Raw genomic sequence first — 57671 nt, forward strand, 5'->3', positions numbered from 1 at the left:
CGACTCGCTGACCTACAGCGAAGACGACGCACTGCGCACTTCGCGCCCCGCTCTGGAACGCTTGAGCCGCCTCGGGCACGTGCCGGACTCGGCGAATCCGGGAGCTCGCCGGTGACACGAGCTCCTACGTGACGGGACAGGACCTGCTGGTCGACGGTGGCCTGTCGCTCGGGCAGCCGAGGGACGAGATGGTCAAGATCCGGGACGCCATGGCCCGCATCGTCGCCGACTGACCCGGGCGGTGGAGACTCCGGGATGCCGGGGCTCCTACCGCAGGGCGTGTCCCGCCGGGGCGGGGGCGCGACCGATCTCGTCGAGGAGCACGCCGAGCCGCGCCGTCGCCTCGTCGGTGAACCCGGCGTCGGCGAGCAGCCGCCCGACAGCACCGGCGACAGCCGCTCGAGCGTCCCGGATCCGGTTCTCCCCGGCCGGGGTGAGCTCCAGGTGGCGCACCCGGCCGTCGTACCGGCCCGCGCTGCGGCTGATCAGTCCCTGGTCGGTGAGGTCGTCGACGAGCTTGCGCGTGGTGGACCCGGACGTCGACATGACGCGAGCCACCTGGTTCGTCCGCAGCCGCCCCCCGAGGAGGACGGTGAGCACGGCGTACGCCCGGGGGTCGAGGTCCTCCTCGCGCAGCGCGGCGGCCTCCGCGGCGGCCACGACACGCGCGGCCCGCGCCAGCTTCCGGCTCAGGCCGGTCATCCCCGGCCGCGCGTCGACTGAGTTCACGACCGGACCGACGTATCGGCCCGGTGAAAGTTCACGGGCCGCGACTGTGCCGGCCGCCACCCGACGGGTGTCAATCCTTCGCCCGACGAGGCGTACCCCCGCCCTGGAGAGACTGCTCGCGGCCATGTCCGCGCTGAGAACGAGCTTTCCGGCCACGTACTGCCTCGGTTCTGAAAGGTTCGACCTCACGGCTGGTCGGCCGTCGGGTCCGGCATGGCATCCGTTCGCCGCCTTCCTCGGCGGTGTCCGGGACCGAGGCACCGTGGCCATCCGCTGACGACAAGGAAACCGTCACCATGACCACCGCAGCCCGTGCAGCTGACTTGCGCGCCGCGCTCATCGGACCCCTTTTCCTGCCGGGCGAGCCCGGTTACGACGAGGAGTGTTCGACCTACAACCTGGTGACCCCGCTGCGCCCGGCGATCGCCGTCGGGGCGGCCGGTGTCGCCGACGTCCAGGCCGCGGTCCGGTTCGCCGCGGCCGCCGGGACGAGCGTCGCGATCCGCGGCGGCGGGCACATCGTCGCCGCGCCGTCCGAGGGCAGCGTGCTGATCAACATGCGGCGGATGAACGCCGTCACCGTCGACCCCGAGGCCCGGGTCGTGCGGATCGAGGGGTCGGCGCTGTGGCAGGACGTCCTCGACGCGCTGACCCCGCACGCTCTGGCCGCGCTGAACGGCTCGTCGCCCACCGTGAGCGCCATCGGATACCTGCTCGGCGGCGGCCACAGCCCGACCCTGGGGCGTTCGCGGGGATGGGCGGCCGAGTACGTGAGCGCCATCGAGATCGTCACTGCCGACGGCGAGGCGCGCCGGGCCACCGCCGACGAGAATCCCGACCTCTTCTTCGCCGTACGGGGTACCAAGGGCAACTTCGGCGTGGTCACCGCGATCGAGACCCGGGTGTTCCCGATCGCCCGCATCCTCGCCGGGGGGGCTCTGGTTCGCCGGTGACGACATGCGCCCGGTCCTGCACGGCTGGCGTGAGTGGGTGGCGTCGGCGCCCATCGAGATGTCGTCGTCGCTCGCCGTCCAGCGCCTGCCGGCGGACCCGAACCTGCCCGAGCCGTTGCGCGGTGCGTTCGTGGTGCACGTCCGCATCGCCTACGCCGGGCCGGCAGACGAGGGTGCCCGGCTGATCGAGCCGCTGCGCGAACTGGCGCCGATCGTCATGGAGACGGTGGCCGACCAGCCGTACACGCAGGCCGCGACCATCCACCTGGACCCGCCGGTGCCCCTGCCGTACTTCGACCGCTCGATCGGGCTGCGTGAGCTGACCGCCGACACCGTGGAAGCGCTGATCGACGTGGCCGGGCCCGGCACCGGCTGCACCCTGGCCAGCATCGAGATCCGGGCGCTCGGCGGAGCCCTGGACCGGGAGCCGCGGGTGCCGGACGCGATCCCGGCGCGCGGCCTGCCGTACCAGCTCTTCGCGTTCGGCGTCGGTCCGCGGGAGACGGCCGACACCAACCGTGCCGCGCTGGCCGGGGTGATCGACCGGCTGCGGCCGTGGGCGGACGAGCGCCGGATGGTCAGCTTCCTGTCGCCGGACGAGGCGGGCAGCCAGGCGGAGATCGCGGCGCTCTACGGCCGGGAGCGCTACGAGCGGCTGGCCCGGATCAAGGGCGTCCACGACCCGGCGAACATGTTCCGGGTCAACCACAACATCGCCCCGGCGAGCTGATCGGAGCGCCGGAGCCGGCGTGACAACGATCGGCTGCGGTTCTCCCCGGCATCCTCCGGTGGCTACTACTACTGCTCGGCGGCGGCCGAGAGGCGGTCCAGCAGCATCGGCACGGCGTTGAGCATCTCCCGTTCGGCGGAGCTCAGCCGGGTGGCGATGGCGTCGGCCATCACGCGGCGGCGGGCCAGCCGGTCGGCCTCCAGCGCGGCGGCGCCGGCCTCGGTGAGGGTGATCACGAAAGCTCGGCCGTCGCTCGGGCTGGCACGTCGCTCCACCAGGCCGAGGGCTTCCAGTTCGCCGACGGTCCGGCTCATGCTCTGGTGTTTGATGCCGCGCTGGGCCGCCAGCTGCGCGATCGTCAGTGGCCCCTGGTGCAACAGCACGCCCAGCGCCTCGGAACGGGTCGGGGGCAGGGTGTCCGCGGACGCCCGGGTGGTGCGGACGAAGCGGCCGACAGCCTGCCGGAGCCGCTCGGCAAGCTCTTCGTCTGGGCTCAGTGCCATGGCACAACAATACAGGGCCGCTGTATCTCCCTCTCCTTCTCGGCTGGCGGCTTTACAGCATTGCTGTACAGTCTCGCTGTATTCATTACGCGAGGAGAAGGCCATGCAGCTCACCAAACACACCCATGCCTGTGTCTCGTTCACCGACGGCGGCGGTGTGCTGCTCATCGATCCGGGCACGTTCACGCCGAACGCGGCCGAGCTGATCGCGGGCGCCACCGCCGTGCTGATCACCCACGAGCACTTCGACCACTTCGACGACGCGGCGCTCGCGGCCGAGCTCGACCGCCGGCCCGAGCTGCGCGTCTTCGGGCCGGCGGCGGTGCGGGACAAGCTGGGGGAGCGCGATGGCCGGGTGGTGGCGGTGCGTTCCGGGGACCGGCTCGACGTGGCCGGCTTCGAGGTGCAGGTGCACGGCGAGCGGCATGCCGTGATCCATCAGGACATTCCGCTGGTGGACAACGTCGGTTACCTGGTCGAGGGGCGGGTGTTCCACCCCGGCGACTCGTACCGGGTGCCGGACGTCCGGGTCGAGACACTGCTGCTGCCGACCAGTGGCCCGTGGACCAAGTTCGGCGAGGCCGCCGAGTTCGTCCGGGCGGTGCGCCCGGCCCGGATGATCCAGGTGCACGAGCTGATGCTCAGCGAGCTGGGGCAGAACTCGGCGCGCATGCTGCTCGGCGAGAAGGGGCTCACCGGCGTGCCGCTGGAGATCCTGCCGGCCGGCGAGTCAGTGGACGTGTGAGGTCGCGCTCTACCGCGGGCCCGTGTCATCTGTGCCGGGGGTGGCGACGTGCTCGCCCATGTATACAGCTTAGCTGTAGGTGTTTGCGCAGAAAGGCTGTACAGATCCGGCGAGGATTTCTCGCGATTCCCAGCTCGCCGCGGTCACGCGGCTCACCCTTGGTGACCTGGCCGGTCCCGGCTGACCGGTGGTTCCGGGGTTACTGATCGACATCGGTTGATAAAAGAGCACATCGGTGCAACCCTTTCCGGGAGCGCTCCCAAATCCCCGTGAAGCCGAAGAAGGAGGACACACCGTGCCCCCACGCGCGTCCCATCGATCCGGCCGGCATTCCCTTTCCGCCGCGCCCCGGCCAGCTCACGTGCTGGTCGTGGTGCTCGCCCTGCTCGCCGGCGTGCTGACCTGGGCCGGCCCCGCCCAGGCCCACGGCACCATCGTCAACCCGGCCTCCCGCGCCTACCAGTGCTGGAAGACCTGGGGAAGTCAGCACACCAATCCCGCCATGCAGCAGCAGGACCCGATGTGCTGGCAGGCGTTCCAGGCCAACCCAGACACCATGTGGAACTGGATGAGCGCCCTGCGCGACGGCCTCGGCGGCCAGTTCCAGGCCCGTACGCCGGACGGGCAGTTGTGCAGCAACGGCCTCACGCGTAACGACAGCCTGAACCAGTTGGGCGCCTGGAAGCAGACCACCGTTAGCCGCAACCTCACCGTGCAGCTCTACGACCAGGCCAGCCACGGCGCCGACTACTTCCGCGTCTACGTCAGCAAGCAGGGATTCAACCCCGCGACCCAGCGCCTCGGCTGGGGCAACCTGGACTTCATCACGCAGACCGGCAGGTACGCCCCGGCTCAGAACATCTCCTTCAACATCTCGACCAGCGGATACACCGGTCATCACGTCCTGTTCGTGATCTGGCAGGCCTCGCACCAGGACCAGACCTACATGTGGTGCAGCGACGTGAACTTCGCCTGACCGCGAGGAACAATCCTCCGCCCGGGACGTCAGCCGGCGTTCCGGGCGGAGGCATCAGGCGTCCCGACCCGAGGTGAACCGATCATGATTGCTCTCCGGAAGCCCGAGCGGCACGGCCGCAGCCGGTATGTGTTGGCGGCAGCGGTCCTGCTGGCCGGGACCCTCGGCGCGGCCGCTCTGGCTCGCTCGGACCGCTCACCGGCCGAACCGGCCGATCTCCAGGCCCAGATCACCACGCGGATGCGCACCGCGCTCGAACAGTCCGATCCGGGAACGCACCACCACGCCGGCCACGGAACCCAGCAGGCCCCGGCCCAGGGGGCGGCGGAGCCGGCGGTGATCTGCGGAGTCCGGGTCTACGGATACGAGCCCGCGGAAGCCGCCCGGCTCACCGAGGTCCGGACGGTCTACGGCTTCCACCTCTGCGGCATCGCCGAGCCGGGACAACCCTGGGACGTGGCCGTCAAACTGGCCGGCCCGGTGATCGTGGACATGTCCACCGACCCGGTGGGCATCCAGGTCGTCGAGGCGACCGCCGAGGTCAAGTACGTCGACCGGCTGCGCCAGATGTTCCCGGAGAAGTACGCGCAGCTGGCACTCACCCAGGCTCTGACCGAGGCCGAGATGGCCGACCTGCACAGCCGGTACTCCACCGCCGCCGGACTGTGACGGCCGGACCAGGCCGGCTCCGGTCAGCGCGACCCGGACGCCGGACGCTCGGCGGCGGTGTCCGGAGCGGCGTGCGCCGGTAGTCGTACCGTGAAGGTGCTTCCGACGTCGGGAGTGCTGACCACGGTGATGTCGCCGCCGTGGGCCTGGGCCAGTTTGCGGGCGATCGACAGGCCGAGCCCGCTGCCGCCGGTGGCCCGGGCGCGGGCCCGGTCGGCGCGCCAGAAACGGTCGAAGACGTGCGGCAGGTCGGTCGCCGTGATGCCCTCGCCGGTGTCGGCCACGTCGATCGACAGGACACCGCGCGCGGCCTCGGCGCGGACCTCGACCCGGCCGTCCGCGGGGGTGTGCCGCCAGGCGTTGGTCAGCAGGTTGCCGACGATCTGCCGGAACCGGATCGGGTCGACGACCACCCACGGGTCGCCGGCGACCGTCAGCGTCGTGTTCCGGTGCGCCTCGCACACCGGGGCCAGCAGGTCCCGCACCGGTTGATCTTCCAGGGCCAGCGCCAGCGTGCCGGCGTCGGCGTCGGCCAGATCGGCCAGGTCGGCGACGATGTGCTGCAGCAGGCCGGTCTCCTCCAGCAGCAGGCGGACCATGTCCTGATCCAGGTCGGCGAGGCCGTCCTGGCCGGCGGTGAGCCAGTTGCGCATGGTCGTCAGTGGACTGCGCAGCTCGTGGGCGATGTCGTCGACCATGACGCGGCGCTGCTGTTCGCTGCGCTCGCTGCGGTCGGCCAGCGCGTTGAAGGCGGCCGCGAGCCGGCCGATCTCGTCGTTGCGGGCGATCCGTACCGGCGACGGGCGGCTGGTGGCGCCGTCGGCGGCCGCGGTCAGCGCCCGCAGCGGACGGACCAGCCGCAGGCCGACCACCAGGGTGGCGGTGACCGCGACGGCCAGGACGAACGCGGTGACACCGGCGATGCGCCGGGTGCTGTCCGGGGACAGGTCGAACACCGGCAGCGGCGGATGGGCCGGGCTGGTCAGGTACAGCCGGGCCGGCGCCGCGACGTACGGACGCAACTGCTCCCGGCGTGCCCGGTCGATGCAGTCCTGGATGGCCTGCCTGTTGCCGACGTTCGCCGGGTCGCTGTAGACCGGGACGAAGTCGGTGGAACGGAAGGTCACCTCGGTCAGCAGCCGCTCCTTGAGGCAGCTCGTGAGCCGGATCTGCAACTGCTCCAGCGCGGCCCGCTCGCTGGTGACCGGGTAGTCCTCGCGGAACGAGCAGTCCCGCTGCTGCTGGCGGGGGCTGTCGGCGGCCAGTCTCACCACCAGCCGCCCGGCCGGGGTCTCCTCGACCGTCGCCTTGATGCCCTGGTCCTGCAGGCACCGGAGCCGCTTGGTGGCCAGGGCGTGCTGCAGGGTGCGGTCGCGCCCGGTGATCAGGTAGGGCCCGACCGCCCGCGGATCGATCACCGCACCGAGCGGATCCACCAGCGCGTCCGGCCGCGCCGGCAGCGGCACGCCCGGATGGCTGGCCGCGATCATCGTCCCGCCCGGGGTGGTCAGGGTGATCTGCCGACCGGTCTCGCCGGCCAGCCGCCGTACCTGCGGCTCGACGTCCTTCCAATTCGGATGCTGGGCCGCGTACCCGAGCAGGGTGTCGTGGATCAGGGAGTCGACGGCCAGCGACTGGCTCTGTTCCTTCTGCACGGCGCGGGTCGCGGTTTTCGCCGCCAGCCAGGCGGCCGCACCGACGGACAACACCACGATCAACACCGAGGTGCCCAGCAGCCGTACGACCAGACTGCGGTGCACCGGCACGGCCCGGCTCATCCGCGTCCGCCGCCGGTCAGTTTGTACCCCACCCCGTGGACGGTCAGCAGCTGTTCCGGGCGGCGCGGGTCGCGCTCCAGTTTCCGCCGCAGGTTCACCACGTGCATGTCGATGCCGCGGTCGGTGGCGTTGCGGTCCTGGCCACTGATCCGTTCCACCAGCTGGCGGCGGCTGAACACCCGTCCCGGCTCGGCGGCCAGCACCGCGAGCACCGCGAACTCGCCGCGGGTGCACGCCACTTCGAGGCCGTCGACCCGTACCGTGTGCCCGGCCGGATCCACCTCGATCCCGCCGACCCGCAGCGCGTTCCCGACCGGCGGCCGGGTCGTCGCGCGGCGCAGCAGCGACCGCACCCGGGCGACCAGTTCGCGGGGGTCGTAGGGCTTGGTCAGGTAGTCGTCGGCGCCGATCTCCAGGCCCAGCACCCGGTCGTCGGCGCTGGACCGGGCGGTCAGCATCAGGATCGGCAGGTCGTGATCGACCCGGAGCACCCGGCAGACGTCCCGGCCGTCGATCTCCGGCATCAGCACGTCGAGGACCAGCAGGTCGGGAACCCGCTGCCGGACCGCGGCGATCGCGGCGCGGCCGTCACCGACCACCACCGGATCCCAGCCGGCCGCCTGCAGGTAACGACGGACGATCTCGGCCTGCCGGGGATCATCCTCGGCGATCACGATTCGCTCGGGCACCGCCCGACTCTAGGTCGCCCGGTCCCGGCGGCCACGAAATCTGACGATCCCTCGACAAATCTCTGACGTCCCGGCGACCGGCGCCCGGCACGGTAGGTCGGCATGTGGGACGTGAGACAGCGGGACCTCCGATGAGGCGGCGGCGGGTGCTCGGGCTGCTGGCCGGATTGACGGTGGCCGGCGCCGGGAGCGGCATCGTGGTGACGAGGTGGGCTGCCCACGACGGGACGCCGGCGCCGGCCACACCCCCGGGGCCGGCGGTGGCGACGGTGGCCGTCGAGCGCACCGACCTGTCGACGGCCCGGACCATGCCCGGGACACTCGGTTACGGCACACCCCGCACGATCCGGGGCGCCGGCGGCACGGTGACCTGGCTGCCGCCGGCCGGTACGACGGTGACCCTCGGCCGGCCGCTCTACCGCAACGACGACCAGCCGGTCATCCTGCTGTACGGCGCGACGCCGATGTTCCGGACGATCCAGGGCGCCGGGACGACCGGCCGCGACGTCCGCGTCATCGTGGACAACCTGCGTGCTCTCGGCTACAAGACCGGCGACCAGCCGCACCACATCCGTCCCGGCGACGGTGTGCTCACTCCGGGCGTCGTCGCGGCCGTCAAGAAATGGCAGCAGGACACCGGCCGGCCGGTGACCGGCACGATCACGCCCGAGCACGTGGCGGTGCTGCCCGGGCCGGTCCGGGTCGCCGAGGTCGTCGCCGAGCTCGGCGGACCCGCCGCTGACGGGGTGCTGACCGTGACCGGACGCAAGAAGGTGGTCACGGTGCCGGTCGGCGCCGCGGACCTCGGCTCGATCGGCAAGGGCGACGCCGTCCAGGTCGAGCTGCCCGGCGGCACCACCACCGACGGCACCGTCACCGCGGTGGCCCGGGACGCGCGACCCGCCGCCGACGCCGAGGGCGGGCAGCCACTGGTGGACGTCACCGTGACGGTGAAGAAGGCCGACGCGGTCAAGAAGCTGGATACCGCCCCGGTGCAGGTCTCGTTCGCCGGCGAGATCCGCGAGAACGTCCTCGCGGTGCCGGTCGCGGCCCTGCTCGCGCTGCGTGAGGGCGGCCACGCCGTCCAGATCGCCGATGGTCCGCTGATCGCCGTCGAGACCGGCATGTTCGCCATGGGGATGGTCGAGATCAGCGGCGACGGCCTCGCCGAGGGCAGCCGGGTGGTGACGGTCTCATGAACCCGCCCGTTCTGGCCGTCCACGACGTCGGCATGGTCTACGGCACGGTCACCGCCCTCGACCGCGTCACGCTCACCGTCACCGCCGGGGAGCTGCTGGCGATCGTCGGCGCCTCCGGCTCCGGCAAGTCGACCCTGCTCAACATCATGGGCACTCTCGACCGGCCGACCTCGGGCACCGTCACCGTTCGCGGTCACGACGTCCGGCGGCTGTCCGACCGGAAACTGTCCGCGCTGCGTGCCCGGCACATCGGCTTCGTCTTCCACCAGTTCCACCTCACCGACGGCGTCTCCGCCACCGGCAACGTCGCCACCGGACTGCTCTACGCGGGCGTGCCCCGGCGCAGGCGTCGCCCGGTGGCTCGGGAGGCGCTCGCCCGGGTCGGTCTCGGTCACCGCCTCGACCATCGCCCGCACGAGCTCTCCGGCGGTGAACGGCAGCGGGTGGCCATCGCCCGCGCGCTGGCCACCGGCCCCGACCTGCTGCTGGCCGACGAGCCCACCGGCGCGCTCGACACCGTCACCGGCCGGGCCGTGCTCGACCTGCTCGTCCGGCTCAACGCCGAGGGCACCACGATCGCCGTCATCACGCACGACCGCGACATCGCCGCGGCCCTGCCCCGCCGCGTCGAACTCCGCGACGGCCGCGTCGTCACCGACACGGGGCGCGCATGAGAACCGTCCGCCTGTCGCCCGTCGACATCGTCGCGCTCGGCCTGATGGGTCTGCGGGTGCGCCGGGCCCGTGCCGCCCTGTCCGCCCTGGGCATCGCCATCGGTATCGCCACCATGGTCGTGGTCATGGGCATCCCCGCCTCCAGCCAGCAGGCCCTGCGGCGTGACCTGCAACGGCTGGGCACCGACCTGCTCCAGGTCAGCGCGCTGCCCGACCAGCAGCCACCGGTCGCGTTCGCCGAGCAGGCCACCGGCATGACGCGGCGCATCGGTCCGGTGACCGGCGCCTCCGCCATGGCCAACACCCACTGCACCATCGCCCGCAACGAACGCGCCGACAACTCCGCCGCCACCGCCGTGCTGGCCACCGAGCCGGGCATCCTCGGCCTGCTCGACGGCACGGTGCGCTCCGGCCGCTGGTTCGACGCCACCACGCAACGGTTCCCGGCGGTGGTGCTGGGCGCCGAAGCCGCCGGCCGCCTCGGCATCCGGGACGCGGCCGGCGGCCCCCAGCTCTACATCGGCCGCCGCTGGTTCACCGTCACCGGCATCCTCGACCCGATCCCGCTGGCCCCCGAGATCGACCGGGCGGCCCTGGTCGGCTGGCCGGCCGCGGAACAGCAACTCGGGTTCGACGGCCGCGCCACCGTCATGTACGTCCGAAGCCACGACGCCGCCGTCGAAACAGTCCGCGAGGTCCTGCCCGCCACGGTGCTTCCCCAAGCGCCCGGCCTGGTCCGCGTCACCCGGCCGTCCGACGCGCTGGCGGCGAAACGGGTCTCCGAATCCACGTTCAGCGGCCTCTTCCTCGGCATGGCCGGCGTGGCGCTGCTGGTCGGCGGGATCGGCGTGGCCAACACCATGGTCATCTCGGTGCTGGAACGCCGCCGGGAGATCGGCCTGCGCCGGGCCCTCGGCGCGCACCGTGGCCAGATCCGCGCGCAATTCCTCGCCGAGTCGGTGGCTCTCTCCCTGCTCGGCGGGGTCACCGGCACCCTGCTCGGGGTCGTCGCCACCGTTGCCTACGCCCTGCATCAGCAGTGGCCGCCGACCGTGCCGGCCCAAGCCCTCGGCCTCGGCACCGGCGGCGCGCTCCTGGTCGGCGTGCTGGCCGGCGTCTACCCCTGCATGCGGGCCGCGGGCCTGACCCCCACCGAAGCTCTCGCCTCCACCTGACGAAAGGCCACACCCCTCCATGCGTACGCGAATCGTCCCTGTCCTGATGGTGTTTCTGCTGACCGGCTTCTTCGCCGGGTGCGGCGGCCCGGCCGACGAACCGGCCCCGCCGCAGGTGGCCTCCCTCGCCTCGCCCAGCAGCGTCGCGTCCGACGCCGTGTCCCGGGCCGCGCCGATCATCCGCCCCGACACCACGGCGGCGGAGGTGTTGCGGATGCAGCAGCCGTGGTTCCAGTGCCTGAAGGAGCACGACGTGCCGACCCGGGTGACCGAGGGCGGTCTGCTCGACCTGGACGCCGGTGCCAAGGTCAACGGCCGGATCCGGGCCTCCGAACCGGACATGCAGAAGGCCTGCGGCGACCTCGAGCCGAAGCTCGCCCCGGAGCTCGACGAGGACCGCAACCCGTACTGGGCCGACGACAACGACAACTACCACGAGTGCCTGGTCGAGAACGGCGTCGACCTGGTCAAGAAGGACGGCCATTGGGTTCCCGGCCCGACCTGGGGAGACATGGTGCCGGACGAGGGGCGTGACCTCGCCTGCCAGGCCAAGGCCTTCGACGGCCGCAAGGGCTGACAACCGCCGGCAGGCCCTCGAGCCTGCTCGCGCCGCAGCCTGCCGGGCCGCCCGTCCCGCGGGCGCGGCGCGGGCCTGGTCCGCGGGGATCGGCGGCGGGCTGACCAACCTGGAGCCGCGGGCCGTCCCGGAGCGTGCTGCGCTCCCGGAGCCTTGTGCCGCACACTGTCTCCGACAGATCGATCGACTGTGGAGGGTTCGGTCGGGCGGGATGGCGCAGCGTTGTGTGACCGGCGCCCGCACCGGCGATCACCTCGCCGGCCGGACAGTCCGGCCGCCCAGGGCCCGCCTGCTGCGCGAGGCCCGCGACGAGGTCGTCCGGGCCCAGCGGCTGCTCGACCTCGAAGATTGGACAGGAAACGCCCGATGAGCTCCCGATCGTTCCTCTTCCTACTGGCCGGCGCCCGCCCGGACGGCAACACCGAGCTGCTGGCCCGGCACGCCGCCGCGGACCTGCCGGGCGGCGCCGTCCAGCGCTGGATCCGGCTGGGCGACGCGCCACTCGACACCTACGAGGACCTGCGGCACCTGGACCCGCCGCGCGAACGCGTCCCGGCCGGCGCCGAGCGGCTGCTGCTGGACGCCACGCTGGAGGCCACCGACATCGTCATCGCCTCCCCGCTGTACTGGTACAGCGTCTCGGCCTCCGCCAAGCTGTACCTGGACCACTGGTCCGGCTGGTTGCGCGTCGGTGAGCCCGGCTCGTTCCGCGCCCGGATGCGGGCGAAGATCCTGTGGGGCGTCTCCGTCTACAGTGGCGACGATCCCGCCGACGCCGACCCGCTGTTCGGCACCCTGCGGAAGTCGGCCGACTACTTCCCGATGCGCTTCGGCGGCCTGCTCCTCGGCCAGGGCAACCGCCCGGGTGACATCCTCCAGGACACTCCGACGCTCACCCGGGCCAAGCAGTTCTTCAGCTGATTCCGGCCGCCGGTGTACCGGGTCAGAGGTGGACGCGGGCAGTGGGAAGGTGCGGCCGATCCCAGTGCGAACCGTCGATGCGTGCCGAACGTGAGAGTTGCGGGCCAGAAAATCTGTGTCGCAGGGACTAGACTTTCTTGGCGAGGGCCACTAGTGTTTCTCTCGTTGACAGGAAAGATCGCGACAGTGCGGCTGGCCGGGCGTCAAGCAGGGCCCGGATCGTTCGTGGCTCGTCCGGCCCCGCCCTCGGGTGCATGACCGCACCCGGCAAGGCAAAGCAGTGGTAAGGCACGACAAGACCTTGACGTAACTCCAGGTCAGGGCACTTGCAGGCAGGGCCGATGCAGGTTCGGGGCTCCGCCTGATGCAGGAAGTCGCCGCACGTGCGCGGGGCCATGGAATTTGCGTGGGGCTCCCGCACCGGCAGATGGCACGACAAGCAGCACAGGTAATGGAAGCAGAGGAAAGGGAGGGTCAGGCACCGTTGGATCGCCCGCCCGTCAAGGACGCAGTTCCGGTCCTGGGGTGGACACCGCAGCTCCCATCGAACGTGAGGTGGTCTCCGGTCACGCTGATGCGATCCTCACACCGCAAGCCGCTGAGTTCCGCGGCCGGTGTGGACACGACAAGCCGGCGAACCTGCCGGTAGATGGTGTAGTAAACCCGTAACCCGGGCCCCGGTGCATGCGCGCCGGGGCCCTCGTCATGCGGGTGCGCCCGGTGTCCGTGCTCGCCCTTGGCTGTGCGGCCCGGCCGGAGGGGTGGTGGCGCACCCCACCGCCCAACCTGATGATCACAGGAGGTGGGCGCGGCCCGGACAGCCGACGTCGGCAGGCCCGGACCGACGGCCAGGTCGCCGGTGTGCGCGACGAGTTCCCAGCGGTGTTCCGTAGTGCGGCCCGAGTGTCTGACGGCCGGCGCCGTCGATGGCCCGGGCAGGAGCAGCCGGGTGAAACGCTGAACGGCGGCCCGGTCAGGAACAGCCGGATGAAACGCCGAACGGCGGCCCGCTGAACCAGCCGGCCGCCGTTCGGTGAAAGCGTGAATCAGATGACGCGGATGTTCTCCGCCTGCAGGCCCTTCTGGCCCTGCGTGACCTCGAACTCCACCCGCTGGTTCTCGTCGAGGCTGCGGAAGCCGCTCGCCGCGATCTGGGAGAAGTGGGCGAAGACGTCGGCGCCGCCGTCGTCCTGGGTGATGAAGCCGAAACCCTTGTCGCCGTTGAACCACTTCACGGTACCGGTAGCCATGTCTGCTCCTTCGCAGGCTCAAGTGGCCGCACTGTGCGGACCCCTTATGCCGCCGCGTTGATCACCCGCGTCGGAACGACACGAACAACGAAAAAGCGCCTGAGCGGGTTAGCTGAGACCCATCAGGCGCTGAAAACGTCTACGGAAATCAAAACTGCAACGAGGAGAAAGGTAGCACAGGATCCACCGTTCGTCGCCACCGCCGCCGCGGCGAAAAGCTGGGGAAGCGGTCGTCACCGGCGGGTGGGCAGGGAGTCACCCGGTCTGACCAGGTGATGTCGGTAGGCGAAGACCACCAGCTGCGCCCGGTCGCGGGCGTTCAGTTTGATCATCGTGCGGTTGATGTGCGTCTTCACCGTCAGGGGAGACAGGTACAGCCGCTCGGCGATGTCGTCGTTGGACAGGCCGTGCGCGACCAGCAGCAGGATCTCCTTCTCCCGGTCGGTGACCAGCGCGAGCTCCGGCACCTCCGGGACGGGCGGCGGGAGGTGGTGGATCAACCGGCTGACCAGGCCTCTGGTGGCCCGCGGTGACAGCAGCGCCTCGCCGTCGGCGACCACCCGGATGGCGTTGACCAGATCGCCGGGCGCCACGTTCTTGCCCAGGAAGCCGCTCGCCCCCGCCTGCAGGGCGTGGATCACGTTGTCGTCGTCGTCGAACGTGGTGAGCACCAGCACCCGCACGCCGGCGAGACGCTCGTCGGCGCCGATGCGGCGGGTCGCCTCGATGCCGTCCACCCGCGGCATGCGGATGTCCATCAGGACGACGTCGACGCGGCCGCGGTGGCACAGCTCGACGGCTTCGGCGCCGTCGGCGGCCTCACCGACGACCTCCAGGCCCGGTTCCGCGTCGATGATCATCTTGAAGCCCGCGCGGATGAGCGCCTGGTCGTCGGCGAGGAGAACGCGGATGCTCACGTCACCTTCTTCCAGCGGTGGGGGAGGCGTTGAGGCGGTCGATCGCCCGCTCGTCGGTGGGCAGCTCGGCACGGACCCGGAAGAGGCCACCGGCGACCGGCCCGGCCTCGATCGTGCCGCGGGCGGCGACGGCCCGCTCCCGCATGCCGAGCAGCCCGAACCCGGGACGGGGCCGCCCATCGCCGTACCGGGCAATGCTGTTCGTCACGTCGATGCTCACGGTGTCGGCGGTGTACTCGAGCTCGAGGGTGGCGCCGCCGTCACCGTAACGGTGGGCGTTGGTCAGGGCCTCCTGCGCGATGCGGTACGCGGCCAGGTCCACCACCGCCGGTAGCGCCCGGGGCTCGCCGCGCTGCCGGTGCCGTACGGCGAAACCGACGGCGCCCAGCCCGGTCAGCAGTTCCGGCAGGCGTGCCACGCCGGGCGCCGGTTCGGTGCTCGGGACGTCGTCCGGGTCCCGCAGCACGCTGACCACCGACTTGATCTCGTGCAGGACGGTGTCCGCGGCGGTGCGGATGTGCCCGAGCACGGGCCACACCTTCTCCGGCTCGGTGCGCAGCACGTGACCGGCGGCCCCGGCATGGACGCTGATCACCGCGATGTGGTGGGCGACGACGTCGTGCAGCTCCCGGGCGATGCGCAGCCGCTCGTCCATCACCCGGCGGCGGGCCTCCTCGTCGCGGCTGGTCTCCGCCTGCCGGGCCCGCTCGGTGACCTCGGCGACGTACGCCCGGCGCATCCGGACCGAGTCTCCCGCCGCCGCCCCGCCGAAGGTGATCGCGAACGTGGTGAGCTGGTCGGTGCTCCACCAGTCGGCGAGGTACACCACCGAGCCGCAGAGCATGAGCGAACCCCACATCACCATGGCGTAGAACCAGGGCCGGCGACGCGGGCCGGACAGCGCGGCGGAGTAGGTCAGCACGCCGGCGACGAGGAACATCGCGTCCGGGGGCCGGGCCAGCGCGATGGTGACCATGAAGACGGCGGCGCCGGCCAGCAGGACCGGCACGGGATACCGGCGGCGCATCAGGATCAGCGCGGCGCACGCCACCGCCAGCAGTGCCGTGCCGACACCCACCGGCGCCGGGCCCAGGTACGGCACCAGCGCGGCCCCGGCCGCCGCCAGCAGCACATCGCCCAGCGGGCCACGGTAACGGTCGAGGTGCGGGGGCATCCACCGGCTGATTGCCGTGTCCATGACCACGACGGTAGTGCAGCGAGCCGTTCGGATCGACCGGCGCCCGCGGTACCCCGGCGCCGCGGAAGTACCGCGTTCGCGGTATCGGAACGCCTGCGCGGGCAGGACGACACCTGCGGGTGCCCACAGGGATCGTGGAACCGCCCCGGACCGGGGCGACACGACAACGGGAGGACATCCGTGGCAACCCTCTTGTACCGGCTGGGACGGTTCTCGTTCCGGCGCCGGCGGCTGACGCTCGTCGTCTGGGTGATGCTCCTGGGCCTGCTCGGCGTGGGTGCCGCCCAGTTGTCCGGGCCGGCCAGTGACGAACTGTCCATTCCCGGCACCGAGTCGTTGCGGGCGCTGGAGGTGGTGACGGAGAAGTTCGACGGGGGTGTGGACACCGCCTCGGCGAGGGTGGTGTTCACCGCGTCCGGCGACGCCACGCTGACCGGCCCGGAGCAGCGGGCCGCCGTGCTGGCCACGGTCGCCGCTCTGCGCACGGCACCGCAGGTCACGACGGTCGCCGACCCGTACGAGGCCGGGACGATCGCGCCGGACGGGAAGACGGCTTACGCCGGCGTCTCGTACGCGGTGGCGGCGACCGGGGTGAGTGACACCTCCCGTGCGGCGCTGCTCGCCGCCGGGGACACCGCACGACGGGCCGGGATCGGCGTCGAGTACTCCGGAGAGGTCACCGAGCGGGCCGAAGCCGGCGGCGGCGCCGAAGGTCTCGGCATCGCCGTGGCCGCGGTCGTCCTGCTGATCACCTTCGGCTCGCTCGTCGCCGCGGGCCTGCCGGTGCTGACCGCGCTCATCGGTGTCGGTATCGGCGTGCTCGGCATCCAGATCGCCACCGGCTTCCTCGACCTGACCTCGAACACCGCCGACCTGGCCGTCATGCTCGGCCTGGCCGTCGGGATCGACTACGCGCTGTTCGTGCTGTCGCGCTACCGGCACGAGCTCGCGATCGGCCGCGGTGGTGAGGAGGCCGCGGGCCGGGCCGTGGGCGCCGCCGGCTCGGCCGTCGTCTTCGCCGGCCTGACCGTCATCATCGCCCTGGCCGCGCTCGCCGTGGTCGGCATCCCGTTCCTGGCCGCCATGGGTGTCGCCGCGGCCGGCACCGTCGCCGTGGCGGTGGTGATCAGCCTGTCCCTGCTGCCTGCCCTGCTGGGCTTCGCCGGCCGCAGGGTCCTGCCCAGGCCCCAGCGTCGCGGCGCCGGGCGGCCCGCCCGGACAGCGCTGGGCGAGCGCTGGGCCCGCGGCGTGGTCAAGCACCGGGTTCCCGTCCTGATCCTGTCGGTGGTCGCGATCGGCGTGGTCGCGATCCCCGGGCTCGGCCTGAGCCTGGCACTGCCCGACGACAGCATGGCGTCCACCGGGTCCACCCAGCGCAAGGCGTACGACCAGCTGTCCGAGGGCTTCGGGGCGGGCATCAACGGCTCCCTGCTCCTCGTGGTCGAGGCCGCCCCGGGGGAGGCGGCGGCCGCGGGTGAACAGGCGCGGGAACTGGTCTCCGGTCTCGGGGGCGTGGTCACCGCGGCGGAGCCGAACCAGGCGGGGGACACCGCCACCCTCACCGTCGTGCCGCGCAGCGGTCCGCTCAGCGAGGACACCAGGAAGCTCGTGCACGACATCCGCGCCCGGCAGGCGGGTTTCACCGCGGCCACCGGCGGCGCGACCCTGGCCGTCACGGGCCGGACCGCTGTCGACATCGACGTGTCGGAGAAGATCAACGACGCGCTGCTGCCGTACCTGGCCGTCGTGGTCGGTCTCGCGCTGCTCCTGCTGCTGATGGTGTTCCGCAGCGTCCTGGTGCCGATCAAGGCAACGCTGGGCTTCCTGCTGTCGGTGGCCGCCTCGTTCGGCGCCCTGGTGCTCGTCTTCCAGCGGGGACACCTCACCGATCTGGTCGGCATCGAGTCGACCGGCCCGATCGTCAGCTTCATCCCGATCTTCCTGATCGGCATCCTGTTCGGCCTCGCCATGGACTACGAGGTCTTCCTGATCCTCCGGGCCCGGGAGGAGTTCGTGCGCGGGGCGAGCCCGGACGAGGCCATCGTGGCCGGCATGCGGCACGGCGCCCGGGTCGTCACGGCCGCGGCGCTGATCATGATGAGCGTCTTCGCGGGCTTCGTCCTGGCCGACGACATCATCATCAAGTCGCTCGGGTTCGCCCTGGCGTTCGGCGTCGCGGTCGACGCCCTGCTGGTACGCATGACCATCGTCCCGGCGGTGCTGTCGCTGCTCGGCAGGTCGGCGTGGTGGCTGCCGAGGTGGCTCGACCGGATCCTGCCGGACCTCGACCTCGACGTCGAGGGTGAGCGGCTGGCGCGGCAGCTCGCCGGCGGGACGTCACCGGCGGCCGATCACGCCGGGGAGACCGTTGCCGGGCAGCGCCGGTGACCGGCTCGGCGCGCGGCTCCCTCGCGCCGAGCCGGCCCCGGTCGTCACGCCTCCCGTCTACTGCGGGTCCGCGGGGCTGACGTCCGTCGTCAGAGCCAGCTCGCGGCCCGCCTCGAGGTCACCGCGCAGCGACTCCACGCGAGCCGTCGCCAGCCCGTACGAGTCGGAGCCGAGCACCTGGTGCAGTGGCGCCGCGCCGTTCGAGGCGACCGCGATGACGGCCGCCACCACTTTGGCCGGGTCGCCGAGCTGGGTGCCCGGCATCGCCTGATGCGCGGTGGTCATCTCCCGGATCGCGCGGTAGCCGTCCGCGGTGGCCGCGGGCAGACCGAGCGAGACCGGGCGCAGGAAGTCGGTCCGCGTGTAGCCGGGCTCGACCAGCGAGACCTTCACGCCGAACTCGGCGACCTCGGCCGCGAGCGACTCGGAGAGGCCCTCCAGGGCGAACTTGCCGGCGCAGTACAGCCCCCAGCCGGGGAACGCGGTCAGGCCGAGGATCGACGACACGTTGACGATGTGCCCGCGCCGGGCGGACCGCATGCCGGGCAGCACGGCGCGCAGCACGTTCCAGACGCCGAAGACCTGCACCTCGAACATGTTCCGGACCTCGGCGTCGCTGGTCTCCTCGACCGCGCCGAGGAATCCGTAGCCGGCGTTGTTGACCACGACGTCGATCCCGCCGAAGCGGTCGGTGGTCGCGGCGATCGCGGCGGCGACGGCCCGCTCGTCGGTGAGGTCGAGCTCGATCGGCAGCAGCCGCGTGCGGTCGGCGTCGCCGAGAGCGGCGACGAGGCGTTCGGCGGAGCGGGAGGTGGCCGCGACGTTGTGCCCCTGTGCCAGCAGCTGCCGGGTGAGTTCGAGGCCGAGGCCGCGGGAGGTGCCGGTGACGAACCATGTGGTGGACATGACTCCATGCTGGTTCGCTGCAGCCGGGGCGGACATGGCTGACCAGGCCCAGCGCTGCCTGGGAACGGCATGCCCACCCAGGCGGCAGGCGCCGGGCGGGGGCTGGTGCCACGATGGGGACATGGCAGCTTCGCGTACGGAACTGGGTGACTTTCTGCGCAGGTGCCGCGCCGGCGTGACGCCGGAGGCCGTGGGATTCGACGACGCCGGCCCGGTGAAGCGGCGGGTCCGCGGGTTGCGGCGCGAGGAGGTGGCGCAGCTCGCCGGGGTCAGCGTCGATTACTACACCCGGCTGGAACAGGGCCGGCACTCGAGCCCGTCGGAGGCGGTGCTCGAAGCGCTGGCCCGGGTCTTCCGGCTGGAACCGGCGGCCCGCGCGCACCTGTCCGATCTGGCCCATCCGGTACGGCGCCGGGCGGAACAGCCACCCGTGCAGCGGGTGCGGCCGGCCATGCAGCAGCTGATCGCCTCGATGAGCGAGCACCCGGCCCTGATCCTCGGCCGGCGCACCGACGTGCTCGCCGCGAACGCGCTGGCCCGGGAGCTGTTCACGGACTGGACCAGGATGCCGCCGGGCGAGCGCAACTACGCGCGGTGGATGTTCCTGGATCCCGCGGCGGCCGAGCTGTTCGTCGACTGGCGCACGGTGGCCGCCGAAGTGGTCGGCACGCTGCGCCTCTACGCCGGGCGTCATCCCGACGACGTACGGCTGAACGAGCTGGTCGGCGAGCTGACCATCAAGAGCGCCGATTTCTCCGCGTGGTGGAACGGGCACCAGGTGCACGAGCGGACCCACGGCGTCAAGCGGATGATCCACCCCGCCGTGGGTCCGATCACGATCCGGTACGAGGCGCTGCCGCTGCCCGGCGACGCGGACCAGGTGTTGTTCGTCTACCACACCGACCCGGGCAGCAGCTCGCACGACAACCTCCGCCTGCTGGGGCTGCTGTCCGGCCGGACGACCTCAGGGCACGACCACCGCTAGGGCTGTGAGCGGATTCCGGAGACGAGCGCGGCGGCCACGTCGCGCACCTTGCGGTTGGTGTTCTGCGAGATCGTGGTGAGCACGGCGAAGGCGTCGTCGGCGTTGCAGCGCCGTTCGGCCATGATGATGCCTTTGGCCTGTTCGATGACGGCCCGGCTCTCCATGGCGGTCTGCATGTGCCGGACCATCTCGTTGGTGTGGTGGTAGAGGTGGACGTTGGCCAGCGCGACGGCCGCGTACCCGGCGAGTGACTGCGCCAGCGTGACCGAGTCGTGGTCGAAGGCCCCGGGCCGGTCGCCGTAGATGTTGAGGGCCCCGCTGATGTCGTCGTGCACCGGCAGCCCGACCGACAGGACACTGCCGGCCCCGGCGGCGGCGGCGCGTTCCGCCCAGCCGTCCCAGCGGCTGTCGGTGGCGGTGTCCGGCACGGAGATCGTCTTCTGCTCGGCGGCTGCCTGCAGGCAGGGGCCGCGATGATGTTCGTACTGTCGCTCGTCGAGTTTCAGGGCCAGCTCGCCGGTGTAGGCGGCGGTGTACGGAACGTCGCGGCGAACCAGGGTGACCGACACCTCCGCGGCGCCGGGCAGTGCTCGCCGAGCCATCGACGCGACACGGTTCAGCAGATCGTCCAAGCTGGTCTCGATGAGTTTGGTGCGTCCCAGTTCAGCGAAGACGGCGAGCGGGTCCATCGGGTCGTACGGCATGGATCTGTCGTGGTCCTTCGGCAGCCGTGATGCCGTCGTGACGGCATGACGTGAGTCGGCGGGGGGAGAGGTCGGGAAGCTCCCGAGATCTCGGGCCGCGCCGCTGCTTGACGCGTGACGGCGGCCGCGAGAGGCGGCTGCCGTCACGACGATATTACTAGTGGTGGTGTCACTGCCCGCCGTGGCGTTCACCTGTCCTGGTGCTCTTCGATCACCTGGGCGGCGGCGTCGGTCAGGCTCGCGCCGGTCTCCGCGGCTCGCGTGCGCAGCCGCGGGTAGGCGGAGCCGGGGTCGGCCGGGGCATCGGCAGCGAGCAGCCGGATCGCCTGCTGGATCATGGCGCGCAGGGCCAGCGCCCCGATCACCCCGGCGGTCATCTCCCGCTCGCCGTCGTCGAGCCCGTCGTGGTCCCAGCCGTGCGCGGTCTGCGGGTCGTAGGCCTCGCAGATCGCCGTGCTCAACGCTGTCAGGGCGCCGGGCCGCCGGCTGTAGAGGTTCAGCGACGCCACGGTCCGGCCTGATCCGGTGAACAGCGGGATCGACAGCGATGCCCGGATTCCCACCTGTCTGGCGGTCTCCCGCAGGCCGGGCCAGGCCGTCGTGGCGGAGATCAGCGGAGTCGCCACCGGACGCCCGGTCGTCAGGGCCTGCAGGCAGGGCCCGGCGTCGTCGCCGTACTGAGCCTTGTCGGCGACGACCGCGAGGTCGCTGCTGGCGGCCACGGTCTCGTAGCCGTCCCGGCCCCGGCCGGTCACGGACGCCGAGTCCGCCGCCGGTATGCGGGTGGCGGCGACCTGCGCGACGACGATGAGATCGGTCTCGATCGTGGCGCAGTCGTCCGGTGTGCCCGCCAGGCCGACCAGCCGATCCATCAGCACGCCGGACTGTGCCCGGTGCTCGGGGAACGACGTCACGGAGTCTCCTTGTGGTGGACCACGGGGTGGCCGGGGAGGGGAGGTTCGGCTACGACCGCTGGAGAATCCGGCTGGGGTCGACGGCATCCAGGACACGCCGGGTCGTCGCGGTGGCGCCGCGAAGGAGGAACTGCTGCCCCGCGGTGGTGGCGCGCGCGTGCGCGTGGAAGGCGAGGTTGGCGGCGGCCGCGCCGAAGAACGTGACCCGGGCCAGGTCGCAGCAGACCGGTCCGCCGTCGTCGAGCGCCTGGATCAGCGCGTGCCGCAGGAGCGCGACAGTGTCGCGATCGAGATCACCCTCGGCGGTCACCACCGCCAGCGGCGCGGCGGAGGCGCCGTCACCGTTGCGGGTCTCGGCCCGCCGGGAGACCACCAGAACGACAGTGCCGGAGTCGTCGGTGACCGTGGCGGCCACGCCGTCGCGGAAGAAATCGTCCGGCACATCGACACGACCGAGGCGGAGCCGGTACGGATGTTCAGCCACCATGGGGATCCGCCTCTGCCGCCGCCGATAGGACGGGCACCTGGTTTGACCCACGCACGAGCGTAGTCCCGGGTGCGCCCGGCCGCCACTGGATCGCCACGGTCCTCACCCGTGCTCCCCGGGCTCCCGGGCCCGGCCTTCGCGGTACGCACCGGATGAACCGGAGAAAGCGTACTATATAGCATTTCGTCGGCTATCGGATGCTGGCGGGAAGGCTTCGGCCCAGCTCGGCGATGGATCAGCACTCCGGCGGCGATGACACCGGGAATGAGGCGGCGGGAGGTGGGTAGCCAGGTGCCTGAACCCGGAGGGATACCGCGTCCTCCAGGCGTCCGCCACGGACGCCGGCACCACCCTGAGCCGGGCGGCGGCAGGCCTCCTGACCGACCAGGCCTGACCATCGCCGCGAATGACCATTGGAGGAGATGCTGTGTCCGGTGAGATGCCCCTCGACCCGGCTGATGCCTTCGCCGAGCTCGGCCGGATCAAACTCGGTGAGACCGACCTCGGCGGCGTCCTCGGCAAGATCGCGGACTCGGCCAAGCGCACGATCCCGGGCGCGGCCGAGGTCACCGTGACGCTGGTCCGGGCCGGCGGCCCGCACACCGCCGCGTGCACCGGCGAGACCGCTCTGGCCCTGGACGAGTCGCAGTACGAGCAGGGGCACGGACCCTGCCTGGCCGCCTCGGCCGGCGCGGTGACGCTGTCGCTGCCGGACATGGCGAACGAGTCCCGCTGGCCGGAGTTCGCCCGTCGCGCACAGGAGGCCGGGATGCGCAGCTCGCTCTCGGTCGGCCTGCCGGTCCACGAGGACGTCACCGGCGCGCTCAACATCTACTCCACCCGCACCCGGGCCTTCGACGACGAGGCGATCGAGCTGGCGCAGACGTTCTCCGGCTATGCCGCTGTCACCCTCGCCAACGCGCACCTGTACGACACGAAGGCCAGCCTGGCCCAGCACATGCAGGTGGCCATGCGCAGCCGTGCCGTGATCGAGCAGGCCAAAGGCATCCTGATGGGCGGGCGGCACTGCAGCGCGGACGAGGCGTTCACGATCCTGACGAAGCTGTCGCAGGACACCAACCGCAAGCTGCGGGACGTCGCTGCCGCGCTGGTGGAGAGCGTTCAGCAGCCCCGGCGACGCTGAACGCGCGGCCACCCGGGACTCGGCTCCTGGCGATGCCCTGGGTGGCCGGGCGAGTTATTACCGACTCCTTACCTGGGCCGGGAGCGGCGATCCGGAGCAATCCGAGCCTCGTATCGAGGGGCGACGCCGGCAATCGCGGCGGTCCGTCCCACGATGAGGAGAAGCACGTGAGAGCTCGCAACCGACGGCCTTCGCCGAAGAACCCGACACTGGTGCGGGTTCTCGCGGCCGGCACGGCGCTCGCCGCCGCCGGGGTCCTGACCGCCACCTTCGTCTCCGGTGGTGGCAAGGGCACCGCCGACGCGTCGACGAGCCTGAACCAGTACGTGCCGATCGAGCGGGTCGCGGCCGGCGTGGTGAACCCGCGGCCGGGCCGGGACGCCTCGCGCGGCCGGTTCACGGTGGACTGCGGCACGAACGGCAACGGCAAGTTCAGCCCGGACAACCCGGTGGCCCAGCCGGGGATCCGTAACGGCGCCGAGCACGTGCACGACTTCGTCGGCAACAAGGCGATCACGGCGTTCTCCTCCGACGCCGACCTGGACGCCTCCGGCACCACCTGCCGCAACGGCGACAAGTCGTCGTACTTCTGGCCGGTCGTGCGGATCGACCCGGCGGTGCGCGCCGACGGCGCCACGGTCCGGCAGGCGCTGTCCGGGACCTCCGGCGCGGTGGTGTGCCCGGCCGTACGGGATCGTCTCCCGGCCGTGCCGGACACCGCGAGAGCCGCCGTGGAACAGCAGCTGGCCGGGATGGATCAGCTGGAGGCCGCCGCGGACCGGCGGATCCTCGCCGTCAAGGGCGTGAACGCCGACCTGAACAACGAGGTCCTGCGCAAGCTGGGTGCGGACCGGGCGTCCGCGCTGGCGGGGATCGGCGACGCGGTTCGCCGGGCCGGTGGCGCGTGGCCGTCCGCGATGGTGTCGATGGCCGACTGCGACATCAGCTACGACGGTGTTCACGCGGCCCTGCACACGTCGTCCACGAAGGCCGGCCCGGTGGCGAACCCGCAGGTCCGGTGCCCCGGAGTGCGGGACAAGCTGCCCGGCGTGCCGCGGCAGGCGCTGGCCGAGGTCGATCGGAGCCTCGCCGAGCTGGACCGGCAGATCTCGGAGGCGAACGAGCGACTGGTCGCCACCCGCGGGCAGGGCGGCGCCGCCTTCGTCGACAACGCGATCCTCGGCCCGCTCAAGGCCAAGCGCACCGCCGTCCTGGACCGCATCGCCATCGCCATCGGCCGTAACGCCCCGCGTCCCGAGGGCCTCGGGAAACTGGCCACCTGCACGCTCGACGGCCAGCAGGGCAACGGCCAGCAGGGCGGTAAGCCGTCGGCCTCCCCGTCCGCCGCCGCGCTGCCCGACCCGCAGGGCCCGAATCTGGAGCTGCCGAACAACACCGGCGGCATCGTGCGCCCGGCCGCGGTGCTGATCGAGTACCGGGGCAACGCGGTGAGCAAGGTCGTACCGATGCCGAAGTTCCTGCGCGAGCTGACCGGTGACGCGAAGCCGACCAGCCGCGGCCCGGCCAACGCCCGGGCCACCTGGACCTGCTCCGGGTTCGCCGACCGGCTGTCCGACAAGTACCCGATCTGCCCGGCCGGCAGCCAGGTCCAGCGCGTGCAGGACTTCCCCGGCTGCTGGGACGGCAAGAACACCGACAGCGCCAACCACCGCGCTCACGTCGCGTTCGCCGACCGGAAGACCGGCGCCTGCCCGGCCGGGTTCGTGGCGATCCCGCAGCTGCGGATCACCCTCTCGTACCAGATCTCGCGGGAGGTCCAGAAGAAGGGCCAGTACGCCCTGGACTCGTTCCCGGAGGAGAACCACAACCCGTTCTCCGACCACAACGACTTCGTCAACGTCAACTCGGCCCAGACCATGCAGCGCATCGCCACCTGCATCAACAAGGGCAAGGACTGCCGCTGACCGCAGCCGCACCGCGAGGGTGTGCCGGTGACCCGGCGCGCCCTCGCGCCTCGCCGTCGATCCGGAGGAGTGTCAGGCGGACGGAGTGACGAACTCCTTGCCGGACCGCCGGCCGATGTGATGCAGCAGGATCAGCGTCTTGCCCTCCCAGGGCGGCCCGGCCACACCTTGGTCGGCGCGGAACGCGGCGATGGTCTGATCGTTGGAGGAAGCCATACGACCAGGCTATGTCGTACGGGTCCCTCCGGTCGACGAGGCCGACCCGGGCGACGACACCCGGCCGTCTCCCGGAACAGGGCCGTGCGTCCCGGTGGCGAGACCTCGCCACAGCTCCCGGAGGCGGCGGCGCGAGGTGATCTCCAGCTTGCGGAAGATCCGCCGCAGGTGGGCATCGATGGTGCGCGGGCTCAGGAACAGCACCGCGGCGATCTCCTTGTTGGTCAGCCCTTGCGCGACGTGCCCGATGACCAGCATTTCCTGTTCGGTGAGGCCGGCCTGGGACATCGCCCGGGGTTCCGCGGCCGGCGCTCTCGCCGTGGCGGCGAGCACGGCACCGGCAGTGTCCGGCTCGCGGTCGGCGTCCGCGCGGCGCCCGTCGTGCGGCGGTGATCCGTCCCGGCGCCGGGCGGTCGCGGGAACCCGTCGCGGTTCGCCGGCGCCGGGCCGTGCGCCGGCCTCGCCCCGGTGCCATGCCCGCAGGCCGGGATCCACTGTCGCGGCGGCCAGGGCCCGGTGAGCCTGGCGGCGTTGCCCGGCCCGAGCCGCCAGATAGACGGCGGATCGCAGCAGCGGGTCCCGGAACAGCACCCGGATCCCGATCCGGACCAGGCCGGTCGCCTCCGCCGCCGCGACAGCCGGCCCGATGCCGAGCCCGGTGGCCGCCCGCCACAGGACCAGCGGATCACCGAGCGGCTCGGCCGCGGCAAGGAGCAGCAGCATCCGCGTGTCCGGGTCGAGCCCCTCCAGCCCGAGCCCGGGCGGCACCCGGCCGGGCGGCACCGGAGGCCACGTGGCATCCCGGTGGGCCAGGAGGGTGCCCGGATTGCCGCCCGCCTCGGCGACGATCCGGTCGACGACGCGGGCATCGGCCGGATCCGGCACCCTGCCGTCCAGCAGCCGGCGGGCGTCCGGGTCGGCCAGACCGGCCAGGTGCAACCGCGGCACCCCGGCCGTCGCCGCCGGCGGCCGTTCCGCGGTGAACAGCACCGCGATCGCCTCGCCACGGATGCGCCGGGCGACGAACGACAGCACCCGCACCGACTCCTCGTCCAGCTCGTCCGCGTCGTCGGCGACGCAGACGACCGGCTGGTCGCGGGCCAGCTCGGTGAGCAGCCGCAGCATCGCCACGCCGATCAGGAGCCGGTCCGGCACGGGGCGGCGGCCGGCGAGGACGGCGCCGAGGACGGCACGCGGCCGCTGCGGCAGCCGCCCGAGCTGGTCCACGACCGGGGCGCACAGGCCGCGAAGGCCGGCGAAGGCCCGGCCGGGCCCGGTCGGCGGACCGCCGGTGACCAGCCGCCGATGACCGCTCCGGCCGGCCAGTACGCCCTCGATCAGCGTCGTCTTGCCGATCCCCGCGTCGCCGTGCACGACCAGGGCCGCGCCCCGGCCGGCCGCCGCTTCGTCGAGCAGGCGCAGCAACTCGCCGCGCTCCCGTTCGCGTCCGGGCGGCACGGCCGGCGCCGGCCCGGCGACCGTCGTGCCCATGGCAGACAGTCCTACTCCTGGGCGCCGAGCAGCGCCACGGGCTGTCCGCGGGTCGCCGACCACGACGTGAGCACGCTGGTCAGCCCGGTGACCAGGAAGGCGCTCACGGCCACGGCGGCGATCAGCCGCCACGGCAGGTCGAGGGTCGCGGTGCCGGTCACGGCGGCGGTGGTGGCCAGCACACCGGCGTAGGTCCCGGCCGCGGCGACCAGGCCGAGCAACAACCCGAGGAACGTCACGATCGACGACTCGGCCAGGGCCATCCGTACCACCTGGCGCCGGGTGAGGCCGGTGGCGCGCGCGGCGGCGAACTCCCGGCGTCGGGTGGCGGCGGCGATCACCACCGCGTTGACCACGCCGACCAGCGCGTACAGGCCGGCCACACCCATCACCACGAGGAGGATCCTGGTGCTGGTGGCGCTCCGGTTCGCGCCGTCGCGGGTCAGCCAGTCGTCCAGTTCCGACACCGTGCCGGCGGCGGCCAGCGCGGCGGTCACCCGCGACCGGTCGGCACGAGGATCAAGGGTCACGAACGTACGCGACGGGGCGCCGGCGAGCAGCCCGGCGGGAAGCGTCCCGGTGGCCAGCAGCAGGGCCGCGCCTCCGCCGATCGCCGTCGGGACAGCCGCCACCACCGGTTGCGGGCCGAGATCGGTGTCGCCGATCCGCACCCCGATCCGGTCGCCCGGCGAGTACCCACTGGCGCCGGGGCCGGCCACGACGGCACCGGCACGCAGGCCCGGCAGCTCGCTCCCACCCGGATGAACCCGCCCGTACGCCGCCGGATCGATCACCAGCGCGGACATGATCCGGGTGTTCACCGCCTTCCCGCTGGTGGTGGTGACGGCCACCGGCATCGACGTCTCGGTGGAGACGTCCAGCACGCCGGGCACGCCGGACAGCCGGCCGTCGCCCGGCCCGATGCTCTCCACCACCAGGCCGGCCTTCGTGGTGCGGCGCAGCTCCTCGTGACCCGCCGTGGCGAACGACGACGAGGCGCCGGCCTGTCCGAGCAGCAGGCCGACCAGCAGGATCAGCGGCGCGGCGGTGGACGCACTGCGGCGTACGTTGTCGCGGACGTTCGCCTTGGCGAGCATGCCCAGCACGCCGGCGCCGGGAACCAGGCGGGTCAGCAGGGACACGAGAACCGGGCCGAGCATGGCGAGCGCGATGGCCGCGCAGATCGACACGTTCAGGGCCATCGCCTGCCCGCCGACGGCGCCACCGACCGGGGCGAGGGCCGCCAGCACGATCGCACCGGCGCCGAACACCAGCCCGGACACCCATCGCCCGGCGGTCATCACCCGGGCGGCCTCCCCGGTGTCGCGCAGCGCGGCGAGCGGGCGTACCCGGGCGGCACGCCGCGCGGCGACCAGGACACTGACGACGGCCAGCACAACGCCCACGCCGATCGACGCGAACGGGATCCAGCCGCGCCACTGCCCGGCGAAGCCCTCCGGCAGGAAGCCGAGGCGGACGAGCAGGGCGGACTGGGCCGCCATCACCGCCTGCCCGGCGGGCACGCCGGCCACCGCGCCGATCGCCCCGAGCAGGACCGCCTCGCCGAGCATGAGGCGCCGCACGTGCCGGCGGCCGGCACCGACCAGCCGCAGCAGGGCCATGTCGCGGCGACGCTGCTCGACGGTGAAGGCGAACGTGGAACTGATGATGAAGACGGCGAACAGCGCGGCGAAACCGAGCGTCACCGAGATCAACGCGGCCGAGGCGCCGTTGGCCTCGTCGAACCGCATCCGGTCCACCGCGGAGGTGCCCGCGGGCGGCTCCAGCGTGACCGCTGACAACAGGAGCAGCAGCGACGACTGCACGAGGGCGACCCCGAGGCACACGGTCAGCGCCGCTCCGATGAACAACGTCCAGCGTTCCCGGAACCCGGCCCAGCTCAAGCGCAGCATGTCAGCGCTCCAGCGCGACGAGGCGGTCGGCCACGGCCCGCACGTCCGCGCCGACGAGGCGGTCCACGACCCGGCCGTCGCGCAGGAAGACCACGGCGTCGGCCCGCGCGGCGGCGGCCGGATCGTGGGTGACCATGACGATCGCCTGCCCGCGGTCCACGGTGGCGCGCAGAAGGTCGAGAACGACATGCGCCGACCGGGTGTCCAGCGCACCGGTGGGTTCGTCGGCGAACAGGACCTCCGGACGCATCACCATGGCGCGCGCGATGGCCACCCGCTGCTGCTGCCCGCCGGACATCTCGCGAGGCCGGTGCCGGGCCCGCTCGCCGAGGCCGACCGCCGCGAGGGCTTCACGCACCTGGTTCTTCGCGGGGCGACGGCCGGCCAGGCGTAACGGCAGCGCCACGTTCTGCTCGGCGGTCAGCGATCCCACGAGGTTGAAACTCTGGAAGACGAAGCCGATCCGGGTACGGCGTAGCGCGGTCAACTCGTCGTCGCCCGCGGCGGTCAGGTCGGTCTCGCCGAGCAGGATCGTCCCGCTGTCCACCCGTTCCAGGCCGGCGGCGCAGTGCAGCAGTGTCGACTTGCCGGACCCGGAGGGACCCATGACCGCGGTCCAGGTGCCACCCGGGAAGCTCAGATCGACGTCGTCGACGGCCCGCACGGTCGCGGCCCCGTGACCGTAGGACCGGCTCACGCCCCGCAGTTCGATCGCCACGGCGTTCGATGACGTCCGTACCGCTGGATCGGCGTAGCCCCGCAGCTTGTCGGCTGCCATGCAACTTCCTCCAAAGCTCGTGCCCGGACCGGTTTCACCGGTGCCCCGCCGACGATGTCAGCCGTGCCCGTCACCCGGCTCGGCGAAAATCGCCTAATGTCCGCCGGGAGCCGCTGCCGGGAGCCGCCGTCGACGGGTTGGCTGCCGACGGGTCTGTGCCCGCGGTTCTACGCTCGTCGCCATGATGATCGACGCAGCCGGTGACCATCACCGCCGGAGACCGCTCGTCGGCCGCGACGGCGAACTGGCGGTGCTGCGGCGGCTGATCGGCTCGGCGTCCGCGGGCGACGGGGGTGCGCTGCTGGTGCACGGTGGCGCCGGCATCGGCAAGACCGCACTGGTCGCCACGGCCCTGACGGCGACGGCGGACAGCCGGGTGCTGTGGGCGACCGGCTCGCAGTACGAGCAGGACCTGCCCTTCGCGGGTCTCCACCAGCTGCTGGTCCCGCTGCTGGACCGGCGGGACGGATGGACCGGGGTTCAGGATCGCGCGCTCGCGACGGCACTGGGTCTCGCCGAGCCCGGCGCCGCGCCGACCACCCCGCTCATCGCCCGGGCCACCCTGGCCCTGCTGGCCGGCCGCGCACAGGAGACCACGATCCTGGCCGCGGTCGACGACGCCCAGTGGCTCGACGATGCCTCCGCGCAGGTGATCGCCTATGTCGCCCAGCACCTGAGAGGCACCGCGGTGGCTCTCGTGGTGACGGTCCGGGAGCCGGCCACGGTGCCGTCGCTCGCCGGGCTGCCCGAGTTGCCGGTGCCGGCCCTGCGCGAAGCCGACGCCCGGACGGTCCTGCTCACCGGGCTGAGGGCCCCGCTGGACCCGCTGGTCCGCGACCGGGTCCTCGACGAGGCGCGAGGAAACCCTCTCGCGCTGCTCGCCCTGCCACCCACGGCCGGCGGTTTCGGCGTTCCGGCCGGCCGCGACGGCCTGCCCGCGACCTTGCGGGAACGGTTCCGCGAGCAGTACGCCGGACTGCCACCGGCGGCCCGCCGCTTCCTTGTCGTGGCCGCCGCCGATCCGACCGGGGACCCGGCCCTGGTGCGGCGGGCCGCGCGGGCTCTCGGCGCCGGCCGGGCAGCCGAGGCCGAAGCGGCCGGCAGCGGGCTCGTCCAGGTCGGCGCCCGGCTCCGGTTCGGTCACCCGCTGATGCGCTCCGCGGTGTACGAGGCGGTCTCCCCGGCGGACCGCGCGGCCGCGCACCGCGCCCTGTCCGACGCCACCGACCCGGTGCTCGACGCGGACCGCCGGGCGTGGCACGCGGCTCAGGCGGCCTCCGGCCCGGACCCGGAACTCGCCGCGGATCTGGAGCGCCTCTCCGCCCGGGCGCACGCTCGCGGCGGGCTGGCCGCTGCCGCCGCCTTCCTGGAACGAGCGGCCGTGCTGACCGCCGACCCGCAGGCCCGGGCGCGCCGGTTGCTCGCCGCCGGGAAGCTGCGGCGGGAGACGGGCGAGTCGAACGCCGCGCTCGACCTCGCCGCGGTGGCCGAGAGCACCACCTCCGACCCGGCCCGGCACGCGGAGGCCGCGGTACTGCGCGCCCGGGTCGCCTTCGATCAGGCTCGTGACGAGAACGCCGTACGCCGGCTGATCGACGCGGCCCGCCAGGCCGGCCCGGCCGATCCCGCGCTGGCCCGGGGCGTGCTGTTCGACGCCCTCGCCGCGCTGACCTTCATGGGTTCCTTCGCCGGCCCCGGATCGCTTGCCGAGGTGGCCGAACAGGCGGCGGCGCTGCCGCCGGCCGACTATCCGCCACGACCGGCGGAACTGCTCCTGGAGGGCATGCTCTCGCGGGTGCGCGAGCTCTCCCGGGCGAACGGTCCCTCCTGGACGAACGGGGGTGACCCGCCGGACCCGGCGCTGCTGGGCCGAGCCGTCGCGACGTACGTCCGGCACAGCCGGGAGGGCGCCGCGGGGCTGGGCATCGGCGAGCTCTGGCTGGCGTGCAGCGCCGCCGAGGATCTCTGGGACGATCGCGCTTTCCTGGAACTCGCCGATCGGCAACTCGACCATGTCCGGCGGACCGGCGCGGTCACCGCCATGCCGGTGGCGCTCAGCTACCGGGGACTGGCCGCGGTGTTCGAGGGCCGGTTCACCGAGGCGCAGCGGTTCGTCGACGAGGCGTACGCCGCGGCGGCGGATGTCGGCGCACCGTCCATGGCGCACGTCGACCTCTGCGTCGCCGCCTGGCGCGGTGATGAGCATCGCGTGGAGCGGCTGTCCCGCATCGTGCTCGGCGACGCCACGGCACGGGGGGAGGGACGGCTGCTCACCGCGCTGGCGTGCGCCAGGGCCGTCCTGTTGAACGGCCAGGGCCGCTACCGCGAGACAGCCGAGATCTGCCGTTCCTCGGCGGACTTCGACGAACCCAGTTACCCGCTGGCTGTCTTCCCCGAGTTCGTCGAGGCGGCCAGTCGTATCGGCGAGCTCGACGCCGCCACCCGCGTCGCGGTCCGGCTCGAGCAGCGCGCCGCGGAGTTGGACAGCGACTGGTGCACCGGGACGGCGGAAGCCGCGAGGGCACTGGTCACCCCGGGGCCGGCGGCCGACGGTCACTACCGGAACGCGATCGAGCACCTGGGCCGGACCGCCGGCCGCGTCCGGCTGGCCCGCACGCGACTGCTGCACGGCGAATGGCTGCGCCGCAACGGCCGGCGCTCCCACGCCGCTGCGCAGTTACGGGCCGCGCACGACGCGTTCGCGGAGATGGGGGTGGCCGCGTTCGCCGCCCGCGCAGCCCGGGAACTGGCCGCGGCCGGCGGGCGCCGGGGGACCGGCGAGCACGGCCTGACCGATCGTGAGCAGGCGGTGGCCCGGCTGGTCGCCGGTGGTGCGACGACCCGGGAGGCCGCCGCGGAGCTGTTCGTCAGCCCGCGCACCGTCGACACCCATCTGCGCGGGGTCTTCGCCAAGCTCGGCATCACCTCGCGCCGGGAGCTGCGGGGCCGGCTCGGTGAACACGGCCCGGGCGACCGCACCTCCGTGTCACCCTGACCGGGCCGCCGTCCGGGCGACGGGCCGTGGGCTCAGTCGACGATGAAGAGCGTCGCGCCGGTCCGGGTGCTCGATCGGTGCGGCTCGGAGTCGTCGCCGACGGTGTAGAAGTCGCCGGCCTCCAGCGTCGTCGTCCGGCCGTCGGCCAGATCGGTGCGCAGACTGCCCTCGACGCACAGGAGCACGTGGCCCTTCGTGCACCAGTGGTCGGCGAGGTAACCGGGGCTGTAACGGACCCTGCGGATCCGTACGTCTCCCAGGTTGTGGGTCTGCCATCGGGCCGTGCCGGTCTCGCCAGGATGGACCGTCACCGCCACCTGGTCCCACGCGACGGTGCTGAACGGATGGCGGGAGATGTGCACGCGCGCCCCTGAGGTGAGTTCTGCCGAAGACCCGGCAGACTCTAGCGACGCCCGCCCGGGTCGTGGCGGGCCGGACCCGCGAAGACCCGGAGCAGGGCATCCCACCGGCCACGTACCGCAGCGGGGTTCTGCACGGGTTGAGCGCCTGCACCTGAGTGCCGGCCGGGCGGTGGCTCGGAGCCGCCGCGGTACCGCCGGGCCAGGCGCCCGGCCAGCGGCAGGCGGCTCGGCTGAGATCATTGTTAGCGATCACAGTTCGCGGAGCGGCTCGGATCGAGCGGCGCCGAAGCTCCCGGGGCCGTTCACCGGCGATCGTCGACGGCGACTCCCGGAATTGACCGCGCATTACCATTCGCGCCGGCCACCATGCGGCTGGGCGGGGGACGGACTCCGCGCCGATGACCGGACTCGCTGCGTACGGCGGATGTAACAATTCTGGTGAACTGAGTTTCTCCGGCATGTGAAATTCCCGGAGAAGAAGTCGGCCGGTCGTCGATGGCCACGTGAAATGGGTGTATCGCCGACTGATCCGGCTTCCATTCATCAACGCCTCTTGATGGCGCCGAAACTTTGTGGCAATCTCCGACATCAGGTGTTAACGCTCTCACCACTGTTCCGCAGCCTCGTCACCCGGCGGTAGGCGTACCGCGCGCCGACCCGGTCACCACCCGCTTCTCCCTGTCCCGGCCACGCCCGGCGGCCGCGCCGGAAATGACGGCTCTCGATGGCCACGAGCGTGATCGAGCGGTGCGGTCAGGCCGCGTAGTGAGCTTTCCCCCAGCTGTCCCACGGAGGTTCCCCTTGCCGTTCCCCCTTCGCAGACGGGTCGTACTGAGCATTCTCTGGGCTTTGTCGATCCTGTGCGTCTCCGTTCTGTTCCCGCCGGCTGCCCGGGCCGACAACCCGATCGTGCAGACCATCTACACCGCCGACCCGGCCCCGCTGGTCCACAACGGCCGGGTCTACCTCTACACCGGCCACGACGAGGACAACTCGACCTACTTCACGATGAAGGAATGGCGGGTCTACTCGACGTCGGACATGGTGAACTGGACCGACCACGGCTCCCCGATGAGCCTGGCCACCTTCAGCTGGGCCAAGAGCGACGCGTGGGCCGGCCAGGTCACCTACCGCAACGGCAAGTTCTACTGGTACGTCCCGGTCACCAGCCGGGCCAGCGGCCGGATGGCCATCGGGGTCGGCGTCTCGGACAGCCCCACCGGCCCCTTCACCGACGCTCTCGGCAAACCGCTGGTGGAGAACGGGGAGATCGACCCGACCGTCTTCATCGACGACAACGGGCAGGCGTACCTGTACTGGGGGAACCCGAACCTGTGGTACGTCCGGCTGAACACCGACATGATCAGCTACAGCGGCGGCGTGAACCAGATCCCGCTCACCACCGCGGGCTTCGGCACCCGGACCGGTGTCGCCAACCGTCCGACGCTGTACGAGGAAGGCCCCTGGGTCTACAAGCGCAACGGGCTCTACTACAACGTCTTCGCCGCGAAGTGCTGCTCCGAGTTCATCGGTTACTCCACGTCGACCGGCCCGACCGGCCCGTGGACCTACCGCGGCACCGTCATGCCCACCCAGGGCAGCAGCTTCACCAACCACCCCGGGATCATCGACTTCAACGGTAGTTCGTACTTCTTCTACCACAACGGCGCGCTCCCGGGCGGCGGTGGATTCACCCGCTCCGTGGCCGTGGAGAAGTTCAGCTACAACGCCGACGGCACCATCCCTGCGATGAACATGACCACGACCGGCCCGCCGCAGAACGGCACGTTCAACCCGTACGTCCGCCAGGAGGCCGAAACGATCGCCTGGAGTTCCGGGATCGAGACCGAGGCGACGTCCGAGGGCGGCCGGAACATTGCCAACATCGAGAACGGCGACTACGTCAAGGTGAAGGGTGTCGCCTTCGGCAGCGGCGGCGCCACCTCGTTCACCGCGCGGGTCGCCTCGGCCACCAGCGGCGGGCGGATCGAGCTGCGCACCGGCAGCCCCACCGGCGCCCTGGCCGGCACCTGCACCGTCCCCGGCACGGGAGCCTGGCAGACGTGGACCTCGGTGTCCTGCGGGGTGACCGGCCTGACCGGCACCCAGGACCTGTACCTGCGATTCACCGGTGGCAGCGGCTTCCTGTTCAACGTGAACTGGTGGCAGTTCACCGGCGGCGGCACGGGCGGGAACCTTCTCACCAACCCCGACCTGGAGCAGGGCACCAGCGGCTGGCAGGTCAACGGCAGCGGCACGCTCGCGGCCAGCACCTCGGTCGTGCACGGCGGCACGCAGGCGCTCGGCATCACCGGCCGCACCGGTGCGTGGAACGGCCCCGCGCAGGACGTGACGTCCCGGATGACCAACGGCAAGTCGTACGCCACCAGCGTGTGGGTGCGCTCGCAGAGCGGCACCCCCGGCGCGAAGGCGACGCTGGCGCTGACGGCGAACGGCACCACCAGCTACCTGCAGCTGACCCCGGCCGCGCCGGTGAACGCGAGTGGCTGGACCCAGTTGACCGGCACGGCGACCGTCTCGTGGACCGGAACGCTGTCCCGGGCGGTGCTCTACGTCGAGACCACCGAGGGCACGGACGGCCTCTACATCGACGACGCCTCCTTCCAGTGAGCATCGCTCCAGTGACCATCGCTCATCCCCACCGGCACGAATCACACCTCCGGAGAGGTCGATCACCCATGAGACGTTGGAAGTCCATGCTCGCGGCGGGCCTCCTGCTGCTGTCGAGCACCGCGTTCGTCGCTTCCGCCACCCCGGCGCAGGCCCTCGACAACGGCGTGGGCCGTACCCCGCCGATGGGGTGGAACAGCTGGAACACCTTCTTCTGCAACATCAGCGAATCGCTGATCCGGGGCATGGCCGACGCCATCGTCAGCACCGGGATGCGCGACGCCGGCTACCAGTACGTGGTGGTCGACGACTGCTGGATGAACTCGGTCCGGGACGGCAGCGGCAACCTGCAGGGCGATCCGACCCGGTTCCCCAGCGGGATGAAGGCGCTCGGCGACTACATCCACAGCAAGGGGTTGAAGTTCGGGATCTACCAGGCCCCGCTGGACCAGACCTGTGCGCAGTACTTCGACTCGTATCCGGGCGCCACCGGCAGCCAGGGGCACGAGACCGCCGACGCCCGGCAGTTCGCGGCCTGGGGCGTCGACTACCTGAAGTACGACTGGTGCTCGCCCAGCGGCTCCATCACCGACCAGGTGAACACCTTCGCCAAGATGCGGGACGCGCTCGCCGCCACCGGCCGGCCGATCCTCTACAGCATCAACTCCAACAGCGTGCACGCCAAGACCGGGCCGCAGCGCAACTGGGGCGACGTGGCGAACATCTGGCGCACCACCGAGGACATCCAGCTGCAGTGGGACACCGGGGTGGCCAACGGTTACCCGATGGGTGTCAAGAACATCGTCGACGTGAACGTGCCGCTCGCTTCGTACGCCAGGCCCGGGGGCTTCAACGACCCGGACATGATGGAGGTCGGTCGCGGCACGCTGACCGACACCGAGCAGCGTTCGCACTTCGCCCTCTGGGCGATGATGGCCGCCCCGCTGATCGCCGGCAACGACATCCGCAACATGAGCGCCGCGACCCAGACCATCCTGAAGAACCCGCGACTGATCGCGATCAACCAGGACACCCTCGGCCTGCAGGGCGTCCAGGTCGCGGGTGACGCCGGTCAGCGGGTGCTGGCCAAGCGCCTGTCCAACGGTGACGTCGCGGTGGCCCTGTTCAACCAGAGCAGTTCGACCCGCACGATCACGACCACGGCGGCGGCGGTGGGCAAGAGCGGGGCGTCGTCCTACTCCCTGGTCGACGCCTGGAGCGGCGCCACGACGAGCACCTCCGGCACGATCAGTGCCAGCGTCCCGGCGCACGGAACCGTCGTCTACCGGGTCAGCGGCGGCGTCACCGGTGACCCGCAGGCGCCGGCTTCGACGACCCTGGTCAGCTCGTCGTCCGGGCGTTGCCTCGACGTGCCGAACAGCAACACCGCCAACGGCACCCAGCCGGTCGTCTGGGACTGCAACGGCGCCGGCAACCAGCGGTGGACCGTGTCCGGCCAGACCCTGCAGGCCCTCGGGAAATGCCTCGACGCGCCGACCGGGGCCACGGCCGGGGCGAAGGTGCAGATCTGGGACTGCAACGGCGGCACCAACCAGCAGTGGACCTTCCAGTCCAACGGCACGGTCCGCAACAACCAGTCCGGTCTCTGCCTGGACGTCTACAACAACCAGACGGCCAACGGCACCCTGACCCTGCTGTGGACCTGCACGGGCGCCGCGAACCAGGTGTGGTCCCGGCGCTGACCGCTGCGCATCGATACACGCCGTCGGGCCCGGCCTGACGGCGTGTATCGGTGGCACCGGCCGGCATGACGTTTCTCATCGATGGACGCCATTGTTCCGGGGTGATGCGGGAGCGCTCCCATAAGTTATCGCCATTCGCGTCATACGTCATTAGGAACGGGGGAGACGTGCGCGAATGCCCAGCTGGGATGCCGGTGGAAGGTATCGCCGGCTCTTTCTTCTCGCGTTGCGAGGCGTTCGGAAAGTGCTACGTTCAAAGTCATGCGCGTCGATTCCCTGAGGTCAATCAGAAGCGGCATGACGGCGGTCACCGGCATCGCAGGTCTGCTGTTCGCCGCAGTGCCGGCGGTCGCCGTTCCGGACAGTCCGCCGGGGGCGCCGCCCGGCGTGTGCGAGGGCGGCGTGCCCACGGAGCCGCCCCTTCCCGGCGCCGCTCTGTCCGCCGCGCGAGTTCAGGGCGGCTTCACGTTCCTCGAGGGCCCGGTCTGGGTCGCCGATCCGGGCTACCTGCTCGTGTCCGATCTCGGCGCGGCCACCGGCGCCCAGCAGGTCCAGCCGTCGACGATCCGCCGGCTGGCCCCACCGGCGCCGGCCGAGACGTTCGTCGTCGCCTCCGGCAGCAACGGCCTGGCGCTGAGCCCGGACGGACTCCAGATCGTCGCGGCCACCCACGACAACCGGGGCGTCTCCGCGTTCCGCCGGTCCGACGGCGGCCGCACGGTCCTGGCGACCCGCTTCCAGGGCCGGGCCTTCAACTCGCCGAACGACGTCACGATCCGCGCGGACGGCGTCGTCTACTTCACCGACCCGAACTTTCAGCGGGGCCGCCGGAGCGACGAGATGGGTGGCCGGACCGGGGTGTTCCGGATCGTGAACGGGCAGGTCACCCTGGTCGACGACACCGTGCGTCAGCCCAACGGCATCGCGCTGTCCCCGGACGGCCGGACCCTGTACGTCGGCGCGTACGCGGAGAATCGGATCTACGCCTACGCCGTCGAGCCGGACGGCAGCACCGGCGCGCGGACCGTCTTCGCCACCGTCGCCGGCCCGGACGGGGTGACAGTGGACTGCTCGGGCAACCTCTACTGGGTGTCGCACAGCGAGGGCCGGGTGCACGTGTTCTCGCCCTCCGGCGCCACGCTCGGGACGATCGCGTCCGGCTCGGAGGCCACCAACGCGGCGTTCGGCGGTGCGGATCGGCGCACCCTCTACATCACCGCGGGCCGGACCGGCGACTACGCCGTCTATGCCATCCGGCTCGGCATACCCGGTTACCCGTACTGATTCTCGCGTCCCGGACGCGGTCAGAAAGGTGTTCCCATGCGTGCTGTCGCGCTACCCCTGCTCCTTCCGGCCCTGATCGCGGCCGGCGGCTCGCTGCCGCTGACCGCCCCGGCCGACACCACGCCACCGACCGCCCCGGCCCGGCTGCGTGCCGTGTCGCTCACCTGCGAGTCGGTCGGCCTGCGCTGGTCGGCGGCCACCGACGACGTCGGCGTCACCGCCTACGACATCTACCACGACGGTCAGCTCGTGACGTCCGTGCCGGGGTCCACCAGGTCGGCGACCCTGCCGGTGGTCGGCGGCGCGACCTGGGGATGGTATGTGAACGCGCGGGACCGGGCCGGGAACGTCTCGCAGGCCGGTCCCACGGTGTCCGTCACCCCGCCCTACTGCGAGGTGGACGATCAGGCGCCGACCGTTCCCGCCGGGTTGACCGGCACCGCGACCGGCACTTCGGTCGTCCTGTCCTGGACGGCGGCGTCCGACAACGTGGCGGTGGTCGCGTACGTCGTGTATCGCGACGGGACCCCGGCCGGCACCGTCACCGGCTCGGCCGCGAATCCGCCCGCGACCTCGTTCACCGACAGCGGGCTGCGCCCGGGCACCGGGTACCGGTACTCCGTGCTGGCTCGCGACGCCCAGGGCAACGTCTCCGCCCGGAGCGCCGAGGTGACCGTTGCCACCGGCGCGGGCTGCACCAGCCCGGTGTGTGGCAGCACCCAGGTGACGACCGAGCAGGACCTGCCCTGGGGTCTGGTCCAGACGCCTGACGGCACGGTGCTCTACGGCCGCCGGGACGTCTTCGACATCATCGCGATGAACCCCGACGGCAGCGGCAAGCAGAGCATCGGGACCGTGCCCGGGGTTCAGGGCACCAACGGTGAGGGCGGCGTGCTGGGGCTGGCGGTGGGGCCGGACTTCACCACCGACCGGTGGCTGTACATCTACCACACGAGCCCGACCGACAACCGGATCGTGCGGATCCGTTACGACGGCACCTTGCGTACCGACACGCTCCAGGTGCTGCTCACCGGCATTCCGCGCAACAAGTACCACAACGGCGGGCGGCTGCGGTTCGGCCCGGACGGCATGCTCTACGCCGCGGCCGGTGACGGTCAGGACCCGGACCAGGCCCAGGACCTCGCCTCCCTCGGCGGCAAGGTGCTCCGGCTGCGGCCGGACGGCGGGGTGCCGGCCGACAACCCCTTCGCCGGCAGCTACGTGTGGAGCTACGGGCACCGCAACCCGCAGGGGCTGGCCTTCGACTCGCGCGGCCGGCTGTGGGAGCAGGAGTTCGGCAACAACGTGATGGACGAGACGAACCTCGTGGTGAAGGGCGGCAACTACGGCTGGCCGGCCTGCGAGGGCACCACCGGCGACTGCGCCGGAGCCGGCCTGATCGCGCCGGTCCGCACGTACCCGGTCGCGGCGGCGTCCTGCAGCGGCATCGCGATCGTCCGTGATGTCCTCTACATCGCCTGTCTGCGAGGGACCCGCCTCTACCGGGCGGTGATCAGCGGCGACACGCTCACCGACGTCCAGCAGTACTTCGTCGGCACCTATGGCCGGCTGCGGACGGTCGAACCGTCGATCGACGGCAACCTGTGGCTGACCACCAGCACCGGCGGCGACAAGGACAGCGTGCCCCGCAACAGCAACGAGCGGATCTTCGAGGTGACCGTGGGGCGGTGACCCGGGCTGACGTCGGCCTGGTGATTCCGGCTTTTCCGGACAGTTCGAGAAAACGTTTTCCCAGTTTAGTTTTCATCATTCTTGAAAAACTTACCTCCGCAAAGTGTAATGACGACTGGTGCGTGGCTGTGACCTGAGGAGATGCTACGCATTCGGGAGGCGTGACGAAGGATCGCCGGTGTTCCGGAAACACGTGGTCCTTGTTTCCTTGAGCCCACAGAAGCCGCTGTCGTAACATGCCAGAAGCGGTTGTTAACGGTAACGTGACAATCGACTTCGTCCGATCGGCCGGCCCGGACCGTGCGTACACGGTCGGCAGGCCCGCATCCGGCATCCCCGTCCTCCCCGATGCGTTGGAGTCCCCATGTCCCCCTTGCCCATGAACCGCCGTCACCTGTTGCAGGCCGCCGGCATCACCGCGCTGGCCTCCGCCGCCGGCGGCACCGGTGCCTTCCTGGCCGAGCCGGCGAGCGCCGCCGAGATCCCGCCCACCCGGCCGGACCTCGGGGTGTCGGCGTACCCGTTCGAGCTCGGCCAGGTGCGCCTGACCGCGGGCCGCTTCCAGGACAACGAGAACCGCACCCTGAACTACCTGCGGTTCGTCGACGTCGACCGCCTGCTGTACGTGTTCCGCGCCAACCACAAGCTGTCCACGAACGGCGCCGCGTCCAACGGCGGGTGGGACGCGCCGAACTTCCCGTTCCGCAGCCACATGCAGGGTCACTTCCTGACCGCCTGGGCGCAGGCGTACGCGGTGCGCGGCGACACCACGTGCCGGGACAAGGCCAACTACATGGTCGCCGAGCTGGCCAAGTGTCAGGCCAACAACGGCGCCGCCGGGTTCAACACCGGTTACCTGTCCGGCTTCCCCGAGTCCGACGTCAGCGCGGTCGAGGCCGGCACGCCCGTCGCCGTGTCGTACTACTGCATCCACAAGACCCTGGCCGGGCTGCTCGACGTCTGGCGGTACCTCGGCAACACGCAGGCCCGCGACGTCCTGCTGAGGTTCGCCGGCTGGGTCGACTGGCGCACCGGCCGGCTCAGCTACAGCCAGATGCAGACGGTCCTGAACACCGAGTTCGGCGGCATGAACGCGGTGCTGACCGACCTCTACCAGCAGACCGGTGACACCCGCTGGCTCACCGTCGCGAAACGGTTCGACCACGCCGCGATCTTCGACCCGCTCGCCGCGAACCAGGACCAGCTCAACGGCAAGCACGCGAACACCAACCTCCCGAAGTGGGTCGGCGCCGCCCGGGAGTACAAGGCCACCGGCACGACCCGGTACCGCGACATCGCGAGCAACGTCTGGACCATGGTCACCTCCGCCCACTCGTACGTCATCGGCGGGAACAGCCAGGCCGAGCACTTCAAGGCGCCGAACGCGATCGCCGGCTACCTCACCAACGACACGTGCGAGCACTGCAACACGTACAACATGTTGAAGCTGACCCGCGAGTTGTGGCTGCTCGACCCGAACCGGGCCGACTACTTCGACTACTACGAGCGGGCCCTGCTCAACCACCTGATCGGCGCGCAGAACCCGGCCGACAGCCACGGCCACATCACCTACTTCACCCCGCTCAAACCGGGCGGGCGCCGGGGCGTCGGGCCGGCGTGGGGCGGCGGCACCTGGTCCACCGACTACAACAGTTTCTGGTGCTGCCAGGGCACCGGCATCGAGACCAACACCAAGCTGGCGGACTCGATCTACTTCTACAACGGCACCACGCTGACGGTGAACCTGTACGTGCCGTCGGTGCTCACCTGGACCCAGCGCGGGATCACGGTCACCCAGTCCACGACGTACCCGGTCAGCGACACCACCACGCTGACGCTGAGCGGCACGACGAGCGGCACGTGGGATCTGCGGCTGCGCATCCCGTCCTGGACCACCGGCCCGGTGATCAGCGTCAACGGCACCGTGCAGAACGTCACGGCGACCCCGGGCAGCTACGCCACCGTCACCCGGTCCTGGGCGTCCGGCGACACCGTCACGGTCCGGCTGCCGATGCGCGTGATCATGAAGGCGGCCAACGACAATGCCAACCTGCAGGCCATCACGTACGGGCCCGCGGTGCTCTGCGGCAACTACGGCAACACCACGCTGTCCGCGACGCCGTCACTGACCACCTCGTCGATCACCCGGACCAGCACCAGCAGCCTGGCCTTCACGGCGACCGCGAACGGCGCCACCGTGAACCTCGGACCGTTCCACGACGCCCAGGGCTTCAACTACAACGTCTACTGGAACACCGGTGGCGGCGGCGCCGCGGGCACCTACAAGCTGGTCAACGTCGGCACCGGGCTGGTCCTCGGCGTGCAAAACATGTCCACCGCCGACGGTGGCCTGGCCGTGGTCTGGGGGGACACCGGCACGGCCGATCACAACTGGGTCCGGATCGCCGACGGCAGCGCCGTCCGGTTCCGCAACGCCAACAGCGGCAAGGTCCTCGGCGTCGAGAACATGTCGACCGCCGACAACGGCCGCGTCCTGCAGTGGGGCGACACCGGCACCGCCGACCACCGCTGGACCCTCGTCGCCAACAGTGACGGCTCCTACCGCATCCGCAACGTCAACAGCGGCAAGGTCCTGGCCATCCTCAACGGCTCCAGCACCTGGGGCGCCCAGGCCGTCCAGTACGCCGACAACGGCAGCACCACGAACAACTGGCGGCTGGTCCAGATCGGCTGAGCCCTCCACCGCCACCGCCCGGCCCCGGACCCGCCCGCACACGGCGGGCCCGGGGCCGGTCGTGTGCGGGCGAGTCGCCGAATCCGGCTCTGCCCCACTGCTTCACATCAATTCGACGACTCGCCGGGGGCGGTCCGCATAACACTTTCGCCTGACCGGGAACCCGAATTGAAAACTTGTCCCGGTACGCATTCCCATCGTTCCCGAAAAGCGTCTCCGATCAGGCGAAACGATGCCGATAGCGGTATCTGAAACAGCTCTGCCGAAACTTATCGATGTCGGGACTGTTACATCCAGGAGAAATCAGTGATGATACGTCACATCAATCGAAGGACGTCGAGGCGTTAACCATTAGACGCCCCCGTCCGCCCCCGATGACAACCTCAGCCGGAGGAACCCGTCTCGTCATCGGCACCGTGGCAGAAGGAGATACGTGATGGTGCGGAAAAGACTCGTCGCTGCGGCCGCCGCGATCGCGGCAGCCGTGGTCCTCGCCGCCGCCGGCGCGATGCCGGGCGGCGCCATCGCCGGGACGACGGACGCGACCGCCGCGGCCGCCACCGCAGGCTGCGGCAGAGCCCCCACGCTGGGCAGTGGGAACCACACGATCACCAGCGGCGGCCAGAACCGCAGCTACATCCTGCGGATCCCGGCGGGGTACGACAACAACCGCCCGTACCGGCTGGTCTTCGGGTTCCACTGGAACGGCGGCACCGCTGGCGACGTCGACTCCGGTGGCACCGACGGCTACAACTGGTCGTACTACGGGCTGCGCCGGCTCGCCGACGCCGCCGGCAACGGGACGATCTTCGTGGCGCCCCAGGGCATCGGCAACGGCTGGGCCAACTCCGGTGGCCGGGACGTCACCTTCGTCGACGACCTGCTCCGCCAGGTCGAGACCGACCTGTGCGTCGACACCGCGCAGGTCTTCTCCTCGGGCTTCAGCTACGGCGGCGCCATGAGCTACGCGCTGGCCTGCGCCCGGCCTACTGTCTTCCGTGCCGTCGCGGTCTACGCCGGTGGCAGCCTCAGCGGGTGCGGCGGTGGCACCCAGCCGGTGGCCTACATCGGGCTGCACGGCATCCGGGACAACGTGCTCCCCATCTCCAGCGGCCGGGCCCTGCGCGACACCTTCGTCCGCAACAACGGCTGCACCCCGCAGAACCCGCCGGAACCGGCCAACGGCAGCCTCACCCACATCGTCACCGCCTACTCCGGGTGCCGGGCCGGATATCCGGTGGTCTGGGCGGCCTTCGACGGCGCCGGCCACGACCCCGGTCCTCGCGACGGCTGCACCTGCAACGGCTGGCAGACCTGGACCTCCGGGGTCGTCTGGAACTTCTTCAGCCAGTTCGGCAGCACCACCCCGCCGAGCTCGCCGCCGCCCGGGAACGCCCAGCAGCTCGTGGGCGAGCAGTCCGGACGGTGCGCCGACGTGCCCAACTCGTCGACCGCCAACGGCACCCAGGTCCAGCTCTGGGACTGCTCCGGCGCCACCGGCCAGCGCTGGACCCTGACCTCCGGGCGACAGCTGCAGGTGTACGGCACCAAGTGTCTCGACGCGAGCGGCCAGGGCACCGCCAACGGCACCGCGGTCGTCATCTGGGACTGCAACGGCCAGGCCAACCAGCAGTGGAACGTCACCGCGAACGGCACCGTCACCGGTCAGCAGTCCGGGTTGTGCCTGGACGCCAACGGCGCCGCCACGGCCAACGGCACCCGGCTCATCCTGTGGGCCTGCAACGGCGGCGCCAACCAGCGGTGGAGCCTGCGCGGCTGAGCACCGCCCATCCCCGCATCCCCCAGGTTGAGGAGAGGCACATGTCGATTCCCCCGATGTCCCCATGGCGAAGGCGCCTGACGGCGGTGACCGCTGCGGCGGGGCTGGCCGCGCTCGGCACCCTGGTCGCGGCATCACCGGCCCTGGCCGCGCCCACCACCCTCTACGCCTCGCCCGCCGGCACCGGCACGAGCTGCTCCAGCGCCCAGCCGTGCTCCCTGGCCGGCGCGCAGGCCGCGGTGCGAGCGTTGAACGACGCGATGTCCGACGACATCGTGGTGCAGCTGGCTGACGGCACGTACCGGCTGCCGGCGCCGTTGCGGCTGACCGCCGAGGACTCCGGCTCCAACGGCCACACCGTGGTGTGGCGGGCCGCGCCGTCGGCGCACCCCGCGATCAGCGGCGCCCGGGCGGTCACCGGCTGGACCGTGGCCGACACCGGCCGCAACATCTGGCGGGCCGACGTCGGAGCAGGCACGGACACCCGGCAGCTCTACGTGAACGGCGCCGTCGCGACCCGGGCGCGTACCGCGGTGAACCGGTCCGACTTCACCGCCGCCACCAGTGGCCTGAGGTTCAGCAACGGCGCGCTCGCCTACCTGAACAACCTGGCCGACCAGAGCCGGATCCAGCTGGAGAGCATCGGCTCGTTCACCGACCGGTACGTGTCGGTGCAGGGCATCAGCGGCAACTTCATCACCATGCAGCAGCCGGGGTGGAACAACAACACCTTCGGCTACGACACCTTCACCAGCCCGCACCGGGCCGGCCCGCTGTACCTCACCAACGCGTACGAGTTCCTGGACTCACCCGGCGAGTGGTATCTCAACCGGGGGACCGGCGCGCTCTACTACATCCCGCTCGCCGGTCAGAGCATGAACAGTGCCGGCGTGGAACTGCCGGCCCTGCAGTCGCTGGTGGACGTCGGCGGCACCTACGACGCGCCCGCGCACGACGTCACGTTCGACGGGATCACCTTCACCGGCACCAGCTGGCTGGGCCCCAGCAGCAACCAGGGGTACGCGGACCAGCAGACCGGGGCGTACATCACCGGGAACTGGAACTGGCCGGCGCTGACCGCCTGCCAGGAAGGCTGTCCGCAGTTCGAGGCCGCCCGCCCGCACTGGAACCAGATGCCCGCCGCGGTCCAGGTCTCGGCGGCCCACCACATCACGTTCAGCGGCTCGCAGTTCGTCAACCTCGGGCAGTTGGCCATCGGCATCGGCAACGACGCGAACGCCCACGCCAGTGGGGTCGGGCTGGGCGCCGCCAACATCACCGTCACCGGATCGGAGATCGCGCGCAGCACGGCCGGTGGCATCGTCGTCGGCGGTGTAAGGGCCGACGCCCACCACCCCGGCGACTCCCGGATGGTCAACCGGGACATCACCATCAGCAACAACCGGATCCACGACCTCGGGCTGGAGCACCGGGGCAACGTGTCGGTCCTGACCACCTACGTCACCAACGCCACGATGTCGCACAACGAGGTCTACAACATGCCGTACTCCGGGATGTCGGTCGGCTTCGGATGGGGTGCGAACGAGCCCGGCGGCAGCACCCAGTACACCAACCGCGGCCTGTACAACTACCAGCCGCGTTACACCACCGCCACCACCGCCGCGAACAACCGGGTGATCGGCAACTACATCCACGACGTGATGCAGCAGACGACCGACGGCGGCTGCATCTACACCCTGTCGTGGAACCCGGGCGCGGTGATCAACGGGAACTACTGCCTGCGGACGAACGGCTGGTTCGGGCTCTACTTCGACGAGGGCTCCAAGTACTACACCGCCACCGGCAACGTGTTCTCCTCGATCGGCACCTGGGCCACCGCCAACTACTGGGGCGGCGAGAACATGGGCAACTTCACCGTCACCGGCAACTGGGCGAGCAGCAGCGCCACCAACGTGACCAACGGCGACCGCGGCAACGTCGTGAACAACAACGTCACCGTCACCAACGGGAACTGGCCGTCCGGCGCCCAGGCCGTGATGTCGTCGGCCGGGCCGCAGAGCGGCGGCACCCCGCAGGGCAGGCAGATCGTCGGCGCGCAGTCCGGCCGGTGTGTGGACGTCTCCGGCGCCGCCACCGCCAACGGCACCGTGACGCAGTTGTGGGACTGCACCGGCGCCGCCAACCAGAGCTGGACCTACACCTCCGGCAAGCAACTGACCACGTACGGCGGCACGAAGTGTCTGGACGCCTCCGGCCAGGGCACCGCCAACGGCACCGCCGCCGTCGTCTGGGACTGCAACGGCCAGGCGAACCAGCAGTGGAACGTCAACACCAACGGCACGATCACCGGCGTCCAGTCCGGACTCTGCCTGGACGTCACCGGTGCGAGCACCGCCAACGGCAGCAAGCTCAACCTCTGGTCCTGCCACGGCGGCACGAACCAGCAGTGGACCCTGCGGTGAGCACGCGCCGCTGACAGCCGCGGAGGTCCCGCGGGCCGGGGAGCCGGGTGCGAGCCGGCTCCCCGGCCCGGCGTCAGCACCACACGGCGACCGGATGACGGCGGCACCGTGACAGATCGCCGTACGACCAGAAGGAGGAGACATGACGCAGGATCAGCGTGAGCAGCGAAGGGTGCTGAGCCGGCGAACAGTGCTGACGACGGTGGGGGCCGTGCCGGTCCTCGCGGTCGCGGCGTCGGTGGTGGGTGCCACCGAAGCGTCCGCCGCGGCGGCGAACGTCAACCCGTCGGCGCCGCGGCAGACGGTCAAGGGTTTCGGAGCCATGTCGCACGCGGCCTGGATCGGTGACCTGACGGCCGCCCAGCGGGACACGGCGTTCGGCAACGGCGACGGCAGGCTCGGGCTGTCCCTCCTGCGGATCCCGGTGGGCGAGAACCAGTCGGACTGGAGTCGTGACCTGGCCACGGCGCAGCGCGCGGTCGCGCTCGGGGCGACGGTGTTCGCGTCACCGTGGAATCCGCCGGCCGCCATGATCGAGACGTTCACCCGCAACGGCCAGGCCGGACAGCGGCGTCTCAAGGCAGGGTCCTACGCCGCGTACGCCAAGCACCTGAACGACTTCACCACCCATCTGCGGAACAACGGCGTGAGCCTGTACGCCGTCTCGGTGCAGAACGAGCCCGACTACGCGACGGAATGGACGTGGTGGACTCCCGCCGAGATCACCAGGTTCCTGCGGGAGAACGCCGGTTCGATCAGCACCAGGGTCATCGCGCCCGAGTCGTTCCAGTACGTCAAGTCGATGTCGGACCCGATCCTCAACGACTCCGCCGCGCTCGCGAACGTGGACATCATCGGGGCGCACCTGTACGGCACGTCGTACGCGAACTTCCCCTATCCGTTGTTCAAGCAGAAAGGCGCCGGCAAAGAGCTCTGGATGACCGAGGTCTACTACCCGAACAGCACCGCGAACTCCGGGGATGCCTGGCCGGAGGCGCTCGACGTGGCCGAGCACATCCACCACGCCATGGTCGACGCCGAGTTCCAGGCGTACGTCTGGTGGTATCTGCGGCGCAGCTACGGCCCGATGCGCGAGGACGGGCAGATCAGCAAGCGCGGCGCGATGATGGCGCACTTCGCCAGGTTCGTCCGGCCCGGATACGTCCGGATCGACGCGACGGCGAATCCGGCGTCGAACGTCTACGTGTCGGCGTACCGGGACGGCGACACCGTGGTCGTCGTGGCCGTCAACAAGAACAGCTCGGCGGTGGGTCAGCAGTTCACGCTGGCGGGCACCACCGCGTCCGGCAGCGTCGCGAACTGGCTGACCGACAGCAGCCGCAATGTCGCGCCCCAGGGTGCGCTCACGATGGCGAACGGCTCCTTCACCGTCACGCTCCCCGCCCGCAGCGCCATGACCTTCGTGACCACCATCGGCGGCGGCACCTCGTCGCCCGGCCCGTCGAACAGCGCGTCGCCCGTGCCCAGTGGCGGACCGGGGCCCCGGGTCACCTACACGGTGAGCCCCTGGAGCTCCGGCCTCACGGCTGCGATCAGCATCACCAACACCGGGACCGCGACGATCGACGGCTGGACGCTCGACTTCACCCTGCCCCCGGGCCAGTCGATCACCTCGGGCTGGAACGCCACGTTCTCGCCGTCGAGCGGCCGGGTGAGCGCGCGCAACGTCAGCTACAACGGCACCCTCGCACCCGGGGCCACCGTCGACCTCGGCTTCCAAGCCACCCACACCGGCAACACCAGCGAGCCGGCGGCCTTCACCCTCAACGGCATCCCCTGCACCGTGGCCTGACCGGGGCGCGTGACACCTCGCGCGGCTCGGCCGGCGAGCGGCGCGGTGGTGCGCTACCGGGCGCGGGACAACTCGCGGGGTTTGGCGACCGGCGAGCGGCGCGGTGCGGCGCTGCTCCCGGCCGCGGGTGCCGCGCCCCGCCGGCCCGGCCGGAGCCCTGGGTAAGGTACAGCCATGATGGCTGCGCCGGACGCGTTCGCTCTGCCTCCCCGCCGTCGCGCCGAGCGGCTGAGCGTCGCGGTGGTGAGCGAGCTGGTCGAGCTCATCGTCACCGGCCAGCTGGCGGAGAACCAGTTGTTGCCACCGGAAGGCCCGCTCAGCGACTACTTCGGTGTCAGCCGCACGGTCATCCGCGAGTCGGTCAAGCTGCTCGAGGAGAAGGGCCTGGTGATCGTCACGCAGGGTCGTGGCACGCAGGTGGCCCGCTCCGGATCATGGAACATGCTGGACCCGCTCGTCCTGTCGGCGCTCATCGACAACGACGAGTCGCTGGGCATCCTCGACGAGCTCACCACCGTGCGGGCGAGCCTGGAGTCCGCCATGGCGGGTGCCATGGCGGCCCGCCGCACCGACGAGGAGCTGACCCGGGTCGAGCACGCGTTGCAGTTCATGCGGGACAGTCAGCACGAGAGTGACGCGTTCCGGCAGGCGGACGTGGTCTTCCACCTGACCGTGATGGAGCTCTCCCGCAACCACCTGGCGGAGAACATCGCCAAGCGGCTGTACCTGCGGGCGCTGGAGAGCAGCCGCTTCCACGGCCTGGGATACGAGAACGCGTTCCAGTCGACCCTCGACGAGCACGCCCTGGTCGTGGACGCGATCGCCCGGCAGGACGTCGCCGCCGCAGAGCAGGCGATGAGCCATCACATCGTCAGCTCCTGGCAGCGCCGCCGTTTCGAGCCCCCGCGCGACTAGTGCCGGTGCCGGTCCAGCAGCTGATCTTCCTGCCGTCCTCAACAGGGAAGGCCGGTTCGGTCATACCTGGACCCGATAGAAATCCGCTCCGGTACGCGACAGCACCGCCTCACGCTCGGCCTCGCTGAGCCCGTCGATCAGGTCCTCCACGGCGGCTCGCCAGGCCAGCGCTCCGGCGCCCAGCTCGGCGACCGGCCAGTCGGACCCGTACATGAGCCGGCCGGGGCCGAATGCCTCCATGGCCACGTCGACCGCGCGCCGCACGGTGGCGGCGGTGGCCGGTCGTGGCCCGCCCATGCCGGCGAGCCCGGAGAGCTTGGCCCACACGTTGGGCAGCCGGGCCAGGTCCCGCAGGCTCTGTGCCCAGCCGTCGAAGTCGTCCGCGTCGGCTGTGCCGCCCAGGTGGTCCAGGACGAGCCGCAGGCCCGGATGCGCCTTCGCGGTGGTCAGGGCCGACGGCAGCTGCCACCATCGCACGACCAGGTCGAAACCGACGTCGTGTGGGGCCAGCCGGGCGAGGCCGGCCTGCACCGCGGGCCGGGCGAGCCACCGCGGGTCCGGGTCGAGATGGATCAGATGCCGTAGGCCGACGAGTCTGCGCCGTGCCGCCGGGTCGAGCTGGTCGAGCTGCGCGATCGGGTCGGCCGAGAGGTCGAGCCAGCCGACCACGCCGGCGATGCGCGGGCTGCGGTGCGCGAGCAGGCGCCGGGTCTCGGCGGCGCTGTTGCTCGACTGCACGACCACGGCGGCCGCCATGCCGGTCGCGTCCAGCATCGACGCGAGATGTCCGGGCTCGAAGTCCCGGTCGAGCACCGCCATCGTCTCCGGATCGATCCAGGGCTGCGGGTCGGTGGACCGGTTCCAGAGATGCACGTGGGTGTCGAGGAGGGATCCCGCGGCGGGCGCCGGATCGGTGGCGGCGCTCACGGCTCCGCCCGCCGGGCCGCCGCCAGGGTGCCGTTGAGATGCGGGTCGGGGACCAGGCGCAGCCCGGCGCGTGCCGGGCGGACATGCGGCCCGGTCACCGCCGCGGCCGGGCCGGCGGGCCGCAGGTGGCTGATCCGTTCCTCGTCGACCCGGATGCCGATGCCCGGTTCGTCGCCCAGGACGATCCCGCCGTCCTGGTATTCCTGATCGACGTGGAGCCCGATCGCCGGGGTGAGTCCCTGCACCTCGGAGACCAGGTGGTTCGGCACCGCCGCGGCGGCGTGCGCCAGCGGGTTCGCGTGGTAGGCCACCGGGCTCACCGGCAGGTCACGGCTGTGCGCCACGGCGGCCACCCGGAGGAAATGGGTTATCCCCCAGACGTTGCCCACCTGCACGATGTCGACCGCGTCGGCGTCGAGCAGCGGCCGGTACTGTTCGAGGCCGGTGAGGTTCTCCCCGGTCGCGACGGCGGCGCGGATCCCGCGCCGCACCGAGGCCAGGCCGGCGGCGTCCCAGCGGCGCACCGGCTCCTCGACCCAGGCCAGGTCGATCCGGCGTTCCAGCGCCGTGACGAACCGGACCGCCTGCGACCGGTGCCACGACTCGTTGGCGTCGAACATCAGCGCGGGCTCGGCCGAGTTGCGGCCGAGAACCTCGCGCACGGCGGTGAGCCGGCGCAGGTCGTGCTCGACGTCGTGGCCGCCCTTGAGCTTGGCGGAGCTGAAACCGCGGTCCGCGAACTCCTCGTAGAGCCGGACGAGCGCGTCGTCGTCGAGGGCGATGTCGAGGCCGGAGGCGTAGCCGGGAACGAATCGGTCGAGCGCGCCGAGGGTTCGCCAGAGCGGTTCACCGGCCGCCTTGGACTTGAGATCCCAGAGCGCCATGTCGATCGCTCCGATGGCGCCGAACGTCGCGCCCGAGTGGCCGCTCTTGAAGACGTGGCCGAGCATGCGGTCGTAGAGCACCGCCACCCCGCGCGGGTCCTGGCCCTCGACCGCCCCGAAGACGCGCTCGATCTCCCCGTGCGCGCCGACGCCGACGCCCTCCAGGCCGCTGTCGGTCTCCAGGACGAGGACGTGGACGTCGGTGCGCTGGTCCGGCATCACCCCGTTGGCGTCGCCGATGTGCCGTCCCCAGTCGTGTTCGGTCCGCAGGCTGCGGTAACCGGTGACCTTCACCTTTTCTCCTACTCTGCCCGTTCGCGATTCTCTGCCGGTTCGCGGTTCACTCCTTGGTTCCGCCCGCCGTCATGCCGGCGATCAGGAACCGTTGTGCGAAGAGGAAGACGATCAGGACCGGCAGCACCGAGATGACGGTCGCCAGCGCGAGCGTCGGGAGCTGGATCGACTGGGTCCCGGCGGAGCTGGGGTTGAACGCCGGGGTCGAGGCCAGCAGGGAGGTCAGGCCGACCTGGATGGGGTAGCCGTCGCTGGACGGCAGCATGACGAAGGGCAGGAAGAAGTTGTTCCAGCTCTGCACGAAGCTGAAGAAGGCGACCAGGGCGACGATCGGCGCGGCCAGCGGTAGGGCGACCTTGGCGAAGACCTGGAATTCCCCGCAGCCGTCGACCCGGGCGGCCGCGAGCAGGTCGCGGGGAATGCTCGTCGAGAAGTAGATGTAGGTGAGGTACACCCCGAACGGGAAGAACGACATCGGCAGGATCACCGACAGCGGGCTGCCGATCAGCCCGATCGTGTTCAGCTCCAGGAAGATCGGCAGCACCAGGGCCGTGTTCGGGATCAGCATGACCACCAGCGTCAGGATCAGCAGCAGGCGCCGGAACCGGAACCGCGTCAGGGCCATGGCGTAACCGGCCGGGATGCTCGCGATCAGGGTGATGACGAGCGCGCCTGTCGCGTACAGCGCCGAATTGCCGATCCAGGTGGTGACCTCCCCGTCGCCGAAGCCGAAGAGCTGATCCCAGTTGTCCGCGAACGCGCCGGCACTGCCCGGGGCGAAGGGGTGGCCGACGATCAGCTCGCGGGCGTTCTTCGTCGAGGCCAGCAGCAGCCAGAGGATCGGGATGAGGAAGAACAGCACGAAGACGGTGGTGGCGACGCCGGCGATCGCCCGCCCGCTCCACCCGCTGACCGCCGCCCGCCGGGAGCCGGCGACCCTGACCTGTCCTGTCGTCATGGCTCAGTCCGTCTCGAAGAGTCCGCCGCGCAGCACGAAGAACGCCGACAGCGCGAGGGCGACGACGAGCAGCAGCAGCGAGATGGCCGCGGCTCCGTTGAAGTCGTTCTGCTGGAACGCGTACTGGTAGGCGAGCTGGTTGAGTGAGTAGTCGTTGGGCACGACGGCGTTGCTCGCCTGCGACAGCAGCTGTGGCTCGACGAACAGTTGGGTGCCGGCCGCCAGGGACATGATTCCCATGTACGAGATCCACTTGCGCAGCAGTGGCAGCTGGATCCGCCAGGCGATCTGCAGGGTGCCGGCGCCGTCGATGCGGGCCGCCTCGATGACGTCCGGGCTGATGTTGTTGAGCGCGCCGTACATGATCACGATCCAGCCGCCGGCGCCGGCCCAGAAGGCGATGATGGCGAAGATCGGCGGGAGGTGCGCGGGCATGATCACCTGGACGAAGCTCGCCAGGCCGAGGCTGCGGAGCAGGCCGCCGACCGGGCTGGCGGTCGGGTCGAGCACGAAGAGCCAGAGCAGGACGCTCGACGCGCCCGCCAGCGCGCCCGGCAGATAGAAGATCAACCGCAGCGTGCCGCTGAGCCAGCGCCACCGGATCGTGTGCACGATCAGCGCCAGCAGTGTCACCAGCAGGACCAGCGAGACGAGCCAGAGCAGCAGGTAGAACGCGACGTGCCCGACGGCGGGCAGGAAGCGGAAGTCGCCGGCCACCCTGGTGAAGTTGGCGAGTCCGGCGAAGCCGCCCTCGCCGGTGGTGAACGCGAGGTAGACGGCGTAGAGCATGGGCAGGATCCCGAAGGCCACGGTCAGCAGGACGTAGAGCGCGATGAAGGCGTAACTCGTCGCGCTCCGGACGTCGCCGGGGCGCCGGACGGCCGGCGGGCGGTGGGGGGTCACCGTACGCCGGGCGTCCTCGTCCACTGTCGTCACTTGACGGTGTAGCCGTCGACCTGGGCCTGGTTCTTGATCGCGGTCTGCCATTCCGGCAGCAGATCGACCAGGCTCTTGCCGCCGGCGATTCCCGGGGTCATCGTCTTGGCCCAGATCGCCTCCTGGCTGAAGAGCCCGGAACCCCATCCGTCCCAGATCTGGGTGCCGGCCTTGACGATCGCCTGCAGATCGGTGGCGTAGTAGGCGCTGGACTCCTGCTTCTGGACCCACTTGGCGGCGGCGGTCGCGTAGGCGGGATAACCGGGTGCCAGATTCACCTGGTAGTCGTCGGCGGTCGTGACGAACTCCGCGAACTTCTCGGCGGCCTTGAGGTTCTTGGAGTGGCTGCTGATGAACCAGGTTCCGCCGCCGACGTTGCCGGTCACCGCGGGCTCGCCCTGCCACGCCGGCGGGGCGGCGACGCCCAGTTGTCCCTTCGGGACGTTCAGGGACTGGGGGTTGTTGAAGATGGCTCCGGCGTACCAGGCCGGTCCGGGCATGGCGAGAACCTTGCCCGAGTACTTCTTCACGAACTCAGGGGTGAAGACGCTGATGGTGGGTGTGGTGCCGTTCTTGATCAGCGTGTCCAGCATCGACGCGGCCCGCGTGCACTGCGGGCTCGTGGTGTCGACGGTGACGGACTTCGGCCCGGTGATGTTGTTGGCCTGGCACTTGCTGCCCCAGAAGAACACCTCCGGGGTCCAGGCGTCCCCGACGGTGCCGATGATGTAGCCGGGGTGCTCGCGGGCCACCTTCTCGCCGAGCGCCTGGTAGTCCTGCCAGGTGGCGGGCACCGGGTAGCCGAACTGGTCGAGCAGTTCCTTGTTGTACCAGAGCACCGCCTGGGCCAGGTCGTTGCGCAGGCAGTAGACCTTGCCGTCGACGGTGCACGGGTTCAGCGACCCGGGGGTGAAGCCGTCGAGCGTCGCCTTCGGGACCAGACCGCCGTCGAGCACCGCCGCGAAGGCCGGCTTGCCGTTGCTCTTCTGGCTCGCCCACGCCGCGTCGTTGTTCTGGGTCGAGAACACCACGTCCGGCCAGCCGCTGCCGGCGCGATCGAACAGCTGCATCTTGGTACGGAACGAGTTGGAGCCGTTGGCCGATCCGTCGTAGGTGACGGCCTTGACCGGCACGCCGGGGTTGGCCTTCTTGAACGCGTCGACCGCGCCTGAGCGGTCGGCGTCGACCCACACCGTGATCTCTGCCTTGTCGTCCTGGGTGGCCTGGGTGAAGCCGTAGGTGTCCGCCGCGGAGCCGCCGTCGTTCCCGCCGCAGCCGGCGAGTGCGAGGGCGACGGTGATGGCGCCTGCGACGCCCATCATCCACATAGGTCGACGGGTGTGTCGGGCTCGTGCGATTCCAGCCATGTCTATGTCCTTGTCAGTCCGCCCCATTGACGCGCTTCTCATCGGCCCGAAATATAAGAGCATACGTATGATGTTTGCAAGGGTCACTGATTCCCCAGAGAGCACTGAACCCCGAGAGAGCGAGGACGCCCGATGAAGGGTGCGGCATATGTCGGCCAGGGACGGCTCGAGACGGTGACGGTGGACGTCGCGCCGCCCGGTCCCGGCGAGCTCCAGATCGCCGTCGCCTACTGCGGCCTGTGCGGGACCGACCTGCACATCGCGCACGGTGACATGGACGCCCGGGTGCGGACTCCACTGGTCTTCGGCCACGAGACGTCCGGCACGGTGGCCGCGGTCGGCGCCGGGGTCGAGGGCTGGGCGGTGGGTGATCCGCTGACGGTGATGCCGCTGTCCTGGGACGGCACCTGCGCCGCCTGCCTCGCCGGCCACCAGCACATCTGCCAGAATCTCGTCTTCGTCGGCATCGACTCGCCCGGCGGCCTCCAGCAGCGGTGGAACGTGCCGGCGTCGCTGGCCGTCGCGCTGCCGCCCGGCCTCGATCTGCGCACCGCCGCGCTCGTCGAGCCCGTCGCGGTCGCCGTGCACGACGTCCGGCGTTCCGAGCTGCAGGTCGGCGACCACGCCGTCGTGCTCGGCGGTGGTCCCATCGGCGTGCTGATCGCCGGTGTCGCCCGCGATGCCGGCGCCCACGTCCTGATGGCCGAGACCGACGCGGCCCGCCGGAGCCGGATCGCCGAGCTGGGCTTCCCGGTCGTCGACCCGTCCGCCATCGACGTGCCGGCCGAGGTCGAACGCTGGACCGGGGGCGTCGGCGCCGACGTGGTGTTCGAGGTGTCGGGCGCGGCCGCCGCGGCGCGCTCCACCACCGCACTGGCCCGGGTCCGCGGCACGATCGTCATCGTCGCCATCCACGCCGCGGCCCGCGAGATCGACCTGCAGCGGGTGTTCTGGCGGGAGCTGCGCCTGCTCGGCGCCCGGGTGTATCAACGGTCCGACTTCGATCGCGCGGTGGACCTGCTGCGACAGGGCCGGATCCCGGTGGACGCCCTCGTCTCGCACGTGGTCGCCCTGGAGGAGACCGCGGCCGCGATGGACGAGCTCGCGGCCGGTCGTGCCATGAAGGTTCTCGTGGATGTCGCCGGGCAGGTGCGGGCATGAGCGGGTTGTTCGATCTCACCGGCCGCCTGGCGGTGGTCACCGGCGCCCGGCGGGGCATCGGCCGGGCGATGGCCGAGGCGCTCGCCGCCGCGGGAGCCGACATCATCGGCGTCAGCACGTCGGCGCGGGCCGGCGACGAGGTGGGGGAGTCGGTCCGCGCGCTGGGCCGCTCCTTCGAGGCGCGCGCGGTGGACTTCGCCGACCGCGACGCCGCGCTGGCACTGGCCGGTGAGCTCGCCGGGCGCGCGCCCGACATCCTCGTCAACAACGCCGGAACCATCGAGCGCGCCCCGGCCGCGGAACACCCGCTGCAGTGGTGGGACCGGGTGCTCGAGGTCGACCTGTCGAGTCAGTTCGTGCTCACCCAGGCGGTCGCCCGGCCGATGCTGGCGCGCGGCAGCGGGAAGATCGTGTTCACCGCGAGCATGCTCAGCTTCCAGGGCGGGATCAACGTGCCCGGTTACACCGCCGCCAAGTCCGGCATCGCCGGACTGACCCGCGCGCTGGCCAACGAATGGGCCCTGCACGGCGTCAACGTCAACGCCATCGCGCCGGGCTACATCGCCACGGACAACACCGCTGCCCTGCGCGCCGACCCGGACCGGTCGCGGTCGATCCTGGACCGGATCCCGGCCGGCCGGTGGGGACGGTCCGACGACCTCGCGGGGGCCACCGTCTTCCTCTGCTCGTCCGCCGCCGACTACGTGTCCGGGGCGATCATCCCGGTGGACGGCGGCTGGCTGGGGCGCTGACCTGCCCGGCCGACGCGGCGGGCGCCGACCGGCGCCCGCCGCGATCGTGGCCGTCCCGCGGGTCAGCTTCGCGTCCACTGCTGGTTGGCCCCGCCGTTGCAGGTCCAGACGATGACCGCGGTGCCGTTGGCGGTTCCGGCGCTGCTGGCGTCGAGGCAGAGACCGGACTGCGCGTTGGTGACGGTGCCGTCCGGGTTGACGTTCCACTGCTGAGCGGTGGCGCCGGTGCAGGCCGCGATCACCGTCCTGCTGCCCGGGGACGAGCCGGAGGTGCCCGGGTCCAGGCACTTGGTGCCGTACACCTGGAGCTGTTTGCCGGTGGTGAGGGTCCATTGCTGGTTGGCGCCGCCGTTGCAGTCCCACAACGCCAGTTGTGTGCCGTTGGTCTGGGCGTTGGACGGGACGTCCAGGCATCGGCCGGCGTTGGCGTTGCGCAGCGCCAGTGACGTGCCACCGCCGGTGCCACCGGTGATCCGCAGGTTGTCGAACTGGGCGGTCTGGCCCTGGCTGGTGCCGAGGCCCGCGAGGCCCGCGCCGAAGGCCGAGTCGCTCGCCGTGCCGACCA

Annotated in this window: 49 protein-coding genes (1 of these 49 running past the window's edge); 27 read left to right on the forward strand and 22 right to left on the reverse strand. The window is 71.4% G+C overall.

What is annotated here, in order from left to right; translation table 11 throughout:
• Positions 1-267: 267 nt before the first annotated feature.
• Positions 268-729, reverse strand: a complete 462-nt coding sequence (locus tag Acy02nite_RS39340; protein WP_203753336.1) for a MarR family winged helix-turn-helix transcriptional regulator — start codon at positions 727-729, stop codon at positions 268-270.
• Between the two features lie 296 nt (positions 730-1025).
• Between Acy02nite_RS39340 and Acy02nite_RS39345 the strand changes: the two genes are divergently transcribed.
• The gene (locus Acy02nite_RS39345; RefSeq protein WP_203753338.1) at positions 1026-1682 is read left to right on the forward strand and encodes an FAD-binding oxidoreductase; all 657 of its coding nucleotides are present in this window, start codon (positions 1026-1028) and stop codon (positions 1680-1682) included.
• A gap of 4 nt (positions 1683-1686) precedes the next feature.
• Positions 1687-2412: a BBE domain-containing protein gene (locus Acy02nite_RS39350; RefSeq protein WP_203753340.1), complete on the forward strand. Its 726-nt coding sequence runs from the start codon at positions 1687-1689 to the stop codon at positions 2410-2412.
• Between the two features lie 68 nt (positions 2413-2480).
• On the opposite strand, the gene Acy02nite_RS39355 is transcribed toward Acy02nite_RS39350, so the two are convergent.
• On the reverse strand, positions 2481-2915 hold the full coding sequence (locus Acy02nite_RS39355) for a MarR family winged helix-turn-helix transcriptional regulator (RefSeq protein WP_203753342.1): 435 nt from the start codon (positions 2913-2915) through the stop codon (positions 2481-2483).
• A gap of 103 nt (positions 2916-3018) precedes the next feature.
• Here Acy02nite_RS39355 and Acy02nite_RS39360 point away from each other — a divergent pair, with 103 nt between their 5' ends.
• From Acy02nite_RS39360 to Acy02nite_RS39370, 3 genes are all read left to right on the forward strand, one after another.
• On the forward strand, positions 3019-3660 hold the full coding sequence (locus Acy02nite_RS39360) for an MBL fold metallo-hydrolase (protein WP_203753344.1): 642 nt from the start codon (positions 3019-3021) through the stop codon (positions 3658-3660).
• A 295-nt stretch (positions 3661-3955) separates the two neighbouring features.
• The gene (locus tag Acy02nite_RS39365; RefSeq protein WP_203753347.1) at positions 3956-4636 is read left to right on the forward strand and encodes a lytic polysaccharide monooxygenase auxiliary activity family 9 protein; all 681 of its coding nucleotides are present in this window, start codon (positions 3956-3958) and stop codon (positions 4634-4636) included.
• 84 nt (positions 4637-4720) lie between these two features.
• Positions 4721-5305: a hypothetical protein gene (locus Acy02nite_RS39370; protein WP_203753349.1), complete on the forward strand. Its 585-nt coding sequence runs from the start codon at positions 4721-4723 to the stop codon at positions 5303-5305.
• Between the two features lie 23 nt (positions 5306-5328).
• On the opposite strand, the gene Acy02nite_RS39375 is transcribed toward Acy02nite_RS39370, so the two are convergent.
• Positions 5329-7083, reverse strand: coding sequence for a sensor histidine kinase (locus tag Acy02nite_RS39375; protein ID WP_203753352.1), 1755 nt, complete (start codon positions 7081-7083; stop codon positions 5329-5331).
• Entirely contained in the window at positions 7080-7772 is a 693-nt protein-coding gene (locus Acy02nite_RS39380) for a response regulator (RefSeq protein WP_203753355.1), read from the reverse strand. Before Acy02nite_RS39380 ends, Acy02nite_RS39375 begins: the two co-directional genes overlap by 4 nt.
• Before the next feature lie 131 nt (positions 7773-7903).
• Between Acy02nite_RS39380 and Acy02nite_RS39385 the strand changes: the two genes are divergently transcribed.
• The 6 genes from Acy02nite_RS39385 (at position 7904) to Acy02nite_RS39410 (ending at position 12318) form a co-directional block, all read left to right on the forward strand.
• On the forward strand, positions 7904-8971 hold the full coding sequence (locus Acy02nite_RS39385) for a peptidoglycan-binding domain-containing protein (RefSeq protein WP_203753358.1): 1068 nt from the start codon (positions 7904-7906) through the stop codon (positions 8969-8971).
• Positions 8968-9645: an ABC transporter ATP-binding protein gene (locus tag Acy02nite_RS39390; protein ID WP_203753361.1), complete on the forward strand. Its 678-nt coding sequence runs from the start codon at positions 8968-8970 to the stop codon at positions 9643-9645. Before Acy02nite_RS39385 ends, Acy02nite_RS39390 begins: the two co-directional genes overlap by 4 nt.
• A complete protein-coding gene (locus Acy02nite_RS39395) occupies positions 9642-10820 on the forward strand; it encodes an ABC transporter permease (RefSeq protein ID WP_203753363.1) in 1179 nt (392 codons plus the stop codon). The genes Acy02nite_RS39390 and Acy02nite_RS39395 overlap by 4 nt, the downstream gene beginning before the upstream one ends.
• Positions 10821-10866: 46 nt before the next feature.
• On the forward strand, positions 10867-11397 hold the full coding sequence (locus tag Acy02nite_RS39400) for a hypothetical protein (protein ID WP_203753367.1): 531 nt from the start codon (positions 10867-10869) through the stop codon (positions 11395-11397).
• Between the two features lie 211 nt (positions 11398-11608).
• Positions 11609-11767 carry a hypothetical protein gene (locus Acy02nite_RS39405; RefSeq protein WP_203753370.1) on the forward strand — a complete coding sequence of 53 codons (159 nt, stop codon included), beginning with the start codon at positions 11609-11611 and terminating at the stop codon, positions 11765-11767.
• A complete protein-coding gene (locus tag Acy02nite_RS39410; protein WP_203753372.1) occupies positions 11764-12318 on the forward strand; it encodes a flavodoxin family protein in 555 nt (184 codons plus the stop codon). Before Acy02nite_RS39405 ends, Acy02nite_RS39410 begins: the two co-directional genes overlap by 4 nt.
• A gap of 1046 nt (positions 12319-13364) precedes the next feature.
• Here the strand turns inward: Acy02nite_RS39410 and Acy02nite_RS39415 are convergent.
• From Acy02nite_RS39415 to Acy02nite_RS46865, 3 genes are all read right to left on the reverse strand, one after another.
• Complete coding sequence (locus Acy02nite_RS39415) at positions 13365-13568, reverse strand: cold-shock protein (protein ID WP_203753375.1); 204 nt, start codon at positions 13566-13568, stop codon at positions 13365-13367.
• Positions 13569-13801: 233 nt separating this feature from the next.
• Positions 13802-14485, reverse strand: coding sequence for a response regulator transcription factor (locus tag Acy02nite_RS39420; RefSeq protein ID WP_239175632.1), 684 nt, complete (start codon positions 14483-14485; stop codon positions 13802-13804).
• Position 14486: 1 nt separating this feature from the next.
• Complete coding sequence (locus Acy02nite_RS46865; RefSeq protein WP_239175634.1) at positions 14487-15683, reverse strand: sensor histidine kinase; 1197 nt, start codon at positions 15681-15683, stop codon at positions 14487-14489.
• Between the two features lie 180 nt (positions 15684-15863).
• Between Acy02nite_RS46865 and Acy02nite_RS39425 the strand changes: the two genes are divergently transcribed.
• Positions 15864-18071, forward strand: coding sequence for an MMPL family transporter (locus Acy02nite_RS39425; RefSeq protein ID WP_203753382.1), 2208 nt, complete (start codon positions 15864-15866; stop codon positions 18069-18071).
• 57 nt (positions 18072-18128) lie between these two features.
• On the opposite strand, the gene Acy02nite_RS39430 is transcribed toward Acy02nite_RS39425, so the two are convergent.
• Positions 18129-18977 (reverse strand): SDR family NAD(P)-dependent oxidoreductase, encoded by an 849-nt coding sequence (locus Acy02nite_RS39430; protein ID WP_203753385.1) that lies wholly within the window; start codon positions 18975-18977, stop codon positions 18129-18131.
• A 121-nt stretch (positions 18978-19098) separates the two neighbouring features.
• Between Acy02nite_RS39430 and Acy02nite_RS39435 the strand changes: the two genes are divergently transcribed.
• Positions 19099-19962: a helix-turn-helix transcriptional regulator gene (locus tag Acy02nite_RS39435; protein WP_203753389.1), complete on the forward strand. Its 864-nt coding sequence runs from the start codon at positions 19099-19101 to the stop codon at positions 19960-19962.
• On the opposite strand, the gene Acy02nite_RS39440 is transcribed toward Acy02nite_RS39435, so the two are convergent.
• From Acy02nite_RS39440 to Acy02nite_RS39450, 3 genes are all read right to left on the reverse strand, one after another.
• Positions 19959-20666, reverse strand: a complete 708-nt coding sequence (locus Acy02nite_RS39440; RefSeq protein ID WP_203753392.1) for a GAF and ANTAR domain-containing protein — start codon at positions 20664-20666, stop codon at positions 19959-19961. The genes Acy02nite_RS39435 and Acy02nite_RS39440 overlap by 4 nt on opposite strands.
• 188 nt (positions 20667-20854) lie before the next feature.
• A complete protein-coding gene (locus Acy02nite_RS39445; RefSeq protein WP_203753395.1) occupies positions 20855-21580 on the reverse strand; it encodes a GAF and ANTAR domain-containing protein in 726 nt (241 codons plus the stop codon).
• A gap of 49 nt (positions 21581-21629) precedes the next feature.
• The gene (locus Acy02nite_RS39450) at positions 21630-22067 is read right to left on the reverse strand and encodes an STAS domain-containing protein (protein WP_203753398.1); all 438 of its coding nucleotides are present in this window, start codon (positions 22065-22067) and stop codon (positions 21630-21632) included.
• A gap of 439 nt (positions 22068-22506) precedes the next feature.
• On the opposite strand from Acy02nite_RS39450, the gene Acy02nite_RS39455 reads away from it, so the two are divergent.
• Complete coding sequence (locus Acy02nite_RS39455) at positions 22507-23211, forward strand: ANTAR domain-containing protein (protein WP_203753575.1); 705 nt, start codon at positions 22507-22509, stop codon at positions 23209-23211.
• 167 nt (positions 23212-23378) lie between these two features.
• Entirely contained in the window at positions 23379-25136 is a 1758-nt protein-coding gene (locus Acy02nite_RS39460) for a DUF1996 domain-containing protein (RefSeq protein WP_239175635.1), read from the forward strand.
• Between the two features lie 72 nt (positions 25137-25208).
• On the opposite strand, the gene Acy02nite_RS39465 is transcribed toward Acy02nite_RS39460, so the two are convergent.
• Genes Acy02nite_RS39465 through Acy02nite_RS39480 form a run of 4 tightly spaced genes read right to left on the reverse strand, consistent with a single transcriptional unit; the run spans position 25209 to position 29534 of the window.
• Positions 25209-25352, reverse strand: coding sequence for a PNPOx family protein (locus Acy02nite_RS39465; RefSeq protein WP_203753403.1), 144 nt, complete (start codon positions 25350-25352; stop codon positions 25209-25211).
• Between the two features lie 9 nt (positions 25353-25361).
• A complete protein-coding gene (locus tag Acy02nite_RS39470; RefSeq protein WP_239175637.1) occupies positions 25362-26843 on the reverse strand; it encodes a helix-turn-helix transcriptional regulator in 1482 nt (493 codons plus the stop codon).
• Between the two features lie 11 nt (positions 26844-26854).
• Positions 26855-28756 carry an FtsX-like permease family protein gene (locus Acy02nite_RS39475; RefSeq protein ID WP_203753407.1) on the reverse strand — a complete coding sequence of 634 codons (1902 nt, stop codon included), beginning with the start codon at positions 28754-28756 and terminating at the stop codon, positions 26855-26857.
• 1 nt (position 28757) lies between these two features.
• The gene (locus Acy02nite_RS39480) at positions 28758-29534 is read right to left on the reverse strand and encodes an ABC transporter ATP-binding protein (RefSeq protein WP_203753409.1); all 777 of its coding nucleotides are present in this window, start codon (positions 29532-29534) and stop codon (positions 28758-28760) included.
• 181 nt (positions 29535-29715) lie between these two features.
• On the opposite strand from Acy02nite_RS39480, the gene Acy02nite_RS39485 reads away from it, so the two are divergent.
• The gene (locus Acy02nite_RS39485) at positions 29716-32529 is read left to right on the forward strand and encodes a LuxR family transcriptional regulator (RefSeq protein WP_203753411.1); all 2814 of its coding nucleotides are present in this window, start codon (positions 29716-29718) and stop codon (positions 32527-32529) included.
• Between the two features lie 32 nt (positions 32530-32561).
• Here the strand turns inward: Acy02nite_RS39485 and Acy02nite_RS39490 are convergent, their stop codons facing one another.
• Positions 32562-32891, reverse strand: coding sequence for a DHCW motif cupin fold protein (locus tag Acy02nite_RS39490; RefSeq protein ID WP_203753414.1), 330 nt, complete (start codon positions 32889-32891; stop codon positions 32562-32564).
• A gap of 849 nt (positions 32892-33740) precedes the next feature.
• On the opposite strand from Acy02nite_RS39490, the gene Acy02nite_RS39495 reads away from it, so the two are divergent.
• The 9 genes from Acy02nite_RS39495 (at position 33741) to Acy02nite_RS39535 (ending at position 49827) form a co-directional block, all read left to right on the forward strand.
• A complete protein-coding gene (locus Acy02nite_RS39495; protein WP_239175638.1) occupies positions 33741-35522 on the forward strand; it encodes a family 43 glycosylhydrolase in 1782 nt (593 codons plus the stop codon).
• Between the two features lie 68 nt (positions 35523-35590).
• The gene (locus Acy02nite_RS39500) at positions 35591-37225 is read left to right on the forward strand and encodes a glycoside hydrolase family 27 protein (protein WP_203753418.1); all 1635 of its coding nucleotides are present in this window, start codon (positions 35591-35593) and stop codon (positions 37223-37225) included.
• Between the two features lie 297 nt (positions 37226-37522).
• The gene (locus Acy02nite_RS39505) at positions 37523-38509 is read left to right on the forward strand and encodes an SMP-30/gluconolactonase/LRE family protein (protein ID WP_239175639.1); all 987 of its coding nucleotides are present in this window, start codon (positions 37523-37525) and stop codon (positions 38507-38509) included.
• 36 nt (positions 38510-38545) lie between these two features.
• Entirely contained in the window at positions 38546-40201 is a 1656-nt protein-coding gene (locus Acy02nite_RS39510; protein ID WP_203753422.1) for a PQQ-dependent sugar dehydrogenase, read from the forward strand.
• A gap of 364 nt (positions 40202-40565) precedes the next feature.
• Positions 40566-42896: a beta-L-arabinofuranosidase domain-containing protein gene (locus tag Acy02nite_RS39515; protein ID WP_203753425.1), complete on the forward strand. Its 2331-nt coding sequence runs from the start codon at positions 40566-40568 to the stop codon at positions 42894-42896.
• A gap of 436 nt (positions 42897-43332) precedes the next feature.
• Entirely contained in the window at positions 43333-44676 is a 1344-nt protein-coding gene (locus Acy02nite_RS39520) for an RICIN domain-containing protein (RefSeq protein WP_203753428.1), read from the forward strand.
• 41 nt (positions 44677-44717) lie between these two features.
• The gene (locus Acy02nite_RS39525; protein ID WP_203753431.1) at positions 44718-47099 is read left to right on the forward strand and encodes a ricin-type beta-trefoil lectin domain protein; all 2382 of its coding nucleotides are present in this window, start codon (positions 44718-44720) and stop codon (positions 47097-47099) included.
• Positions 47100-47241: 142 nt separating this feature from the next.
• Positions 47242-48912: a glucuronoarabinoxylan endo-1,4-beta-xylanase XynC gene (xynC, locus tag Acy02nite_RS39530; RefSeq protein ID WP_203753434.1), complete on the forward strand. Its 1671-nt coding sequence runs from the start codon at positions 47242-47244 to the stop codon at positions 48910-48912.
• Positions 48913-49086: 174 nt separating this feature from the next.
• The gene (locus Acy02nite_RS39535; RefSeq protein ID WP_203753436.1) at positions 49087-49827 is read left to right on the forward strand and encodes a FadR/GntR family transcriptional regulator; all 741 of its coding nucleotides are present in this window, start codon (positions 49087-49089) and stop codon (positions 49825-49827) included.
• 60 nt (positions 49828-49887) lie between these two features.
• On the opposite strand, the gene Acy02nite_RS39540 is transcribed toward Acy02nite_RS39535, so the two are convergent.
• From Acy02nite_RS39540 to Acy02nite_RS39560, 5 genes are read right to left on the reverse strand one after another with little or no spacing between them, the layout of a single operon-like run.
• Complete coding sequence (locus Acy02nite_RS39540; RefSeq protein WP_203753438.1) at positions 49888-50754, reverse strand: amidohydrolase family protein; 867 nt, start codon at positions 50752-50754, stop codon at positions 49888-49890.
• Positions 50751-51932 (reverse strand): mandelate racemase/muconate lactonizing enzyme family protein, encoded by a 1182-nt coding sequence (locus Acy02nite_RS39545; protein WP_203753440.1) that lies wholly within the window; start codon positions 51930-51932, stop codon positions 50751-50753. Before Acy02nite_RS39545 ends, Acy02nite_RS39540 begins: the two co-directional genes overlap by 4 nt.
• 46 nt (positions 51933-51978) lie before the next feature.
• A complete protein-coding gene (locus Acy02nite_RS39550; RefSeq protein ID WP_203753442.1) occupies positions 51979-52890 on the reverse strand; it encodes a carbohydrate ABC transporter permease in 912 nt (303 codons plus the stop codon).
• Between the two features lie 3 nt (positions 52891-52893).
• Positions 52894-53826, reverse strand: coding sequence for a carbohydrate ABC transporter permease (locus Acy02nite_RS39555; RefSeq protein WP_239175640.1), 933 nt, complete (start codon positions 53824-53826; stop codon positions 52894-52896).
• Positions 53823-55148, reverse strand: coding sequence for an ABC transporter substrate-binding protein (locus Acy02nite_RS39560; protein ID WP_239175641.1), 1326 nt, complete (start codon positions 55146-55148; stop codon positions 53823-53825). Before Acy02nite_RS39560 ends, Acy02nite_RS39555 begins: the two co-directional genes overlap by 4 nt.
• 177 nt (positions 55149-55325) lie before the next feature.
• Between Acy02nite_RS39560 and Acy02nite_RS39565 the strand changes: the two genes are divergently transcribed.
• Both Acy02nite_RS39565 and Acy02nite_RS39570 read left to right on the forward strand, forming a co-directional pair.
• On the forward strand, positions 55326-56354 hold the full coding sequence (locus Acy02nite_RS39565; protein WP_239175642.1) for a zinc-dependent alcohol dehydrogenase: 1029 nt from the start codon (positions 55326-55328) through the stop codon (positions 56352-56354).
• On the forward strand, positions 56351-57106 hold the full coding sequence (locus Acy02nite_RS39570) for an SDR family oxidoreductase (RefSeq protein ID WP_203753446.1): 756 nt from the start codon (positions 56351-56353) through the stop codon (positions 57104-57106). The genes Acy02nite_RS39565 and Acy02nite_RS39570 overlap by 4 nt, the downstream gene beginning before the upstream one ends.
• 62 nt (positions 57107-57168) lie before the next feature.
• Here the strand turns inward: Acy02nite_RS39570 and Acy02nite_RS39575 are convergent, their stop codons facing one another.
• Positions 57169-57671: the final stretch of a ricin-type beta-trefoil lectin domain protein gene (locus Acy02nite_RS39575; RefSeq protein ID WP_425548213.1), read on the reverse strand. The gene runs 1921 nt beyond the window's last position; the window shows 503 of its 2424 coding nt (coding positions 1922-2424); the start codon falls outside the window, past its right edge — the gene reads right to left on this strand; its stop codon occupies positions 57169-57171.

It is taken from the genome of Actinoplanes cyaneus (assembly GCF_016862095.1).
GTDB lineage: Bacteria > Actinomycetota > Actinomycetes > Mycobacteriales > Micromonosporaceae > Actinoplanes > Actinoplanes cyaneus.

Excerpts from the sequence above, each read along its gene's own strand:
- Acy02nite_RS39505 (WP_239175639.1), top strand. The coding sequence starts at position 37,523 with ATGACGGCGGTCACCGGCATCGCAGGTCTGCTGTTCGCCGCAGTGCCG.
- Acy02nite_RS39370 (WP_203753349.1), top strand. The coding sequence starts at position 4,721 with ATGATTGCTCTCCGGAAGCCCGAGCGGCACGGCCGCAGCCGGTATGTG.
- Acy02nite_RS39535 (WP_203753436.1), top strand. The coding sequence starts at position 49,087 with ATGATGGCTGCGCCGGACGCGTTCGCTCTGCCTCCCCGCCGTCGCGCC.
- Acy02nite_RS39415 (WP_203753375.1), bottom strand. The coding sequence starts at position 13,568 with ATGGCTACCGGTACCGTGAAGTGGTTCAACGGCGACAAGGGTTTCGGC.
- Acy02nite_RS39485 (WP_203753411.1), top strand. The coding sequence starts at position 29,716 with ATGATGATCGACGCAGCCGGTGACCATCACCGCCGGAGACCGCTCGTC.
- Acy02nite_RS39385 (WP_203753358.1), top strand. The coding sequence starts at position 7,904 with ATGAGGCGGCGGCGGGTGCTCGGGCTGCTGGCCGGATTGACGGTGGCC.
- Acy02nite_RS39355 (WP_203753342.1), bottom strand. The coding sequence starts at position 2,915 with ATGGCACTGAGCCCAGACGAAGAGCTTGCCGAGCGGCTCCGGCAGGCT.
- Acy02nite_RS39560 (WP_239175641.1), bottom strand. The coding sequence starts at position 55,148 with ATGATGGGCGTCGCAGGCGCCATCACCGTCGCCCTCGCACTCGCCGGC.
- Acy02nite_RS46865 (WP_239175634.1), bottom strand. The coding sequence starts at position 15,683 with ATGGACACGGCAATCAGCCGGTGGATGCCCCCGCACCTCGACCGTTAC.
- Acy02nite_RS39405 (WP_203753370.1), top strand. The coding sequence starts at position 11,609 with ATGGCGCAGCGTTGTGTGACCGGCGCCCGCACCGGCGATCACCTCGCC.
- Acy02nite_RS39410 (WP_203753372.1), top strand. The coding sequence starts at position 11,764 with ATGAGCTCCCGATCGTTCCTCTTCCTACTGGCCGGCGCCCGCCCGGAC.
- Acy02nite_RS39455 (WP_203753575.1), top strand. The coding sequence starts at position 22,507 with ATGCCCCTCGACCCGGCTGATGCCTTCGCCGAGCTCGGCCGGATCAAA.
- Acy02nite_RS39470 (WP_239175637.1), bottom strand. The coding sequence starts at position 26,843 with ATGGGCACGACGGTCGCCGGGCCGGCGCCGGCCGTGCCGCCCGGACGC.
- Acy02nite_RS39500 (WP_203753418.1), top strand. The coding sequence starts at position 35,591 with ATGAGACGTTGGAAGTCCATGCTCGCGGCGGGCCTCCTGCTGCTGTCG.
- Acy02nite_RS39345 (WP_203753338.1), top strand. The coding sequence starts at position 1,026 with ATGACCACCGCAGCCCGTGCAGCTGACTTGCGCGCCGCGCTCATCGGA.
- Acy02nite_RS39360 (WP_203753344.1), top strand. The coding sequence starts at position 3,019 with ATGCAGCTCACCAAACACACCCATGCCTGTGTCTCGTTCACCGACGGC.
- Acy02nite_RS39570 (WP_203753446.1), top strand. The coding sequence starts at position 56,351 with ATGAGCGGGTTGTTCGATCTCACCGGCCGCCTGGCGGTGGTCACCGGC.
- Acy02nite_RS39525 (WP_203753431.1), top strand. The coding sequence starts at position 44,718 with ATGTCGATTCCCCCGATGTCCCCATGGCGAAGGCGCCTGACGGCGGTG.
- Acy02nite_RS39400 (WP_203753367.1), top strand. The coding sequence starts at position 10,867 with ATGGTGTTTCTGCTGACCGGCTTCTTCGCCGGGTGCGGCGGCCCGGCC.
- Acy02nite_RS39450 (WP_203753398.1), bottom strand. The coding sequence starts at position 22,067 with ATGGTGGCTGAACATCCGTACCGGCTCCGCCTCGGTCGTGTCGATGTG.
- Acy02nite_RS39435 (WP_203753389.1), top strand. The coding sequence starts at position 19,099 with ATGGCAGCTTCGCGTACGGAACTGGGTGACTTTCTGCGCAGGTGCCGC.
- Acy02nite_RS39395 (WP_203753363.1), top strand. The coding sequence starts at position 9,642 with ATGAGAACCGTCCGCCTGTCGCCCGTCGACATCGTCGCGCTCGGCCTG.
- Acy02nite_RS39520 (WP_203753428.1), top strand. The coding sequence starts at position 43,333 with ATGGTGCGGAAAAGACTCGTCGCTGCGGCCGCCGCGATCGCGGCAGCC.
- Acy02nite_RS39440 (WP_203753392.1), bottom strand. The coding sequence starts at position 20,666 with ATGCCGTACGACCCGATGGACCCGCTCGCCGTCTTCGCTGAACTGGGA.
- Acy02nite_RS39430 (WP_203753385.1), bottom strand. The coding sequence starts at position 18,977 with ATGTCCACCACATGGTTCGTCACCGGCACCTCCCGCGGCCTCGGCCTC.
- Acy02nite_RS39565 (WP_239175642.1), top strand. The coding sequence starts at position 55,326 with ATGAAGGGTGCGGCATATGTCGGCCAGGGACGGCTCGAGACGGTGACG.
- Acy02nite_RS39480 (WP_203753409.1), bottom strand. The coding sequence starts at position 29,534 with ATGGCAGCCGACAAGCTGCGGGGCTACGCCGATCCAGCGGTACGGACG.
- Acy02nite_RS39515 (WP_203753425.1), top strand. The coding sequence starts at position 40,566 with ATGTCCCCCTTGCCCATGAACCGCCGTCACCTGTTGCAGGCCGCCGGC.
- xynC (WP_203753434.1), top strand. The coding sequence starts at position 47,242 with ATGACGCAGGATCAGCGTGAGCAGCGAAGGGTGCTGAGCCGGCGAACA.
- Acy02nite_RS39465 (WP_203753403.1), bottom strand. The coding sequence starts at position 25,352 with ATGGCTTCCTCCAACGATCAGACCATCGCCGCGTTCCGCGCCGACCAA.
- Acy02nite_RS39375 (WP_203753352.1), bottom strand. The coding sequence starts at position 7,083 with ATGAGCCGGGCCGTGCCGGTGCACCGCAGTCTGGTCGTACGGCTGCTG.
- Acy02nite_RS39475 (WP_203753407.1), bottom strand. The coding sequence starts at position 28,756 with ATGCTGCGCTTGAGCTGGGCCGGGTTCCGGGAACGCTGGACGTTGTTC.
- Acy02nite_RS39390 (WP_203753361.1), top strand. The coding sequence starts at position 8,968 with ATGAACCCGCCCGTTCTGGCCGTCCACGACGTCGGCATGGTCTACGGC.
- Acy02nite_RS39350 (WP_203753340.1), top strand. The coding sequence starts at position 1,687 with ATGCGCCCGGTCCTGCACGGCTGGCGTGAGTGGGTGGCGTCGGCGCCC.
- Acy02nite_RS39510 (WP_203753422.1), top strand. The coding sequence starts at position 38,546 with ATGCGTGCTGTCGCGCTACCCCTGCTCCTTCCGGCCCTGATCGCGGCC.
- Acy02nite_RS39550 (WP_203753442.1), bottom strand. The coding sequence starts at position 52,890 with ATGACGACAGGACAGGTCAGGGTCGCCGGCTCCCGGCGGGCGGCGGTC.